The sequence below is a fragment of the Nostoc sp. genome, assembly GCF_036919495.1.
Classification (GTDB): Bacteria; Cyanobacteriota; Cyanobacteriia; order Cyanobacteriales; family Nostocaceae; genus Nostoc.
In genome coordinates, this window is record NZ_JBALBZ010000008.1 from 1 (window position 1) to 57,671 (window position 57,671).

42 protein-coding genes (1 of these 42 running past the window's edge) are annotated in these 57,671 nt (G+C 41.5%); 22 read left to right on the forward strand and 20 right to left on the reverse strand.

All coding sequences use genetic code 11. The features are described 5' to 3' along the window. Nucleotides 1-89: 89 nt before the first annotated feature. Nucleotides 90-365, reverse strand: coding sequence for a WD40 repeat domain-containing protein (locus V7K25_RS31525; RefSeq protein WP_442948045.1), 276 nt, complete (start codon nucleotides 363-365; stop codon nucleotides 90-92). Nucleotides 366-478: 113 nt separating this feature from the next. Between V7K25_RS31525 and V7K25_RS00740 the strand changes: the two genes are divergently transcribed. Next, nucleotides 479-1,974, forward strand: a protein-coding gene (locus tag V7K25_RS00740; protein WP_335154263.1) for an IS5 family transposase whose coding sequence is annotated in 2 segments (ribosomal slippage) — nucleotides 479-751 and nucleotides 754-1,974 — 1,494 coding nt in all. Because the reading frame shifts where the segments join, the coding sequence is not laid out codon by codon here. Between the two features lie 526 nt (nucleotides 1,975-2,500). On the opposite strand, the gene V7K25_RS00745 is transcribed toward V7K25_RS00740, so the two are convergent. The 4 genes from V7K25_RS00745 to V7K25_RS00760 all read right to left on the reverse strand — a co-directional run bounded on the left by V7K25_RS00745 (nucleotide 2,501) and on the right by V7K25_RS00760 (nucleotide 6,902). Beyond that, nucleotides 2,501-3,589 (reverse strand): ABC transporter ATP-binding protein, encoded by a 1,089-nt coding sequence (locus tag V7K25_RS00745; protein ID WP_335154190.1) that lies wholly within the window; start codon nucleotides 3,587-3,589, stop codon nucleotides 2,501-2,503. 8 nt (nucleotides 3,590-3,597) lie between these two features. Then, a complete protein-coding gene (locus V7K25_RS00750) occupies nucleotides 3,598-4,482 on the reverse strand; it encodes a carbohydrate ABC transporter permease (protein ID WP_335154192.1) in 885 nt (294 codons plus the stop codon). A 3-nt stretch (nucleotides 4,483-4,485) separates the two neighbouring features. Next, nucleotides 4,486-5,397 carry a carbohydrate ABC transporter permease gene (locus tag V7K25_RS00755; protein ID WP_335154194.1) on the reverse strand — a complete coding sequence of 304 codons (912 nt, stop codon included), beginning with the start codon at nucleotides 5,395-5,397 and terminating at the stop codon, nucleotides 4,486-4,488. 182 nt (nucleotides 5,398-5,579) lie between these two features. After that, nucleotides 5,580-6,902: an ABC transporter substrate-binding protein gene (locus V7K25_RS00760; RefSeq protein ID WP_335154196.1), complete on the reverse strand. Its 1,323-nt coding sequence runs from the start codon at nucleotides 6,900-6,902 to the stop codon at nucleotides 5,580-5,582. 488 nt (nucleotides 6,903-7,390) lie between these two features. Between V7K25_RS00760 and V7K25_RS00765 the strand changes: the two genes are divergently transcribed. From V7K25_RS00765 to V7K25_RS00785, 5 genes are all read left to right on the forward strand, one after another. Then, a complete protein-coding gene (locus V7K25_RS00765) occupies nucleotides 7,391-7,624 on the forward strand; it encodes a hypothetical protein (protein ID WP_335154198.1) in 234 nt (77 codons plus the stop codon). 68 nt (nucleotides 7,625-7,692) lie between these two features. Continuing rightward, nucleotides 7,693-9,009, forward strand: a complete 1,317-nt coding sequence (locus V7K25_RS00770; protein WP_335154200.1) for a hypothetical protein — start codon at nucleotides 7,693-7,695, stop codon at nucleotides 9,007-9,009. A gap of 65 nt (nucleotides 9,010-9,074) precedes the next feature. Beyond that, nucleotides 9,075-13,823 (forward strand): response regulator, encoded by a 4,749-nt coding sequence (locus tag V7K25_RS00775; RefSeq protein ID WP_335154202.1) that lies wholly within the window; start codon nucleotides 9,075-9,077, stop codon nucleotides 13,821-13,823. Between the two features lie 144 nt (nucleotides 13,824-13,967). Next, nucleotides 13,968-14,159 carry a hypothetical protein gene (locus V7K25_RS00780; RefSeq protein WP_335154204.1) on the forward strand — a complete coding sequence of 64 codons (192 nt, stop codon included), beginning with the start codon at nucleotides 13,968-13,970 and terminating at the stop codon, nucleotides 14,157-14,159. 38 nt (nucleotides 14,160-14,197) lie between these two features. Further along, the gene (locus tag V7K25_RS00785) at nucleotides 14,198-14,320 is read left to right on the forward strand and encodes a hypothetical protein (protein WP_335154206.1); all 123 of its coding nucleotides are present in this window, start codon (nucleotides 14,198-14,200) and stop codon (nucleotides 14,318-14,320) included. 30 nt (nucleotides 14,321-14,350) lie between these two features. Here the strand turns inward: V7K25_RS00785 and V7K25_RS00790 are convergent, their stop codons facing one another. Beyond that, the gene (locus tag V7K25_RS00790) at nucleotides 14,351-14,767 is read right to left on the reverse strand and encodes an ATP-binding protein (protein WP_335154208.1); all 417 of its coding nucleotides are present in this window, start codon (nucleotides 14,765-14,767) and stop codon (nucleotides 14,351-14,353) included. Between the two features lie 146 nt (nucleotides 14,768-14,913). Here V7K25_RS00790 and V7K25_RS00795 point away from each other — a divergent pair, with 146 nt between their 5' ends. Further along, the gene (locus tag V7K25_RS00795; protein WP_335154210.1) at nucleotides 14,914-16,104 is read left to right on the forward strand and encodes a SpoIIE family protein phosphatase; all 1,191 of its coding nucleotides are present in this window, start codon (nucleotides 14,914-14,916) and stop codon (nucleotides 16,102-16,104) included. Nucleotides 16,105-16,148: 44 nt separating this feature from the next. Here V7K25_RS00795 and V7K25_RS00800 read toward each other — a convergent pair whose 3' ends face one another. The 9 genes from V7K25_RS00800 to V7K25_RS00840 all read right to left on the reverse strand — a co-directional run bounded on the left by V7K25_RS00800 (nucleotide 16,149) and on the right by V7K25_RS00840 (nucleotide 27,554). Then, the gene (locus V7K25_RS00800) at nucleotides 16,149-16,475 is read right to left on the reverse strand and encodes an STAS domain-containing protein (RefSeq protein WP_335154212.1); all 327 of its coding nucleotides are present in this window, start codon (nucleotides 16,473-16,475) and stop codon (nucleotides 16,149-16,151) included. A 103-nt stretch (nucleotides 16,476-16,578) separates the two neighbouring features. Beyond that, complete coding sequence (locus V7K25_RS00805; protein ID WP_335154214.1) at nucleotides 16,579-17,289, reverse strand: PIG-L deacetylase family protein; 711 nt, start codon at nucleotides 17,287-17,289, stop codon at nucleotides 16,579-16,581. A 198-nt stretch (nucleotides 17,290-17,487) separates the two neighbouring features. Then, nucleotides 17,488-19,467: a glycosyltransferase gene (locus V7K25_RS00810; RefSeq protein ID WP_335154216.1), complete on the reverse strand. Its 1,980-nt coding sequence runs from the start codon at nucleotides 19,465-19,467 to the stop codon at nucleotides 17,488-17,490. Nucleotides 19,468-19,528: 61 nt separating this feature from the next. Beyond that, nucleotides 19,529-20,995 (reverse strand): DUF3131 domain-containing protein, encoded by a 1,467-nt coding sequence (locus V7K25_RS00815; protein ID WP_335154218.1) that lies wholly within the window; start codon nucleotides 20,993-20,995, stop codon nucleotides 19,529-19,531. Next, nucleotides 20,996-22,042 (reverse strand): hypothetical protein, encoded by a 1,047-nt coding sequence (locus tag V7K25_RS00820; RefSeq protein WP_335154219.1) that lies wholly within the window; start codon nucleotides 22,040-22,042, stop codon nucleotides 20,996-20,998. Nucleotides 22,043-22,310: 268 nt separating this feature from the next. Then, nucleotides 22,311-25,154 carry a DUF3131 domain-containing protein gene (locus V7K25_RS00825; protein ID WP_335154221.1) on the reverse strand — a complete coding sequence of 948 codons (2,844 nt, stop codon included), beginning with the start codon at nucleotides 25,152-25,154 and terminating at the stop codon, nucleotides 22,311-22,313. After that, a complete protein-coding gene (locus V7K25_RS00830; RefSeq protein WP_335154223.1) occupies nucleotides 25,151-25,315 on the reverse strand; it encodes a hypothetical protein in 165 nt (54 codons plus the stop codon). The genes V7K25_RS00825 and V7K25_RS00830 overlap by 4 nt, the downstream gene beginning before the upstream one ends. Before the next feature lie 84 nt (nucleotides 25,316-25,399). Next, entirely contained in the window at nucleotides 25,400-25,531 is a 132-nt protein-coding gene (locus V7K25_RS00835) for a hypothetical protein (RefSeq protein ID WP_335154225.1), read from the reverse strand. 292 nt (nucleotides 25,532-25,823) lie between these two features. Further along, nucleotides 25,824-27,554 (reverse strand): calcium-binding protein, encoded by a 1,731-nt coding sequence (locus V7K25_RS00840; protein ID WP_335154227.1) that lies wholly within the window; start codon nucleotides 27,552-27,554, stop codon nucleotides 25,824-25,826. A 1,062-nt stretch (nucleotides 27,555-28,616) separates the two neighbouring features. Here V7K25_RS00840 and hflX point away from each other — a divergent pair. The 4 genes from hflX to gshB all read left to right on the forward strand — a co-directional run bounded on the left by hflX (nucleotide 28,617) and on the right by gshB (nucleotide 33,383). Then, nucleotides 28,617-30,362, forward strand: coding sequence for a GTPase HflX (hflX, locus tag V7K25_RS00845; RefSeq protein WP_335154264.1), 1,746 nt, complete (start codon nucleotides 28,617-28,619; stop codon nucleotides 30,360-30,362). 446 nt (nucleotides 30,363-30,808) lie between these two features. After that, complete coding sequence (locus V7K25_RS00850) at nucleotides 30,809-31,639, forward strand: XDD4 family exosortase-dependent surface protein (RefSeq protein WP_335154229.1); 831 nt, start codon at nucleotides 30,809-30,811, stop codon at nucleotides 31,637-31,639. Nucleotides 31,640-31,895: 256 nt separating this feature from the next. Continuing rightward, the gene (grxC, locus tag V7K25_RS00855) at nucleotides 31,896-32,168 is read left to right on the forward strand and encodes a glutaredoxin 3 (protein WP_100900687.1); all 273 of its coding nucleotides are present in this window, start codon (nucleotides 31,896-31,898) and stop codon (nucleotides 32,166-32,168) included. A gap of 240 nt (nucleotides 32,169-32,408) precedes the next feature. Beyond that, nucleotides 32,409-33,383: a glutathione synthase gene (gene gshB / locus V7K25_RS00860; RefSeq protein WP_335154231.1), complete on the forward strand. Its 975-nt coding sequence runs from the start codon at nucleotides 32,409-32,411 to the stop codon at nucleotides 33,381-33,383. Nucleotides 33,384-34,111: 728 nt separating this feature from the next. On the opposite strand, the gene ftsZ is transcribed toward gshB, so the two are convergent. The 3 genes from ftsZ to V7K25_RS00875 all read right to left on the reverse strand — a co-directional run bounded on the left by ftsZ (nucleotide 34,112) and on the right by V7K25_RS00875 (nucleotide 37,300). Beyond that, nucleotides 34,112-35,428 carry a cell division protein FtsZ gene (gene ftsZ, locus V7K25_RS00865; RefSeq protein ID WP_109009526.1) on the reverse strand — a complete coding sequence of 439 codons (1,317 nt, stop codon included), beginning with the start codon at nucleotides 35,426-35,428 and terminating at the stop codon, nucleotides 34,112-34,114. 60 nt (nucleotides 35,429-35,488) lie between these two features. Then, a complete protein-coding gene (locus V7K25_RS00870) occupies nucleotides 35,489-35,773 on the reverse strand; it encodes a hypothetical protein (protein WP_335154234.1) in 285 nt (94 codons plus the stop codon). Between the two features lie 672 nt (nucleotides 35,774-36,445). Beyond that, entirely contained in the window at nucleotides 36,446-37,300 is an 855-nt protein-coding gene (locus V7K25_RS00875) for a cell division protein FtsQ/DivIB (RefSeq protein ID WP_335154236.1), read from the reverse strand. A gap of 699 nt (nucleotides 37,301-37,999) precedes the next feature. Between V7K25_RS00875 and V7K25_RS00880 the strand changes: the two genes are divergently transcribed. Beyond that, a complete protein-coding gene (locus V7K25_RS00880; protein WP_335154238.1) occupies nucleotides 38,000-39,331 on the forward strand; it encodes a P-loop NTPase fold protein in 1,332 nt (443 codons plus the stop codon). Between the two features lie 95 nt (nucleotides 39,332-39,426). Further along, nucleotides 39,427-44,472 carry an nSTAND1 domain-containing NTPase gene (locus V7K25_RS00885; RefSeq protein ID WP_335154240.1) on the forward strand — a complete coding sequence of 1,682 codons (5,046 nt, stop codon included), beginning with the start codon at nucleotides 39,427-39,429 and terminating at the stop codon, nucleotides 44,470-44,472. A 201-nt stretch (nucleotides 44,473-44,673) separates the two neighbouring features. Here V7K25_RS00885 and V7K25_RS00890 read toward each other — a convergent pair whose 3' ends face one another. Then, the gene (locus V7K25_RS00890; RefSeq protein WP_335154242.1) at nucleotides 44,674-45,021 is read right to left on the reverse strand and encodes a hypothetical protein; all 348 of its coding nucleotides are present in this window, start codon (nucleotides 45,019-45,021) and stop codon (nucleotides 44,674-44,676) included. A gap of 607 nt (nucleotides 45,022-45,628) precedes the next feature. Between V7K25_RS00890 and V7K25_RS00895 the strand changes: the two genes are divergently transcribed. From V7K25_RS00895 to V7K25_RS00925, 7 genes are all read left to right on the forward strand, one after another. Further along, on the forward strand, nucleotides 45,629-46,465 hold the full coding sequence (locus V7K25_RS00895) for a photosystem II manganese-stabilizing polypeptide (protein WP_335154244.1): 837 nt from the start codon (nucleotides 45,629-45,631) through the stop codon (nucleotides 46,463-46,465). 779 nt (nucleotides 46,466-47,244) lie between these two features. Then, a complete protein-coding gene (locus V7K25_RS00900; RefSeq protein ID WP_335154266.1) occupies nucleotides 47,245-48,021 on the forward strand; it encodes an RNA polymerase sigma factor SigF in 777 nt (258 codons plus the stop codon). 164 nt (nucleotides 48,022-48,185) lie between these two features. Next, nucleotides 48,186-49,034: a hypothetical protein gene (locus V7K25_RS00905; protein ID WP_335154246.1), complete on the forward strand. Its 849-nt coding sequence runs from the start codon at nucleotides 48,186-48,188 to the stop codon at nucleotides 49,032-49,034. 2 nt (nucleotides 49,035-49,036) lie between these two features. Continuing rightward, a complete protein-coding gene (locus V7K25_RS00910; RefSeq protein WP_118167788.1) occupies nucleotides 49,037-49,288 on the forward strand; it encodes a hypothetical protein in 252 nt (83 codons plus the stop codon). Nucleotides 49,289-49,376: 88 nt separating this feature from the next. Beyond that, the gene (locus V7K25_RS00915; RefSeq protein ID WP_335154268.1) at nucleotides 49,377-49,556 is read left to right on the forward strand and encodes a helix-turn-helix domain-containing protein; all 180 of its coding nucleotides are present in this window, start codon (nucleotides 49,377-49,379) and stop codon (nucleotides 49,554-49,556) included. Nucleotides 49,557-49,561: 5 nt separating this feature from the next. Beyond that, nucleotides 49,562-54,133, forward strand: coding sequence for an ATP-binding protein (locus tag V7K25_RS00920; RefSeq protein WP_335154249.1), 4,572 nt, complete (start codon nucleotides 49,562-49,564; stop codon nucleotides 54,131-54,133). A 24-nt stretch (nucleotides 54,134-54,157) separates the two neighbouring features. Further along, nucleotides 54,158-55,060, forward strand: coding sequence for an ABC transporter ATP-binding protein (locus V7K25_RS00925; RefSeq protein ID WP_335154251.1), 903 nt, complete (start codon nucleotides 54,158-54,160; stop codon nucleotides 55,058-55,060). 2 nt (nucleotides 55,061-55,062) lie between these two features. On the opposite strand, the gene V7K25_RS00930 is transcribed toward V7K25_RS00925, so the two are convergent. Continuing rightward, nucleotides 55,063-55,743, reverse strand: coding sequence for a tetratricopeptide repeat protein (locus V7K25_RS00930; protein WP_335154253.1), 681 nt, complete (start codon nucleotides 55,741-55,743; stop codon nucleotides 55,063-55,065). 635 nt (nucleotides 55,744-56,378) lie between these two features. Here V7K25_RS00930 and V7K25_RS00935 point away from each other — a divergent pair. Then, nucleotides 56,379-56,705, forward strand: a complete 327-nt coding sequence (locus tag V7K25_RS00935) for a YbjQ family protein (protein WP_100900674.1) — start codon at nucleotides 56,379-56,381, stop codon at nucleotides 56,703-56,705. 341 nt (nucleotides 56,706-57,046) lie between these two features. Further along, on the forward strand, nucleotides 57,047-57,671 hold the 5' portion of the coding sequence (locus V7K25_RS00940; RefSeq protein WP_335154255.1) for a hypothetical protein. 8 nt of this gene lie beyond the right edge of the window; 625 of the gene's 633 nt are visible here — the first part of the coding sequence; the start codon lies at nucleotides 57,047-57,049; the stop codon falls past the right edge of the window.

Genomic DNA, 57,671 nt, shown 5'->3' on the forward strand with positions numbered 1-57,671 from the left:
CAATGTGTTTCAGTATGTTGCTCATATTTCTATGTCAAAAAAGCTCTCTGATGTTCTTTTACCACAGAACGTTACTATTTTGGAGATGTCTAATGTCTTTGCAAAAATGGGATGCTCCCATCGCTCTCTTCTACCTGTTGGCTATTATGGAGATAATCTTTAGCCGAATTGCAAGCAGTTGCCATCACATTATCTAGAAGTGCATCCATATTTAAATGGTTGATATCCCATAGGATAACCTTATTATCTGCGCTACCAGACGCGAGAGTGTAGCCGTCAGGGCTAAAAGCTATACTTTTAACCCCAGCCTCATGTCCTATCAGAGTTCTAAGTAGGGGTTGCTGAAAAAAAAGAAAAGGTTGCAGTCTCTAGATTATCAGACCAAAGAAAGATATTCAGGTGCAAGAGTTGAGGGTAAAATAACCCAAAATCCTTGCATCACCGTGACTAGCAGCACCAAAGTGTGTCATTAGTAACCATGTATCTAAAGCAGGAGCAAACTACAATCCCACCAGAAAACTTTGAACTTCCGTTTGAAGGAAAATTATCAGAAGATAACCGTTGGGTAATTATGGCTTATTTAATACCGTGGGCGGAATTTGAAGAGGAATATTCTTCATTTTTTTCGGCAGAGATGGGAGCGCCAGCAAAATCATTTCGGGTGGCATTAGGCGCATTAATAATCAAAGAAAAACTAGGAATAAGCGACAGAGAAACAGTAGAACAAATTAAAGAAAACCCTTATCTACATAGTATTTCATAGGGATTTTATCTTATATTAACGAAGCTCCATTTGATGCATCTATGCTAGTCCATTTTCGTGAAAAAATTAGTGCAGACTTAGTAAACAAAGTAAATCAAGAAACTGTTAAGAGAATGCTAGAGACAACATCTTCGACTTTAGCAACTGAATCAATTGAATCAACTCAAAAAAAACAGCTATATTTAGAAAAAGAAGATAACACGCCGAAAAATCGGGGAAAATTAATATTAGATGCGACTTGTGCGCCAGCAGACATCAGCTATCCAACAGATTTCGAGCTATTAAATCAAGCAAGAAAACAGACAGAACGAATAATAGACCTTCTTTATGAACAGATAAAAGGTACATTAGAGAAAAAACCAAGGACTTATCGGGAAATAGCGAGGAAAAACTACTTAGAAGTCGCTAAAAAACGTCGTGTATCCCAAAAAGATAGGAAAAAAGCGATTAAAAAGCAGCTTCAATATATCAAAAGAAACTTATCTCATATTGACCAGCTAATCAGATCAGGAGCAACTCTAGAAAAACTAAGTACTAGACAATATAAAATGTTGCTTGTAGTTGTAGAAGTTTATCGTCAACAATTATGGTTGTATGAAAGTAAAAAACAGAGTATTGATGACCGAATCGTTAGTTTAAGCCAACCACATATCCGCCCAATTATCCGTGGAAAAGCTGGGAAAGCCGTGGAATTTGGGGCAAAATTATCAGCTAGTTATTTTGATGGGTATGTATTTTTAGACCATATTAGTTGGGATAATTTTAATGAATCAGGAGACTTAAAATCACAAGTAGAAGCATATAAAAATTATACTGGCTATTATCCAGAATCGGTTCATGTAGATAAAATTTATCGCACAAAAGAAAATAGAGCTTGGTACAAAGGAAGAGGTATTATCATGAGTGGTCTTCCCAGAGGAAGACCACCAGCCAATGTTAGTAAAGAAAAAAAGAAACAAGATTTAGAATCCGAGAGAATTCGTAATTGTATTGAAGGAAAATTTGGGCAAGCTAAAAGAAGGTTTAGCCTCAATCGAGTGATGGCGAAACTTTCCCACACTTCTGAAACTGCAATTACTTTTCTAGTGATGAATCTTTCTACTCACCTGTCGCGGGTGTTTTATGCTTTTTTATGTCTCTTTTTGAAAACTGCACCTTTTTTGCAGTTTCATATAACTGAAAATTATGATTTTGTTAGTTATAAACAATAAAAGCTTATCTTTAATTTTGCTTGAATAACTAGTCAACCCTTAAGATTGCTTTTTCATACTTTTTCAGCAACCCCTAAGTATTTTTACTCAGGTATATCCAAGAATAACTCTGTATTACTTCATGCTACTTTTGAAGTGCGGAATGTGGGATTATCATTAGAAATATCTGCTATGTCATTAGGTTAAAATTAACGCATATAACTAGATGTTTTTGCCTAATTATCAACAGTAAATATCTCAAAGCCTTATTTTTCCGTACAGACTAGCTAATTTAGGATGATTGCATTTACGGACTATAGCCTAGCCACATAAAGGCTTTGAACGTTTTCGGAGATGTCTAATGTAGAGACGTAGCACTGCTACGTCTCTACAAGGATTCTGGGTAACGCATATTTAATTTCACCAGATGTCTAGTAGCGATCGCTTATAATATAAAATTTAAAAATAAAATCAAGAAGTTAAATTTTAAGAGGATTAGGGGACGATCGCAACCATGTAAATTTAGTCATTTAGTTAATGACGGAATTTAATTCATTTGTCTTTTAACAAGAGCATGGCCAGATTGAACATCAAACCAGTGAATATCCTCAGGGGGCAATGCTAGTGTAATATCTTCACCACTCCAATTTTGGTCTGTTGGCAACAAAGCACGTACCGTAATCGCTCCGGTTTGTGAATCCTCAATCTTGACACTAACCAAATAGTGCATACCCAAGTTTTCGACTAAAAACACTTTCCCTTGGATAGTCTGGGTATCACCTGGTTGAGCAATGCGGACATCTTCTGGGCGGATTCCTAAAACAATCTGCGGTGGTACTGTTGGTATATCTGGAAGAAGTACTTGGAAGTTACCTGCGATCGCATATTGTCCCCTACAAGGTAAAGTTAGCAAATTCATTTGTGGGCTACCAACAAATCCAGCCACAAATAGATTCGCTGGATGGTTATAGATGCGATCAGGCGGGTCAAGTTGCTGAACATAGCCATCGTTGAGCAATGCAACTTTCGTGGAGAGCGTCATTGCTTCGGTTTGGTCGTGGGTGACGTAGACAACTGGCACTTTTTGTGCTGCAAAAATTTGCTTGATATCGGCTCGGACTCTTTCTCGCAGTAGTGCATCCAGGTTACTTAAAGGTTCATCTAGCAGATATACATCGGCATTACGCACCAAAGCACGACCAACAGCAACCCTCTGGCGTTGACCTCCAGACATTTGACCAGGCTTGCGGTTCATTAACTCTGCTAATCCTAAAACTTCTGCCACTTCTGCCACTCGCTGTTTAATTTCTGTAGGTGGTACTTTTTTCAGCTTGAGTCCAGAAGCGAGGTTTTCGTACACCGTCATGTGAGGATAGAGTGCATAGCTTTGAAATACCATTGCTATGTTGCGATCGCTTGCTCGTTTATAGGTAACATCCACTTCCCCAATCTTGATTTGACCGCGAGTAGGTTCTTCAAGACCCGCAATCATTCTTAGGACGGTAGATTTGCCACAGCCAGAAGGGCCAAGTAAAGTAAGAAACTCATGGTTATCTACAGTTAAACTAACGTCTTTGACAGGAACGACTTTAGGATTATAGGTTTTGTTTAAATTTTTGAGTTCGAGTTTAGCCATTTTGATTTTTATCCTTTGACAGCACCAGCAGTAAGACCTTGGACAATTCGGCGCTGGAAAAACAAGACTAGTAAAATCAGGGGTAACGTCCCCACAACAGTTGCAGCAGCGATCGGACCGTAGGGAATTTCATATATTGTCGCACCACCCAACTGAGCAGCAGCAACGGGAATTGTCTTCAACTCTTCACGAGTCATAAACGTCAGAGCGAAAATAAACTCGTTCCAAGCAAAAATAAAGGTGAGGATTCCTGTAGTCACCAAGGCGGGAAGGGTCATCGGCAGTACGATTTGCCATAGTAACTGAAAGGTGTTATAGCCATCAACCCTAGCAGAATCTTCCAAATCTTTTGGCAATTGTTGAAAAAAGCTTCTCAGCACCAAAATTGTTAGCGGTAAATTGATGGCAGTGTAGGGTATAATCAGCGCCAGATAATTGTTGCCCAATTTAAGGGCTTGGATAATTTCTAACAGTCCTAAGAACAATAAAATTCCCGGAAATAAGGTAACAATTAGAACGCCAGCGAGGATAAATCGTTCACCCCAAGGGCGTAACCGTGCGAGGGCATAAGCCGCAGGTGCGCCGATCGCTAAAGATACAGCTGTAGAAGTAATCGATACAAAAGCACTGTTGAAGATGTAACGCCAAAATGGACGACGAGTGAATAACTCAATGTAGTGATTGAAAGTAAATCGTGTGGGAAAATAAACAGTAGGAACGGCGGCAATATCTTCATTCACTTTAAACGAGGTCAGTAATTGCCATAAAGCTGGCGCTAGGCTAAATAGCACTATTAATACAACTATTATGGGCAGCAAGATTTTTTTAAAAGAAAACTTGGTTCCCCCTGTTGGTTTTGGAGTCGTTGGAACTGTTTGTGGAGTTACACTCATGGGTTAAATGGCTCCTGATGTTTTGGCACGGTATTTGTTAAGTAAGAAACTAGCGATCGCTACCGCAGCAATCAATATTAAAAATGTCACTACTACAAGGGCTGCTCCATAACCAAAATCTAAGTAGCGCATCACCGTAGAATAAATATACAATGACACCACTTCTGTAGCGCCACCAGGGCCACCCCCGGTCATCACAGCAATCAAGTCGAAAATCCCAAAAGCTTGAGCAAACCGAAATAGCACTGCAATTAAGATTTGTGGCAGCAGCAGTGGCAGGGTAATATTGCGGAAGCTTTGCCAAGCAGTTGCCCCATCGACCGAGTAAGCTTCATAAAGGTCTTGTGATATCGATTGCAACCCAGCTAGCAACAAAATGCTAATAAACGGCGTAGTTTTCCAAACATCAGCAAAAACCACTGCTATCATCGCCAGCGTTGGATCTCCTAACCAATTAATCCCAGTCTCAATCAGCCCCAATCGCCGTAGAATATCGTTTACAACCCCAAACTGGTCGTTAAAAATCCAAGCCCACGCCAGACCAATCAAAGAGGTAGGCAAAGCCCAAGGTATAATCGCGGTTGTACGCACTATGCCCCGTCCAAAAAACGCCTGGTTGAGAACTAGCGCAACCCCCAGTCCTAGCAGTAGTTCTGAGATTACTGATGCTGTCGTGAACACCGTTGTCGCCCACAAACTCTGCCAAAAACGACCATCCCCCGCCATCCGCACATAATTATCCCAACCAGAGAATACAGGTTGTAGCTCTGTTCCCAGATTTCTAGTAAATATGCTTAACCAAAATGCTCGTAAAATCGGGTAGGCAAATACAAACAACAACAGCAGCAATGCGGGTGCTAGTAAGATCCATGCTGTCTGTTGTTCTCGACTTCTGAGTGTATTTAAATTTGTCATTTGTCATTGGTCATTGGTCATTGGTCATTGGTCATTGGTCATTGGTCATAAGGCATTGAGAATTGGGCATTGGGGATTTTGAACCCTGTTAATGAGTCTTTGAACTCCGTTAATGAGTCTTTGAGATGGCTGAATGAGTATCCGAGGTGGATGAACAAGTCTTTAAGCCAATGCTTTAACTTCTAACTCCCTCTGCCGCCTGCTCCCAGCAATCGCCGCGTCTCCGCAGCAGCAGCTTGCATTGCTTGTTCAGAATTCATCCGACCAGATAAGGCGGCGCTAAGATAACGCTGCAAAATATCTGATGTCTGAGCATATTGGGCGATCGGTGGACGTAAAACTGCATTGCCCACGACCTCCAATAACTGCGGATAGTGAGGGTATTTAGCAACAATCTCTGGGTCTGTAAATAAATCCCGGCGACTTGGCACATAGCCTGCACTGAAAATAAATCGGCGCTGTGCTTCCCGACTGGTAAAATACTGAATTGCTTTCCAAGCTTCTTCAGGATGTTGAGAAGATTTAGCAATCCCTAAACCCCAGCCCCCTAAACAAGCCGCTCCCGTCTTACCAGGAGCATGAACCATCGGTTTAATCGCTATTTTGCCCCGGATTGGCGAATTTTCTGCCTGGGCTAAAGGCCACGCATAAGGCCAACTGCGTAAAAATGCTACTTGACCACTTTGAAACAAGCGCCGGGTGTCTTCTTCTTGGTAAGTCGTGACTCCAGGAGGAGAAATGTCTTCCCTGATAGTACTACGCAGAAACTCAATGGCTTGTAATGTTTCTGGTCGATCTAGTCCAACTTCGAGGGTGTCGGGATTAACCCAGAAACCACCAAAGCCATCAAGAACTTCTGCAAACATCGCCACAAGTCCTTCATATTGCCGACCCTGCCAAACATAGCCCCACTTCACCTGGTTTTTCTTCTGCAAGACTTGGGAAATTCGGATCAAATCATCAAAGGTTTCTGGCGGTTTCAATCCTGCTTGTTTAATTAAATCTTCCCGGTAGTAGAGCATTCCCACGTCGGAACGCACTGGAATGCGGTACAGCTTGTCTTGATAACGTCCCCCTTCTACATCCTGCGATGAAAATGCTCCTAGATCCTGTTTAGAAATGCGATCGCCTAAAGGTAGCAACCATCCAGCAGCAGCAAACTTGGATGTCCAGATAACATCCATATTGATTAGGTCATAAGGGGATTCACCTAAGATAAAAGATGAGGTATACAAGTCTTCGAGCAAATTTGTGGCATTTGGCCCTTCAACCAGGTTTATGCGAATACCTGGGTTCTCAGCCTCGAAGTCTCTAATCAAACCCTGCCTCCAAGGTTCGGCATCAGGGGCAGTCATTAACAGATTTAGGGTAACTGGTTGCTGTGAGAGTGCTATCCAACTGAACAATATGATGCTCAACAGAGTTGCTAGGAAAACCCCTATATGTAAATAACTCTGTTTTTGGATAAATTTTTGTAACTTGTTTATTGGCTTTCGGTGCAACATTATTAATGTAGCGATCGCTAGTACCGCAAGGCGGAAGTCAAAAGTTAAAAGTATTATGGAATCAGCTTTTTAGGGATTTTAAATGGTTGCTCTATTTCCGCCGTGGCGTACTAGTGGTAATTATTCAGAAATAAAAACATAAATTATCTGAAAAAAGATTGTTTTATATTACAGTGTACTCCTTTGGAGAACCAGGGCGGCCGCACCATGTCAATAAGCAAGCCCTATTTTCAATAGATTTAAAAATGATGTCATTAACTTTTGCTTATTGCGAAAATTTTAAGTGATCGCTTTGGGGCTTAAAAAATAATCAAACGCGAAATCCTTATTTTTTCGTTGGTTATTAACCTTCGTTTCGATCAAGAGTAATTTAGATGCGTTTGCCCTGTTTGGAGAACCCGCAGGGTAGCAATCGCCAAAGTACGGATGTTGCGATTGCTTTACTTCACTACATTATGTACCCTGCGCGAACACCAAGGGCGAACGCAATGACAAATTATATTTTTAGATATTTGGGATGCCCCCGTTCATCGTTGCCTTCAGTAACGGCTTTTTTGGCGTTGCTGATTCCATGTATGAAAATGATTTTGCATAAATACCAAAATCTTTGTAGAGATGTAGCAGTGCTACGTCTCTACATCCACATTCATACTTACTTCAATTCAGCAACGCCACTTTTTTCTTTGTCATGTCTTAACAAGCATATTTTGTGGGCATCATAATCCCAAGTCAAATACATCAGCTAGCAGCCTTAAAAATCTTTGGCAGCAATGTTTTATCATTTACAACCATGTACCGACCTATGGCAGATAATTTTAGACGTTATTTCTTTGTTTCTCGATATAGTTTGTACACTGAGTTGATTTTAGGATGCCTACAGATCCAATCGGGAGTAATCTGTAGCGTAGGTATTTGGACATTATCAGAAGCTAAGTTACAAGCTGCCCAAGCACATCAGACTTGGAAATTACCTTCAGAATTGACCGAGCGAGCCACATTCAGGCAGCAGGAGGAAAGTACACTAAAAATGCCCCCCTATCGATTAAAGCCAACACCTATTTTGATGGCGGCACCCGAAAACTTCAATCCTGATTTGCAATTACCGCCAGCGCTACCCGAACCACCGCAGAATTCTAACCCACCAACAACTTCCACTGAACCAACGCAGAATTCTAACCCACCAACAACTTCCACTGAACCAAGAAAGCCGCATGCAGTTTTGGAGAGTATTTATACGGACTATCGCTATGACACAGATAACTTTGGCCAAACCAATTTATTCTTTGAACCAAGGATTCAGTTTCGATTGAATAATGGCAATAACATATTTATCAAGACAGGTTTTAACTTCTTTGAGCAACGTGGTGTTGAATCAGTTACTAATTTTCCTTTGCAAGTTGGATGGCAGGGAAAAATTGGGCAAACGACTCTGCAAACAGCAGTTGGAGTCGATGTGTTCAATCGTTTACCTACAGCTATTAATCTCAATGCTAAGGTAGAGGTTCCCATTTCACGGCCACGAGTTTCGTCATCCGGTCAATTGCTATCGGCAGTAGTGTTATCAGGTAATTTAGAACAAGGGCCTTATAAATCTAATGCCCGAACTTTAGACAATCAAATTACTGCTTGGCGATTTGGGCCTGATTTATATTGGCAGATTGACCGTAACACCAGCTTGTTTTCATCATTACGTTTGGGCAGTTATAACGATGGTAATGCTGAGGTGCAGTCATTTAGTAGGCTAGAGCGCAAGTTTGGACAGTTTTCTCTGGCAGCTAACTTATTCAATTGGAGTTTTGATCGCAACTTAGAACGCACAAGTGGCTATTTTTCTCCATCAGATTTCCTAGTTTACAACGCTGAGGTGGCTTGGGAAGGAGATATTTCTAATTTCTTACGCTGTCGCCTCGCTGCCAACTTAGGACAGCAGCGACTTCAAGGACAATTTGACAACGCCTATACCTATCAAACGCGCTGTACAGTAAAGCTTTCACCAAATATAGAGACAGACCTTGGCTATAGCTTTAGCAATATCCGAAATCAAGAAACAGGGGGAAGTGCCTATGATGGTAATTCCTTGACAGGGCAGTTGCGGGTCAAATTTTAGGAGGCAGGAGCTAAACCCTATAAATAATCTAAAATCCAAAATCTAAAATCGTATAAGACTTAAGAATGAAAGCACTATTACCTGATAATGAAATACAGCGAATCGAATCTCTTTTGGAGTATAAAATCCTCGATACTCCTTCGGAAGCTGCCTTTGACGACCTTACCCATTTAGCCTCATATATTTGTGGAACTCCCATTGCCTTAATCAGTTTAGTTGATAGCGATCGCCAGTGGTTCAAATCAAAAGTTGGTCTGGATGCGTTACAAACACCCAGAAATGTGGCATTCTGCGCCCATGCTATTATGCAGCCTGAGGTTTTTGTTGTACCTGATGCCACAGAAGACGAAAGGTTTGCTACAAACCCGCTAGTTACCTCTGACCCTAATGTTCGGTTTTATGCTGGTGTACCACTGACTAACCCTGAAGGATATGCGCTAGGAACACTCTGCGTAATTGACCGTGTACCAAGAAACCTCTCTTCAGAACAAGTTGAAGCATTACAAATTTTAGGTCGCCAGGTAATCAAGCAACTAGAAATGCGGCGCACTTTAGCAAGTTTAGTATTGGTGAGCGATACACGCAAACAGGCACAGAAGGTACACAAACAATTTTTTAAAAGAGTAGCTGGGGGGTTTGGGTTAGCATCAGCAATTTTAGTTTTGATTGGGGTGATTTCTTATCAAAACACACATATATTAATTAATACTAACAATCAGGTACAAACAACCCAAGAGAAAATTAATAAACTAGAAGAATTACTGTCCGAGATGAAGGATGCTGAGACTGGACAACGCGGTTATATCCTCACTGGACAAGAAAGTTATCTGGAACCTTATCAAGCAGTAGTTACAAACATCGATCCAAAAATTGCACAACTGAAGGATTTAATTACAGATAAACCTAGCCAACAAAAGCAGTTTGCAACCCTTGAATCTCTGATAGCTGCAAAATTTGCCATACTCAAGCAGACTATATACCTGCGTCAAAATCAGGGATTCGAGGCGGCATTGCAGCTAATCCAAACAAATCAGGGAAAACATCTCATGGATGATATCCGCAAGATCATCCATGAGATAGAGAATGAGGATAAAAGGTTGCTTCAACAGCAGTTACAAGCTGCAAAAACCAGTGCTAAAAACATGCTTTTGACACTTGCCTTCGGTATTTTTCTCGGGTTTCTGATTCTGGCTATAGTCTACTACTTAATTTCTCGTGAGGTAAAAGAGCGTAAATTGACAGAGGACACACTAAACACAGAACGCAACTTTATCTCAGCAGTCCTTGATACAGCCAGCGCTTTGGTAATAGTTCTTGACACACAAGGGCAAATCGTTCGCTTTAATCAAGCTTGTGAACAAACAACTGGTTACTCATTTGATGAGGTAAAAGGAAGGCATTTCTGGAACCTATTTTTACTTCCTGAAGAGATAGAGCCAGTTAAAGCAGTTTTTAACGAATTGCGAGCTGGTGCAACCCCTTACAAATACGAAAACTATTGGGTAACTAAGGATGGCAGTCGGCGGCTGATTGCTTGGGCTAACACTACCTTGCAAGACTATGGGGGCGACATTGAATTCATTGTTAGCACAGGTATCGATATCAGTGATGCCTACGAGGAACTTCGTTTACGTAAACGTACTGAACAACATTTGAAAGCAGAGTATGCTACAACACGCGTTTTAGCAGAGTCAACTACAATCAACGAAGCCATGCCCCAAATTTTGCAAGGAATCTGCGAAAGTTTAGGATGGAATTTAAGTGAATTTTGGATAGTAGATCAGCAAGCAAATCTACTGTCATTGCTAAATTCATGGTATAAAATCTCCTACAAGATGCAAGAATTTGACATCTTGAGTCGGCAGATTACGTTTGCACCAGGAATTGGGCTGCCTGGTCGTGTTTGGACTAGTGTTGAACCTGTTTGGATCGCTGATGTCGTTGAAGAAGAGTATTTCGTCCGCTCTCAAATTGCTGCCCAAGCAGAACTGCACGGAGCTTTCGGTTTTCCGATCCGTAGTGGTAAAAAAATTATTGGTGTCATTACCTGCTTTAGCCATGAAATCCAGCAACCTAACCCAGATTTGGCAATAGTTATGAATTCTATTGGTGAGCAAGTAGGGCAGTTTATTGAGCGCAAACAGGCAGAAGAAGAACTTCAACGCCAAAACTTGCGATCGCAACTATTTACTGAAATCACCCTCAAAATTCGTCAGTCTCTGCAAATCAAAGAAATTCTCCAAATCACTGTTACGGAGGTACAAAAAATCCTCCATAGCGATCGAGTTTTGATTTATCAACCTTTGGCAGATGGATGTGGAGCCACTATCGTTGAGGCAGTAGTTTCTGGCTGGCTGGCAATCAAAGACAAAGAGCTAGTCGATACTTACTTTCAAGCGGAATATACGCAGCAGTACTATCTACAGCAGTATCGTCAAAAACGGAATCTGGGGCTTGCTGACTTGGATATAACTGAAGTCCAAAAAAGCCAGATGGAATTACTGCAACAATTTGGGGTAAAGTCCCATTTGGTCATACCCATTCTGGTCAAAGAAGAACTCTGCGGTTTGCTGATTGTCCATCAATGCGGCAGTTACCGCCAATGGTCTAGCTTTGAAATTCATCTTTTACGACAGATAGGCGATCAAGTAGGTATTGCCTTAGCCCAAGCCCAAATGTTAAACGCAGAAACTCAACAGCGACGAGAACTCGAAATTGCCCGTCATCAAGCTGAATTAGCTTCTAAAACCAAAAGTGCCTTTTTGGCGAACATGAGCCATGAAATCCGAACTCCCATGAATGCTGTGTTGGGCATGACAGGCTTAATGTTAGAAACTCCTTTAAACTCAGAGCAACGCGATTTTCTTGAAACAATTCGCATTAGTGGAGACGCCCTCTTAAGCCTAATCAACGAAATTTTGGATCTATCCAAACTTGAGGCTGGGGAAATGGCTCTAGAAACTCTAGATTTTGACTTATCTACCTGTGTAGAAGAGGTGTTAGAATTATTGGCTCCCCCAGCCCATAATAAGGGATTAGAAATTGCCGCGTTAATTTATCCCAATGTCCCCACCCATCTGCAAGGCGATGCTGGCCGCCTGCGGCAAATTCTTATGAACCTGATTAGCAATGCGATCAAGTTCACCAGTAATGGAGAGGTAGTACTACGAGCAGAATTGCGATCGCAAAACTCTACCACAGCCACTATCCATTTTGCCATCACAGATACTGGTCTTGGTATTACCTCTGAAGACCAATGCAAACTCTTTACGCCATTTACCCAAGTAGATGCTTCCACCACCCGCAAATATGGCGGTACAGGTTTGGGATTAGCCATCTGCAAGCAACTGGTGAGCTTAATGGGAGGAGAAATTGGCGTAGAAAGTCAGTTGGGCAAAGGATCTAAGTTTTGGTTTGAAGTAACTTTTGCCAAGCAAATTCACTCTATTTCCTCAGAAAGCGAAGGCGAACTTCTGACTAATCGGCGCTTGTTAGTAGTCGATGATAATACTACTAATCGCAAAATCATCTACCATCAAGCTACTCGTTGGGGGATGATTGTAGATCAGGCTGCTTCGGCTGCTAGTGCCCTCAAAGCTATTCAGGAGGCTGCCAAGCAGAAAATTCAATATGACGTTGCTGTGATTGATATGCAGATGCCAGAAATAGATGGCATGACTTTAGGAGAGCAAATTAAAGCAAATTCAGCGCTCGCTAGTCTACCTTTGATTATACTTACCTCTACTAATCAACGGGATGAAATCCAACGGGCGCTAAAAATAGGATTTGCAGGTTATTTGGTCAAACCTGTTAAGCCGTCCCGACTCCTCGATACCATCATGACTATTTTAGGAGGGCAGATCGACGAACAACAGGAGTCAGAATTGAGCAGTCAGAATTCAGCAGCCAGAATTCAGCAGTCAGAATTCAGCAGTCAGGAGTTAAAAGTCAAAAATCACGAAAACAAGAGCAACTATTATTCTCCTGTGTCTAACTCCTCCAAACTTAGAATTCTTTTAGCTGAAGATAATCTGGTAAATCAGAAAGTTGCCTTGAAGCAACTCCAAAGCCTGGGTTATAGCGCTGATGTCGCTGGCAATGGAAAAGAAGCTTTGCAGTTATTAGAAAAAATTCCCTACGATTTAATTCTGATGGATTGTCAAATGCCAGTTCTTGACGGTTTCGAAACCACAAAAGAAATTCATCGTTGGCAAGAAAGTAGCTTTGTCAGTGGTCGTCGTCCTGTAATAATTGCAATGACAGCTAATGCCATGAAAGAAGATCAACAAATGTGTCTAGATGCCGGAATGGACGACTATCTAAGTAAGCCAGTAATCAAAGAAAAATTGGCTGCGGCGCTAGAGCGTTGGGGAGGTGCGATATTTAAAGAAACAGATGCAGAAACAGATGCTTTGGAACAGACAGTTTCTACAACAGATGTAGATTCATTTGAGCTGCCAATTGATTGGAAACGCTTGCATCAACTCTCAGAAAACAACCTAGAATTTGAATTGGAACTACTACAATTATTTGTTGAAGATATTCAACCTCATCTAGAGGTAATTAAAATAGCGCTCGCTGATCATGACTTTGAGCAACTAGCGTTCCGAACCCATCAAATTAAAGGTTCTAGTGCCAATATTGGAGCTATAACTATGCATCTAGCCGCAGAAAAACTAGAACAACTAGCGAAAAAGCAAGAGCGCCGAGGTACTACTAACTTAATCTCAGAGTTAGAAGAGTTTGTTAAACGCATCCAAGAGTTTTTAATCTGTAAAGATAGTAACGCCAAAAATCACGACGAGCAGCTATGAACGATCCCTATATGCTTTCAGTGTTGACTGCGGCTCTCTCAAACTCAGACCCTCTGGCATAATCACCCTGTCAATAGGGTTTGAGACGCGCTAATCCTGGAGCGTTGGGGAGGTGCAATATTTAGGGAAAAAGAAACAGATGTTTTGGAACAGACAGTTTCTACAACAGATGTAGATTCATTTAAGCTGCCAATTGATTGGAAACGCTTGCATCAACTCTCAGAAAACAACTCAGAATTTGAATTGGAATTACTACAAATATTTGTTGAAGATATTCAACCTCGTCTAGAGGGAATTAAAATAGCGATCGCGCAACCCACGACTACGATCAATTAGCGCTTGAAACCCATCAAATTAAAGGTGCTAGTACCAATATGGGAGTTACAACTATGTATCTGGCAGCAGAAAAATTAGAACAACTAGCGATCAATCAAGAGCGCCGAGGTACTACTAACTTAATTTTCGAGTTAGAAGAGTTTGTTAAACGCATCCAATAATTTTTAAGCAGGACTCTTAATTCTTAAATTTTAATAATATTTACTAATAAATAAACAGTACCGATGATCTACTGTCGGCTCATAACTCAACTTGTCGGCAATGGCAGACATGATTTTTAAACCACGGCCGCGCTCTTGCTCATTCTCCTCAAATTCAGGTCTTTGTTGCAGTTGCTGCTCTAAGTCAAAGGGTTCGCCTTGAGACCAAATGCGAATTTCTATGTATTCATCTAATCGTACAGCTTCTATTTCAATAGGAGTTTCAATAGGTAAATTTCTGTGAGCATGTTCCACAATGTTAGTAAAGCCTTCCATCATCAGAGTTTGACATTGCCACCAAATTGTTTTATCGGGGATAGCTGGTTGATTCATCTGCTCGAACCAAGACAACACTTGAGGTGATGCTGTCAGGTCTGTGTTGACTTTTAGATAAATTTTATTTTTCACTTCTTAACCAAGAAAATATCATGAGATAATCATATTCGGTAATGAATTTATTTAATTTGAGTATTTTCACTATACATTTAAAACTAAATTTCATATAAATTTAATAAAAGCAATTTATCACTTTTTATTCTACTTAGCTTTAATTTATGTTTAAAATTCTGGTTATTGATGATGACCCTATAGTGCGAACAGTACTGAAAAAAACGCTCCAAAATCAGGGTTATGATATCAGTGTAGCCAAAAATGGCGAAGAAGGAATTACACAAGCACAATTACTACGTCCTGCTCTGATTATCTGTGACTGGATGATGTCTCAATTAGATGGGTTAGAAGTGTGTCGTCGAATTAGGGCAGATCCAGAATTAGCAACTACTTTTTTTATTCTATTGACTGCTAGGGGAGCAGCTCGAGGAGAGGAGGAAGATAGAGTTAAGGGACTTGATGCTGGAGCAGACGAGTTTGTTTCTAAACCAATAGAGATGAATGAATTGAAAGCACGGGTAAGAGCAGGGCTAAGATTACACCAGTTAAATCAGGATTTACAAAGTAAAAAAGAAGTTTTGGAGACACTAAATCAAGATTTACAAACTCAAAAGCAAATTTTGGAAGCAGAATTAGCTGAGGCTGCTGATTATGTGCGATCGCTTTTACCCTCACCACTTGTAGGAGCAGTAACTACAGAAAATCTGTTTATTCCCTCAGCACAGCTTGGGGGAGATTGCTTTGACCATCATTGGATCGACGAGGATAATTTGGCAATTTATTTGTTAGATGTATCAGGTCATGGGGTGGGTTCAGCCCTCCTATCTGTATCTGTGCAGAATGTTTTGCGATCGCAATCTCTACCGAACACTAACTTTTGTCAACCCAGTGAAGTCCTAAAAGCGCTCAATTACGCCTTCCAAATGACGAAGCACGGTGATAAATATTTCACAATTTGGTATGGAGTTTATCACCGCCTTAAACGTCAACTCATTTATGCTAACGCCGGACATCCACCAGCTTTATTGTTATCTAACACCTCTACAACAAGCATCCAAGTTAAACAGTTAAGTTCTTTAGATTTACCAATTGGTTTTTTACCTGATGTCAAATTTGAGGATGCTATTTTTGATATTGAAGAAAACAGCACTTTATACATCTTTAGTGATGGTGCTTATGAAATTAATCAGTCAGGCGGCAAAATTTGGGGTATTGATGCTTTCATTGACTTACTAACAAAATATAGTTTGAGAGATACCTGTAACCTAAATCAACTATTAGCAAATATTCTCAGCTTAAATGCTCAAGATAATCTTGATGATGACTTATCTTTGGTAAAAGTTAACTTTGGCTAGGATAGTCAAATATGCATATTCAAATTTTGTTACTGTCTATCTGATTACTGCGTTGCCAATACTTGGCGGTTGAATTCCTCTTGGTCAGCAAAGCTTTGAAAAATTCTATCCATTTTAGTCAATTCAAACAACATCCTGACTTGATCGTTGATAGAACAAACAAAAAGTTTACCATTAGCATTACGCACCATTTGCATTGCTGATACTAAAGCACCTAAGCCAGAACTATCGATAAATTTAACTTCTTTCATATCAAGTAACAAAATATCGACTCCATTTGCTAGAATACCGCTAATTTCACGACGTAGTTCATTACCTCTAATTCCATCTAAAATTCCAGACAATTCTAGCACTGTTACACTCAAACTCATGGTTTTCTTCCTATTATTTGGCTGTGAGAATATGTATTTATATTTTGGCATCGACCTAAGCAAACCGCAATAGAAAAACAATGTTTTTGTTTTTTCTATGTAATTAGCTGTGTTTAATTGCTTGGTAGCTATTATTTGCTATTGCAGAAAAAAAACTACCATTTACACATTGCCTGGAAATTTCAAAAGCTTCAAAGTAACCATCTTTTTGACCTAATTCTCGTGCCCAAAAACGAGATAAAACTAGTATGGCATCAAGTTGCATAAATGCTTTATTTGTCTCTGATTCGTAACAACCTATAGCTGCAACTTTTTCCTCAATTACAGAGGTGATATCCACAAAAAAGTTAGGTTCAAAACCACGCAAAAAAACAGGCGGTGCTGAATACCATAAAGATATGTTTTTGCGAGTAGCAACATTAGAAACTGCAATCGCACACACTTCATGATCTCTATGTCCATATTTTTCAGGTTGTGGTGCATGAGTAATAATCAGATCCGGTTGCCAACGTCCAATAGCTTCTTCAGTAACTTTAATCACTGCTTGTGTTGAGAAATTGCACTCCTCAAGTGCATGAAAATCGTAAGTTGCACCGATAATTTTACCGGCTGCATCTGCTTCTTGATGACGTGTACCCTTAATAGGTGAACTAGAAAGACCACCATCAGTCAAAATTAAGCAACGAACATTCCATCCTGCCTTTGACATCAGACTGAGAGTACCAGCAGCAGGTAGAACTTCATCATCAGCATGAGCATAAACTGTTAAGACAGTTCGTTGACAAAATTTGTTTAACTCTGAATAAGTGTTCATAGCTATTTTCTTTCTAAATTGAATTTATAACTCAGGAGTTATGAGCTATTCTATTTATTATTTACCTCTTCCTCTCCTGCTTTATTGAGTAGTACAACTCGGCGGAAATAAAGTTACCATTTCATTACAGTCATAAAACCCAAAATTAAAGCCTTTTGACATTTGAATGCGTGACTTCCACCTTGTGGTACTAACCTCTTAGGCTTCTTTTGAAGGTTGCCAAACAGATGCGCGGATGATAGCCCACAAAAGTAACAAGTTATAGATAGCCCAGACACTATTTAGTAAGTGAACTAAAGGATTATTTAGATGACCAATTGCAAAGCGATAAAGACTCCAAAATATTCCTAAAATAGTGAGAACAAAGACAACTAACTGTGGCCAAACGAGCCGAAGATAAATCCCGGATTGACGTTGCTTAGGCGTTACTTGGAAATTGAGTTTTTGCCTTGTGAATACACTCCATACGGCTTGGATTAATAAGGGGAATAAAGCGATCGCATATTGTTCAGAACGCCAAACTTCTCTAGCTGGAATGCCCCAAGTAGCAGCGAGAAAAGTTAGACGGTTGATAATAAAAGCTGGGAAAAAGTGTATGGCAAAGTCAGACCCATAGGTTTTAACTGGAACAATGTCCGTAAAAAAATAGATAATTGGACAAGAAATAAAAACCAGAGTTGCAAAACCAGAGAAATAACTATACATCGTCTGGAAATATTGCAACCTCTGCCAAAACATTAGCCCTGATTTTGTTAGGGGATTTTCTCTTACTAGCACTTGGATAGTTCCTTGTGCCCAGCGTAGCCGTTGTTTAAGAGTAGAACTCAAGTCATCTGGCGCTAAACCTTCTGCCAAAAGTTCGTTGTGATAAATAGATTTCCAGCCAGCACTATGCAGACGCATGGCTGTATTCATATCTTCGGTAATGCTATTACTCGATACCCCTCCAACTAAATCAAATTCATCTAAACGTTTTTCATCTTTGGCAAATTCATCAGCAAAATTTTGCAGTCCTACACTAACTAATGCTTCACGCCTCAATATCGCATTTGTGCCCGTATAGAACGCAGAATTCATGCCATCTTTACCTTGCTGAAGTGGCCCATAAAATAAATTTGCTCGATGTCCAAAAGGATCGCCTGGAGGAATATTGTAAAAATCCTGGCGGGTCTGTACAAACGCAATTTGATTCTGGTCGTATTTTCCTGTTGAAAGATTATAGGTGTAGAAATAAGGCAGAACTCGCTTGAGAAAATTTGGCTTGGGAATGTGGTCGGCATCTAGAGTAACAATAAAATTTCCTGCCGTTTCTCCAGAAAAAATTGCGTAATTAATGTTTCCTGCTTTCGCATGATGCGCTATACCAGGCGTCTTGGGACGAGCAATGTAGCGAAATCGGGAGAGTTCCACAAGTTCTTGTTCTTTTTTGCGAATAGCTGCTTCTAAGGCTTTTCGTTCGGTAGTTAAGCGTTCGCTTATACTTTGATGTTGTGGAGGTAACCAAAGAATAAACTGTCGTAGACTTTGGACAAATTCGCTAGCAAATTGATTAACCACTGATTCTGATGATTGCAGCCATTGTTCAGCAGCTTGAGTATTAGGTGTGAGATTTTCTAGTTGCTTCAGACGCTCCAACAAGCTAGAGTGTTCTGCATCAATTCGATTCGCTTCTCGCTGTAGTTGTGGTGACTGCAAATCCTCAATACACAATCTTTCTGTCATAGCTCGTATATCAGCCGAGTTACCGTCATCGAGTACATAAACGCATAACTTGGTTGGCGGATAATCTATTGCTAGAGCAGCTTTGGCAGTTTCTTCTACAATTTCCGGCGGCTCGTTGTAGCAGGTGACAAACACATCCACTGTTGGCCAGTCCGATTTGGGTATAGATGGGATCATCTGGTCGAGAGACTTAATCTGTCGCACCAAAGGACGCCACAACCCAATTACAAACATTACACCACCGAAATAGCTATAAATTTCTGCTATCAGCAAAGGAATTGAGATCCAGAGGGCATCAAAATTGATGGAATGGGTAACGCGCCATTGCAAATACCAAATCCCAAAAATTAAATTTATTTCTGCCAGGTAGCGAAACAACAGCGTTCTTTTTTTGAGTGATGAGCGACTGTTACCGGAAAAGTTTGAGGAATTATCAACAAGAGAAACTGAAGCCATGTTAGTACAAGTAATTAAAAGAATTAGAAATTGAACATTAAAAATTAAAAATTTAATTACTTTAATTTTTAATTTCCGAAGGGTCAAGCACTAGTGGATGTCTGCCTCTAGCTTGGTAAAGCAGACTTTCTAAAATACTCCCATTCGTATTAACGTCAACTGAAGCATTAACACCTAGTTGGGAGTTTTCATATCGCCCTGAAAGATAGCCACGATTTTTATCGGATAAATTTTGAGCAAAGTCTCGCAGCTTTTTTGTGTAAGGCTCATCTGGCATGAGCGCAAACCAAGAGAATGCAGCTTTTGTACTAATAAACCGCAATTGGGGATAGGTTTTTCCCGTGGTGTTTACGGCTTGCCAAGGTTGACCATTGGCGTAGACACTGTAATACAAAAAGTAAGGAGGGCGATCTAAGGAATCTTCATTTACAGCAGTTAAAATTCCAGTGTGTTTAAATCTTTGTTGCTGCACTTTGAAAATGTTTTGCACTTGAGGTTTAATAGCATCATTCCAACCCATTTCTAAACCCCAGAGTAAATAAGGGTCATTCGTTAGGTAGTTAGTAGCTCCAGAGTTTTTGAAATTACGCTCGTCGATTTGCAGTTTAATTCCATCTATTTCAACGGTTTTTACTGGTGGATTGGAAAGAGCATTGGAAGCTTGAATATTCCACAGCTTTAAACTGTAAGCAGCGTATTGTTCGTAGCCTAATCGCCCTTCTTGCACTTCGAGAAGTTTGCCTGCTCTGGGAATGGCACCATTTAACCAACCATTTTTGACAAGTTTTGATGTATGCCAACGAGCAACAATACGATTGATACGATCGCTATATTCTGGATAATGCGATCGCATAACATGCAATGCTAATAAAAATCGCGCCATATCCAAAGCTGACCAACCACTTGTACCCTTAGGATCGGGGGTATCATTAAGTCGGCGCATTTCGGCAGTACTAGTGCTATAAGCTTTGTTGGGCAAACCAGTTGCAGGTAGCGACAGTTTTTCTAACGTCTGTAGCAATGTGTTCATCCGCTTTTGGAAAACATCTTGCGGCAATAACCCTAACTGGTAAGCCGCATGAATTCCTAATAAGGCGCTACCTTGATCCCACCAAGTTGTCCACGGTAGGTTATCTACCGAATTTACTAAACCTGTTTGAGGATTCCAGTTACGCTCAAAATATTTCCAAGCCCGCCCCGCAGCAATTTTATCCGCTTCTTGAGTTAATCGTGGGAAAGAAGTTGTGGGCCTTGGAGTAGCAGGTTTTTCTGGCGTAGCGGTTGGTTTTGGTGGTGTCGGTTTTGGTTTTAGTGGTAGTGGTGTGTCTATCGGAGCAATCGGTTCTGGAACGATTGGTGGCGTTAGTGTTTGGACATCAGGATTAAAGTTATTAGGGGCAGCAATAATCATAGATGGCGTGAGAGAACATTGCCACGTCGCCGGACTTGGACAAAGCAGGGGTTGTTGATTTGCCGTTGCGTACAAAACTGATTGCAAAATCATGCTTTTGATGCCGCTTATTGCCATTTATATTTTCTTTGCCAACTCAGCAGGCGATAAATAGCCGAAAGCCGGATTATTTACCGCGTCTTTATAACCAGTAGATTTGCCGCTATTGCTATCAATTGCCCAATCACATTCCTTATTAATATTGAAATAAAGAATGGCTTTTACACCCATCCCAGCTAGCTGAGTGTAAGAGTCTCGTAACCATTGGTCTTTGCCACTGTTGGGCAAACTATTTTGCGTATTACTCGCACTAGCTGTTTGAGCGATGAAAATCGGCTTACTGCCAGCCATAACCTTCATCCGCTTGATATATGGTTCAAAAACTTCTTTTGGGCTACTCCAGTGTTTCCAAGAAGAATTACTACAATACCCCCAGTTGTAGGAACTAAAGGCAACGACATCTACCGACTTGTCCCCAGGATAGTAGTTTTCAAAGCGATGTTCATTGTTTTCACTCCAACCATTAGGTGCAAATACCCAACGAATTGCCTGTGAAGATACACCAGCTTCTTTAAATATCTTTTGGATACGTTGATAAGCTAACTTGAAGTTTTGTGGATCTTTGCTATATGCTTCTCCGGGAATGTTCATCTCTTGCAACGGAGCGATAAACGCAAAACGACCCTCGCCTTGTTTTGCCCAGTCAGAGTATGCTTTTGCTACTTTTTGCAGAGAACTATCTACGTCTCCCCTAGCAATCTGTGCTGCTGAACGAGTGGATTTGAGATTAATAAAGGCTGTGTATCCGTTTTGCTTGAGTTGTTCTAAAGAAACTGGGATATTGTAGGCAGGATTCGAGTCTTCAATATCAAAGAAAAATCCAGCAATAGAATGGCGCTTACCAACCAATTGATCGACTTGGCGGAGTTGGCTGTCAATTGTACTTTTATTTCCGATGTAATCTGGGGTGTACAGCCCCAGTAATACAGGAGGATTGGAAGTTGTTTGGTTTAATTTACGGTTTTCGAGTTGCTTTGAGGCATCAGCGATCGCCATTAAATTTTTACTCGCAAAGATGCTTCCTAGTAAAATTAGCATCATCAGCGCCAGTCCTACCTTGTTCATAGATTTAAAGGAATAACCAGGGATTTTGAATCGAGATGTCGGTTACTGTGCAAGCTAACAACTGCATCATGTATAAGTATTCCCAAATACAACTGATTAATAACAAACACGACTTTGTAATTACAGTGAGTTGTATTTCAGTCAAGGTGTAATAAGATTTCGCAAGATAGGCGTTAAAAAGCAGAGTCAAAAAGTTGTCTAACTTTTAACTCTGCCGATTAGCTTACTTTGTTGTAGGTGGAGCTGCTTCAGGTATGGGAAGACGTTCTTACTTTGTAACTTTTGTATCCGTTACTAATCTAGTATTTTCACTACCTGAAACCCAGTAACTTCCAGAACTATCAGAAATTAACTTGGCTCGCTGTTTTGCAGTGTTGGGTAGACCTCGCCCAGAATCTCCCTTTGTAATTTCTTGCCACCAAGGAGATTTCATGCTGGTAGCCGGACGAATTAGGGGTTGTCGATTCATGGCTTTGTACAGCAAGGATTGCAAAATCATACTGTTGGTGCTGCTGGTGAAACCAACTGCCGTTTTACCTGTGGCTTCATAGAAACCTTCATAAAATCCGGCTAATGGATTGTATAAGTCAGTCGTTCCTTGCAGTAACTCTTGACTGTATTTGTTTTCTGGAAGCAGGGCATCATAGGCAAAAGCGACTGCTGTACTTACCAATCGCCCTTTTGGTACAGTTTGCCCGTCATCTCCTAAGGCCACCCAAGACTCACCCCGCCCAGTAATTGTGCTGTGGACAGTATAAGGTTTACGATCAATTAAGGTGGTAGCTGAGGCTGTAAGAGTTCCAGTGCGATGGTAACGTTCAGCTTGCGCCTGAAAAATTGGTTCAAAGAGCGATCGCATTTGTGGATCTAGTCCAAACTCCAGTGCATAGAGTAAGAATGGATTGCTAACTGTGTATTGGTTAACTTTAGATTTAGTATCCGTGCGACGGCGTTGGATTGGAACTTTGACTCCCTCTACTGAGGCAGTTTGATATTCACCGCCAACAGCAGAACCATCAACATTAAATCCCCATAATTGAAAAGCACGAGCTGCGTATTCTTCATAACCTAAGCGGGTTTCAGGATTGACGCGGGTAAGCGATCGCCCATCTTGATCTTTGGCGGTTGTAGCACTGGAGAGAATACCCTCACGGACCACACGCAAGTATGACCAATCCAGCACAATTTTATCTACGGCAGCCGTGTATTCTGGATGACAAGTTTTTAAGTTGTAAAGCGCTGCCAGCATTCTACCTAAATCTAAAGCTGACCAGCCGTTGCCTTCTGGAACTGGATTTCCACCATAATCTACTGATTGTAGTGTTCTGGTATCGTAACCCCGACTCGGCAATTCTCCACCAAATAATGGTAACTTTGTCAAGGCTGCTAAAAGATGTCGGGTGCGCTGGTCAAATTCCTTGGGGGTGATTATATCGAGCGATCGCGCTGCATGGATTCCTGCGAGATAATCTCCCAAGCCCCAGAGAGTTGCACCTTTGAAATCACTGCGATCGTCTATCAGCCCACTCTTGGAGTGATAATTTGCTTGAAAGTATCGCCAAGCCGCCTCTGCATAACGCCGTTCAATTACTGATAGTGGTCGATCTAGTTTGAGGTTAGATGAGGAATTGGGACTATCCACTGGTGGAATGGGTGCAACAACCACTTCTGTAGGTTTAGAAGTATCCGCAGGGGTTGGGGTAGGAGTTTTAACAGGAGAACTCGGTTGATTTGCGATCGGAGTTGTAACAGGAGAATTGGGTTGATTTGAGGGCGTTGCAGGAGAAGCGTTTTCGCTGGGCTTGCCAGTAGACACAGTTACAGAACTAGAAGCAATTAAAGGGTGATTTCCCTTAGCTTTGTAGTATAAAATCTCCAAAATCAACCCATTAGTATTACCTGTCAAAGCTTTATTTGGTTGTTTTGATTCTTCATAGATACCAGCATAGTAACCACTGTCATCAGGACTACGGAGATCCTTGACAGCATCAAAAACTTTTTGAGCATAAGGATTATCTGGAAAAAGATAGCGCCAACCAAAGGCAGCTTTGGTGCTGATGCTACGAAACTGGGGATAAGGTTGATTAGCATCGGTGATTGTTGCCCAGTTTGCACCGTTAGCGTAGACAGTGTTGTAGAGAAAATAAGGCGCTTGATCAATATTATCTTCTGTGACAGCAGTCAACTGCCCCGTGGTATCATAACGCCGTTTTTGCACATCTAAAACCCTGGCAGCAAAATCAGCTAACTCACCTTGCAAGCCAAACTCAATCCCATCAAGAATATAAGACTCACTAACAACGTAATTATTAGCGTTGGTGCTTTGAAAGTCACGGGTATCAACAGGAATTTGGACACCGTTAATTTCAACTAACTTGAACGGCTCAAAAGCAATAGCTTTAGATGCGTTGAAGCCCCAAAGTTGATAACCCCTAGCGCCATATTCTTCGTAGCCGAGCCGTCCTTCTTGTACCAATAACGTTGTGTTGTCTGGGAGAACAGCAGCTCCAAAAAGTTGCCCATCTTTGAGCGATCGCGCTACCTGCCACTTCGCTACAATTCCTTTTAGCCAGTCATTATATTGAGGGTGACAGGTGCGGATAACATCAAACGCAGCAAGTATTCGCCCGACATCCAAAGCAGACCAACCAATACCTCGCTCCAGTGGATTATTGCCATAATCAACCATTTGTGCATTGGCTGCGTTATAGACTTTATTGGGCAAAGTATCTTCAAATAACTTTAAGCTGTTGAGAGTTGTCAAAAACTTGTTGATGCGTGAATCAAAATCTGCTTGGTCAGTAAGATTCAACCAGCGTGCAGCATTCAACGCCATCAGGTAATTCCCCATATCCCAGAGTGTACCAGAAGGATAACCGCCAGTAGAATTAGTAAATCCCGTTGCTGGCTGATAATTTTTGACAAAATACTGCCAAGCAGCACGAGCATAAGTTTGTTCTTCAGGGGTGAGCGGGGCTGTAATATTGCTACAGCTACTGGAATTTTCGGATAAGACTGGTGTCGGGATGTAAAACAACAATTGCAGAAATGTCCCAATTAGGAACAATGCAATCCATCTCAACAGCTTTTGTTGACGGGGTTTGTATATCATAATGCAAAGAAGGAGTTAGGAGCGTCATAGGTGACAAATTTCTCGTTTCCGTCAGTATAATCACGCGCTAACCAGTGAAATTCTTGCGCCGCTTTGATCCGATATTCCGGTGGACGGATATTCTTGAGCAGTACTGCGAAGTAGGTGACGAGTGCAAACACAAAATTTTCCGGATCTAAGAAAATTGCAAACTCAGTCTAACCAAAGAAATAAAAAATTGACAAAAAAATGCTTAGGGTGTTATTTTATTGACGTATTCGGACTCCAAAACCTTCAACATTCTCTAAAGAGCGAATCGAAATACACTCGATTGATGCGATCGCTCTGTTGTAAGGGAACTTCAAAAAATAAATTATCCCAATTTCTGGACTCAACACTACTGTTTTTCCCCCTGCTCCCCTGCCCTAAATACGATGGGATATTTTTTTAGTTGGAAGTCCCTAATATCCCTCTTGTGTCACTCTCCGAAAAATTTTACCGTTTCTGAATTCTAAAGCTTTTGTATAAGAAGCGATGGCTCCGCCCGCCGCAGGTATCGCAAGATTTTTTTCTAATAACAAATACAACAACCAAGTTTTTGTAATAGGATAACCTGTATTGATTGACTAATAAAGCTTCTAGAGATTTCCCTCCCCGATAGTGACAGAAGAGGGATATCAAAAGACACAACTAAATAGTGATAAAAGTGGAAGGTTGAGCCGAAAGTATACTTGCAGTGACATTATCTAACCTCGCCAACACTTGATTGTCAGAACTATCCATAATCAAAGCAATACTTCCTTGTTGCTGTATTAACAATTGACCGAACTTGAGACCACCTGACAACGCAAGCTTATCCTTACCTATTTCAAAGTCAGTAATGGAGTCCGTGCCCTCACCTAAAGCCAACACAAAAGTATCAGCGCCATAACCCCCTGTAAGTACATCTTTGCCATTACCCCCATAAAGCCGATCATTGCCTGTGCCCCCTAATAGTTGGTCATCGCCGATACCACCAAATAGCGTATCGTTTCCGTCGCCTCCGGAAAGTTGGTCATTTCCTAGATTACCTACGATAGTGTCTTGACCCCCCAACCCATAAATCTTGTTGGCTGGGGCATTGCCTTTTAGGTACTCAGAGCTATTAGTGCCATTGAGAAGAGAAATTTTGTTAGAAATAGCAGTCTTATTGGTCGCGGCTTCGTATGCACCAGCATCAATCAATACACTGCCGTTGGCATCGCCATCTAGGGGAGTATTCTTAGCGCTGCTATTGAAGGCATTGGAACCAGCATCGATCGCAGGACTTCCAGATTTGAGCCTAAAGTCATGATTTGCTGCATTAACAAACAACGGGTCTTTGTTCAAAACATTTCCTGATCCTGTGCCTTTAAAAACCCCGTTGTAAGCAAGGTTATTGTCAAATGAAATATTACTAGAATTAGCAACATAATTGGCAGACGCTCCGGAGTTTGCATACATAATATTGTTAGATGCCTGAACATTTTTAGCGCTGTTAATAAAAATTTCTCCGAGTAAAAGTTTTTGTGAATTTTTGTAAGTTGTATTATTTACAATATCTACAGGGTTTTGTCCTTTGAAAATCTGAATACCTGCGCCACCATTGTTGTAGATTAGGTTGTTGGAAATTAAGGCTTTGCCGGCATAAAATTCAGTGCCAATATAGCTTCTATCAAGCATCACCCCATGACCTTCTTGTATTTTTCCCGTTGCATCACTAGGTACTAACTGATTGTTATCAAAGGAAGTATTGCCACGAATAATTACTTTGTAATCTGTGACATTATCATCAGAATTCCAAAGGTTCAGCATTGTAATCCCTTGGACTCCAAAGGGAGAATACCAACCATTCCCAGAAACGACATTGTTTTCTACTGTAATGTAGTCTGCTTGGGTTGTTGCAATCCCACCTCCTGGAAACTTAGAAATGTTGTTATTACTAATTGTGATGTGATGTGAATGTTGCTTTTCATCGCCATCAATATATGTAACATTAATACCATTTCCAGATGTTGCTGGATTACCCAAATTATTTTTTTCCTGGAGCGCATATTTTAATGTAGTTTCATCTCGCGCTCCCGCCATTGTCAGCCCTTCAATTACTATATAAGAAGAGCCTGTAATTGAGACAGCATTCCAATTGTTTTTGTGTGCTTCTAGAACAGGTGTGTGTCCTGGATAAGCAGTAAATGTGATTGGCGCATTAGCGGTACCGTGCTTATCTGAAATACTCAGGATATTAGGGTAATTATTTGTGTAAGTACCATTCATGACGTAGACGGTATCACCTGCCTTCACCAAGTCTCCAGCTTTTTGGAGGGTGCGAAATGCAGCTCCTTCCTTCAAGCCATCATTTTTATCATTGCCTGTTCCAGAAACGTAGTATGTTTTGCCAGCCATGAGATTAACTCCGAATATTTGTAAGGTGAATTGGTAGTAAGTTCTCAGCAATAAACTATGTTGCTAAGTAGTTATTTGAATGGATGATTTATCTAGTCTTTTTAAGACAGTCGCAGTTGTGCGATCGCGACTTAGAATCGCATTGTTTGTAGAAAAACTTTTGTAAAACTGAAAATTTTTATTCTATTAACCTTTGATGGTTAAAGTAGGGATGTCGATACCGTCAATCGTTAGTGTTTAATTGAAAGTGCTCGGACAATTTGCACGCAGACAAGGCAGCGCAAAGCAGGAGACTTTTCCTGTCATCTCTGCGCTTGTTGAGCGGTCAAAGTTGAATTGGTTGAAACTTTAGTAGGTTTACCCCTTAATTTAAGGGAACTAATGTAACAACTTAGTCGAACCTGTTGTGAGCGGTGTAACTGAGTCTGGTGAACTCCTGTATTAAAACTAACCTTTACACAAGAGACACAAATCAGTAAATATTCTGAATCTAGTTACTTTTTTTACAACAAAAGCAAAATTTTTATGGAGATGTCGTGGTGGAGTCCTGTTAATTTCCAGAGTGATATGGGAGTGGAGAGCGCTTTGTGCAAGGATTTGATGAAGTTTCTCTAAGAATTTTTAAAGAAACGATATTTCCCGCAGGGTAGGACACAAAGAAATAAAAAGCCAAGAAAATTTGGCGTAGCCTCACAAAGAAATGCTATGAGAATTTACCAGACCATTCATTCCAAAACCCAAAATAATTTCTGGTGGAAATTCCAGCACATTAACTTCGGACATTACCCCCAACCCTCGATGTACAGTGACAAATTAAATATCACACCGATTTTGGCAATAGGAAATCTACATCCAGGTTTTTGGCTCTTTGGTTGAGGGTATGCTTTCTAGTTCTCTACAGTGTCAGACATGGAGACAGTTGAACCGCCATAGCCTAAAATTAGTACCCGCCGCCAACTAATTCATAATGCATCCCTCAAAAGAGAGAGATAGGAGCCTAAACCCTGTTATAAAATAGACATATAAGGATTCGGGGGGCCATTTAACTGGTCATAAACGCCTATAGAAACTATTTTTGGAAATCTCCAAGGTTTAAAGTCCAGCCAGCTGAAGCAACTACAGAGGCTGTATCACCAGCGTATACCGGGCGATCGCATCACCACATCCGAGTTTTCCCAGCGTCTGGCAGCAATTAGTACAGAAGTTAATCAGCCTGTGTGCGCCTACATCAACCGTCGCGGACAAGTAATTCGTGTGGGGGTAGGCACACCGCGTCAAACACAAATACCACCTCTAGAATTGCCCCGTTACGGTGCAGAACGACTCAGTGGTATTCGTTGCATCGCCACCCATCTCAAGGCAGAACCGCCAAATGAGGCGGCACTCACGGCTATGGCACTGCAACGCTTAGATGCCCTAGTAGTCCTAAACATTACCGGAACAGGATTTACACGACGGGGAGGCGGTGCGACTGGGTATGTCAAAGAAGCTTATCTAGCTCATCTGATACCCCAAGAGTCTCGCACGCTGATTACTAGTCCTGCTGCATTCAAAGTAGAAGAGAGCCAAATTCAATCCCCAAGCTGGAATATATCGCCACCTCTGGGCTTGGATGATCTGGCAGACCAGGATTTAGTAGACTTGGTAGAAAATCTGGAAGCGGAATTCCAGCGCGAATTTGTCGCCCAGGAAGTAGATTCTGACCACGATCGCGTGCTAATTGTGGGGCTGATGACCAGTGAGATAACCCCCCTACAATTCCAGGATACCCTAGTGGAATTGGCACGTTTAGTTGATACTGCTGGGGGAAATGTATTACAGACAATACAACAAAAGCGATCGCGCATTCATCCCCAAACAGTAGTTGGCGAAGGTAAAGTGCAAGAGATTGCCCTAACTGCCCAAACACTAGGAGTTAATCTCGTCGTCTTTAATCGCGACCTCTCACCCTCCCAAGTCCGCAACTTAGAAATGCAAATTGGTATCCGTGTGGTTGATCGTACTGAAGTAATTTTGGATATCTTTGCTCAACGCGCTCAATCTCGTGCTGGTAAGTTGCAAGTAGAACTAGCACAATTAGAATACATGCAACCGCGACTGGCTGGTAGAGGTCGCACCATGTCCCGATTGGGTGGTGGTATTGGAACTCGTGGCCCTGGTGAAACCAAACTGGAAACTGAACGCCGTGCCATTGGGCAGCGTATTTCTCGACTACAAAAAGAAGTAGACCAATTGCAAGCGCATCGTTCACGGTTACGACAGCGACGACAGCATGAAGAAGTTCCCTCAGTGGCTTTGGTTGGATATACTAATGCTGGCAAGTCCACTTTGCTGAATGCTCTCACTAACGCAGAAGTTTATACAGCCGACCAGCTATTTGCCACTCTCGATCCTACTACGCGCCGTTTGGTAATTCCTCATGGCGAAGCTAATAAACCTCAAGAAATTCTGATTACAGATACAGTAGGGTTCATACACGAACTACCTGCATCATTAATGGATGCCTTCCGCGCCACCTTGGAGGAAGTCACAGAAGCTGATGCCCTACTACATTTGGTGGATTTGTCTCACCCGGCTTGGTTGCGTCATATTCGCTCAGTCAGAGAAATCTTGGCGCAAATGCCAATAACTCCTGGCCCCGCGCTGGTTGTTTTTAACAAGATTGATCAAGCCGATAGTGAAACACTGGCTCTAGCTAGGGAAGAATTTCCCCTCGCGGTGTTTATTTCTGCAAGTCAGCGCTTGGGATTAGAAACCCTGCGTCATCGCCTTGCCCAGCTGATTGAATATGCCGTTGACTGTAGCTAAAACTTGAGTTACGAATTCAGTGTCAACATCTTAATATTAGTGTCCTAAATTTTTAACTTTGGGGAAGGCGATTTCGTCTTCCCTTCTTCGTTTAATCTAAAATCTCGTGGTATGTGTGGAAAACCATCAGCTTTTATCGTGAAGTAAATTACTAATCTTTTATACAAATTGATTGATTAAATATTCAAAAATAGAAGCTTAATTAAGCAAGCTGATTATGCATACTTTAAGCTTAAAAATAAATTCAGTGTAAATACTTGATCTACTTAATTATACTGTTAAAATTATGTTGCTTGTTTCTAACTTAAAGTTTTAATTAACCTTAATGTATAAGGTAGACAAGGAATAGTTTCTTATGCCAATTTATACATGAGCAATTATCACTAAAAAAGTTCTCTTAAGACATTTTAAATGCCTTAAATAGAAAGCAAAGGAGTTTCAAGCAAGTGTCTCAACTATATTCCAAGAAGATAGTAGGTTATGGGGCCTACTGTATATCAACATTAGCTGTGGTTATTTCGCAGATGCCAAGAGCAGATGCAGCCTCCATGACTTTCTCAGCCACAGGTACTAACTCAATATCAGGTGGAAGCAGTACAGCCCTTTCGGCAAAAGCTGTCTTTGACAATTCAATTGCAGGTCAGTTGACACTAACCCTTACTAATACAGGCCCAGGTGCATCCGCCCCTACTGATGTTCTAACAGGAATCTTCTGGGATTATGCTGGATCTGCCTTAACAAACTTAAAGTTGTCTTCAGCCAAAGCTCCAACCGTAATCAAGAATAATGTAACTACCGCAACTAATGTCGATCTTACCAAGGTTGGAGGAAATACAGTTGAATGGGGTTTTGCAAAGACTACCGCTAGCACTGGACTTGGTGGTACTAGTGGCGTAGCTAACCCAGTAACTCAGCACTACGGTATTGGTACAGCAGGTTTTGGTATATCGCCTGGTTTCGGTCTTTCGGGTGGGCAGCAATTCAATTACGGTATTATTACTGGTTACGATAGTGCAAATCCAGCAGTAAGTGGGGGGACTTTTGTAAAGGACTCTGCCACATTCGTTTTCTCAGGACTACCTACTGGCTTTGATTTAACAAAGATTCAGAATATTCGTTTTCAGTATGGTACTGGTTTAGATGAGCCTAGTACTTATTATATTGCTCCGCCACCTCCACCTAAAAGAGTACCTGAGTCTAGTGCAACAGTTGCTCTTGGTTTATTTGCTCTAGGTGCGCTGATGGTTGCCAAGAAAAAGCCTCTAGTCTCAGCTTAAATGAGAACTTAAGTGCTAACTGATAACTGAGTTAAGCTTTATAAGCAATTCTCACAATTAGATGCCACCCTGATTTTTTAACAAAATTGGTATAAACATAATATTTTAGTCAAGAGTCCAGACTTTATCTCTTGACTAATTTTTATATATAAACCAGGTTAGCGCTTTATAAGAATAAAGCCAAACCAAGATAAGGTGTCTAGAGTCAGTGGCAAAGTTCTAAAATTAAAAAGTATTAAATCAATTTGAGAACATTATGGCTGCCAAAGTAGAAATTTACACTTGGAGGACTTGCCCCTTTTGCATTCGTGCCAAAAGTTTGTTGAAGAACAAAGGGGTTGAATTTATTGAATACAGCATTGATGGAGATGAGGCAGCCAGAAATAAAATGGCTCAAAGAGCAAATGGACGCCGTTCTTTACCGCAAATTTTCATTAATGATGATCACATAGGTGGTTGTGATGATATCCACGCTTTAGACAGTCAAGGCAAGCTAGATGAGTTACTAACTTCTAGCAAGAGCGTGTAGGTTGAAAAGATATTGCTAGAAACTAGCGACAAGCCGCTACACACGGCAGTCGCTACAACTCTGGAGAGCTGGCTACGCGCTGCCTTGTTTACAGGCTTTTTTCTCATAAAAGCCATATCTGTCCACAAGACTTTATCCACCAAGTTCGACTCAGCAGTACATATATACGTCAATTGGTGAGAGCATCAAGAGATAATAATTGAATAACCATTTAATTTCTTGGTGATTGAGGTATAAAGGGTGAAACTGGCTTTTATCATTGATCCCATCCATCTCCTTGACCCGTGTCATGATACCAGTGTTGCCCTAATTGAAGCAGCTCAAATCCTGGGACATGAAGTTTGGGTGACTCAGGCAAATCTGCTGAGTGTGGTGGAGAGCAAAGCTTGGGCTGTCTTACAGCGAGTCGAAGTTGTACCAGTGCAGTTGGTGGAGGGACGCTGGGTAGCGGCGAATCTTTGGTATCAGTTGAGCGATTCTTGCTTAACTTCTTTAGAGACAATGGATGCCGTATTTATGCGGACAGATCCACCTGTCAATGATTCTTATCTCTATGCCACGTACATTCTGGATTACATTGACCAAAATAAAACCTTGGTGATTAACAGTCCTAGCGGCATCCGAGGGGCAAATGAAAAAATGTACGCCCTCCAGTTTACTAAAGCAATTCCAGAAACCATTGTCAGTGCTGATAAGCAGTTTATCCGACAATTTGTTGAAGCAAAGGGGGCAGCAGTTCTCAAACCACTGGGTAACAAAGCTGGGGAAGGAATTTTGTTTTTGCAATCAAGCGATCGCAATTTTAACTCTATTGTCGAACTCAGTACCCTCCAAGGTCGAGTGCCTGTAATGGTGCAAACCTATTTACCGGAGGCAAAAGCAGGAGATAAGCGAATTATCCTACTCAATGGCGAACCAATTGGTGCGCTCAATCGCCTCTCTAGCGGAACTGATTTTCGCAATAATATGGCTACTGGTGGCACAGTCGCTCAAACCGAAATTACCCCAAGAGAGTATGAAATTTGTACTCAAGTAGCCGAACGATTACGCCAAGACGGCTTAATTTTTGTAGGTATTGATGTTATCGGTGGCTACTTAACTGAAGTTAACGTCACTAGTCCTACAGGAATTCGTGAGATTGATCGCCTAGATGGTACTCACCTTGGTTATCAGGTTATTCAATGGCTTGAACAGACAATAAAAAGCAAAAAATAAATGTAAATTATTTTTTTGCTTCGAGTTTTGAGGGTTTGTAGTAAGCACAAACTGTGCCTACTACATCAGGACTAAAGTCCTTACTCAACGGGAAAGTTAGTCGCTGATGGGGGAAACCGTCTTCTCTCCGAGACGCTTGGCGTTGGCGGAAGCCTCTCGTAGAGAAGGCGCTAGCCTTTGTCTTTGGGAGAAGACCGCGCTAACTCACTAAGAACTTGTTTATCCAGCAATTTAAACTTGACGCACTACTATTTTCCAGAAAACAGACTTCCTTCGGACGCTTGCGTGGAGAACTCGCCCACACAAATTAATTTAAGTAAATATACTTGCTTATTAATGAATCGCGGGGGTAGATGTAGCGATAACTAGAACTGGCTATGACGCTCTCTACGTTCGCGCAGCCTGTCACAGACAGACGCTCTTGCTAGCTTGCTTCCCTGTAAGGGGACGAAAACTCGCTATCGGTGTCGTATCTGTAGCTGGGCAGGTATTCTTGTTTATTTGTTTCAAAAGCATAGCTGGACATGTGAGCCAGCAGACTCCTGCCCAAATATCATTCTATTTCTATAAAGTAGCGTTAACGAGTTTTTACCCATTAGCAAGATTGGGGATGGCAACAGATTGCTTACCCCTGCTCTTAGTAAAACCCTGGAACTAGCAGATTTTATACAGCACTCAGCCTAACCTGAGACTGCTAATTTAATCTAAAACCTCAAATCCAAAATCTTTTAATTCCGTGGTGTACGTCGGTTTCTCAGAAAATCAGGTATATCTAATCCAGGTTTTTCTTTTGGTTCTGGAATTGGAGTTGGAGTTGGAGTTGAACTTGGGGTTGAGGTTGGGGGATTAACTGGGGGTTGCTGTGTTGTTGGTCGCTTCGAGGTATTAGGTGCTACTCGAACGTTCGCTACGCTTTGTTGTACCGCAGCTTGCACTTCACCTGTAAACCCAGTGGCAATTACAGTAATTCTTACCTCACCTTGGAGTCTGTCATCAATTACAGCCCCAAAAATAATATTGGCGTTGGGATCAACTACTTCATAAATTGCTTCTGCGGCCGCATTCACTTCATGCAAAGTGAGGTCAGTACCACCAGTAATATTAAAGACAACCCCTCTGGCACCTTCAATAGAACATTCTAGTAATGGTGAAGAAATAGCTGCGATCGCAGCTTCTCTGGCTCTAGATTTTCCAGAGCTAACGCCAATTCCCATCAATGCCGATCCCGCATCTGCCATCACAGCTCGGACATCAGCAAAGTCAACGTTTACCAAACCGGGGATCGTGATGATATCAGAAATACCTTGCACCCCTTGACGCAGTACATCATCTGCATAACGAAAAGCTTCTTGCACAGGTGTTTGTTCGGGTATCACTTCCAGCAGCTTGTTGTTGGGAATAATAATCAGTGTATCTACCCTACTTTTTAGTCCTTCAATACCTTGTTCGGCTTGGCTGGTACGGCGGCGGCCCTCAAACACAAATGGACGTGTGACTACACCAACAGTCAGAGCGCCCATTTCCTTTGCTACTTCTGCCACGATGGGGGCTGCACCTGTCCCAGTACCACCCCCCATACCAGCAGTGATAAATACTAGGTCTGCACCCTCTAAAGCTGTAGCAATTTCGTCTCGTGATTCTTCTGCTGCCTTTTGACCAATGGCAGGATTACCACCTGCTCCTAAACCCCGCGTTAGCTTCTGTCCGATTTGTAATCTACTGGGAGCGCCAGCTAAGGTAAGAGCTTGGGCATCAGTGTTAATTGACCAAAACTCTACCCCAGAGACATCAGATTCGATCATGCGGTTAACGGCATTCCCACCGCCACCACCTACACCAATCACTTTAATGTTGGCAACCCGGCCAGGAACAATCTCGCCAATTCGGCTATTTTCCGTAGAAATCTTCTTATTATCGTGATTTTGTCCGAAGTTCAACCCAGAGTTATTAAAGGGATTGGTCGAGTTAACTGCCAGAGAGAACCCCGGCTGTCCCGTCGATTGGGAATTTTTATAGTTAAGTCCTTGGTTATTATCAAGTGTCATTGGATTTGTCAAAGGGTAGATAAACGACTTTTTCAGGTGTTATTCACCTCAGAGTCAACTTTAGTTTGACAGTGCCACAATATTAGGGCACTGTTCTTTATTGTTTTCACTACTGCCAAGCCTAGCAGAATTGGCAGTGCGAAAATTTGCTATGGGATGAGCCTTCAAGGCAACCGATCGCACAGCCAATTCTAGAGAAGTATACCTACATTTATCAAAAAGTGATCTGTATAACTTCAACCAGACATTAATCGCTTCATTATTTTCAGCAGAGGGCAGAACTTGTAAATACACACCACAGCGCATCTTATCTACCTCAATAATATTGTTAATAAATTTCACCATTGGGGATAGCTGCAACTTTAGATACAAAATTTACCTTATACTTACTTATCCCTAAAGTTCGAGTAAGCAATAATTTACTTTGTCAGACTATACCTGATTAATTTGTTGTTTGGGGGTCTTAATGGAGACTTTGTTCGAGCAATAGTCTATCTTACGAGAACCCTTACTAGTGTGGTCAACAAATCAATATTTTTCCAGAGGTTTCGTAACCCGATAGAAATTACGGCACAGAATAATCTAAACTGATTGCCCAGAAGCAATGCTTACGCAACTTTGGGCGGCATTTTCCTTTACAGATTGAAACTTCGGTAAACTGTCTTTGGAATAGAAGGCGTTTTGCACGCCATAGCCCATGATTAGATTGTTGAACATCTTGCACCCTACTATTAGGTGTTAGGGGTCATAATTGAAAGTGTTTTACTCGTAATAGAGATTTTAGGATTTATCTTCTCATTTTAATTAGAAGTTAATGCCAATTTTCGTGTGGTTTGCTCGAAAACTGAAAATAATAAATTTATTTATCAGCATAAAGCTTCTTAATTTACTAGGAGCTATCAATACATTAAACACTCTAGTACTGCAAGGCGGAAGTTAAAAGTCAAGCATTCAAAAGAATTGTATTCCAGGCTTTTACGCCATTTGAAATGGTATGTTTATTTACGCCATGCTGTACTAGATGTTTTTAGGAGTTTTGGAAGTTAATTTTTGTTCTTTTTGGTTCATCTGTACTAATGGAAGTTCGGGATTTTTCAGATCAATATACTCTATTTGGCCGGAATTTAGTTTTGCTGTTAAATGGCGCATTTGGGCGAGTACTTTAATTTGTTCAGACAGTTGGGGGCCTGGAACGCCAAGATGCACATTTCCTAGTTCCGTTTTCAAAATTAAATTCGCTGGATTTTGGCAATCAATTTCCATCACCTTTATGGGGCTTTGGCTTACAGCTTGATGAAGTTGAGTCCAGTGGAGACAGTATTGTTTGGGCAATCCAATTACTCTGAGATTGGGTAATTTCTTAGTAGGATTCAGTGATGTGTATTTTTCAAAAGGCATCCAGGCCCCGCTTGCATCTAGTAAGCCGATTGTGACTTTTTTGTTGCCAACGCCTTGATTTTGCCCACTTGGTGTTTGAGTTACGGCTACAGGGACTCGTTCTTGGATTTCAATGTTTAATCCAGGAGGAAACAAGCGGCGTCTAACGATAGCTTCGGCAATAGTTGGTTGTTTCTTCAAAGAGTTAGCGATCGCTGCCGGTTCAATCCGCCACAAAGATTGGGGGTAAGATAGCATCAACAGTGATTGAGTGGTTTCATCCGACAGAGACTCATTGCCTGATTTGATCGCTACTTGTTTAGGACTTTTTAGCACCCACACTGGTTGAACTGCCACCCACAGTAATCCAACCGCCAAACCGGTAATGGCAAAAGTTCGCCAAATAGCTTGAATGATTCTTATTTGCCTCTGCCGACGTAATTTCTTACGGCGCTGGGCTAGATCCGTGCGGGAAACTGATATTATGCCAGCCATTCAAACCCCTTTCTACTTACAATCCAAATTCCTTGACGCGCTTGTATCATTATTAATCTCAGTAAACACTGTCGGCATCTGTTAACTGCTCTCCTCAAGACTTTTTTTATTTTTAGTAACACTTTACAGTAACTACATAACGAACGTGGCGCTAGTCATCCTTTGAATTAAAGTTTCCGGTGTCCATTCTTAGCTTACTGTTGTCTTTTCGACAAGGGATCGTCAAACATCTTGTCTTTAAAGATTACAAAAGGCTAATTTGGATATTTATAATTTTGCAGCCTTGACAAATAAAACATGAAATGATATTAACGGATTCCTACGTCTCTGTGTAGATTGCTATAATTAATACCAGTCCTTATGATTAGCAATCCAAACTGGGAACTCTAAGATGTAGTAGCTTTTTTACTAATTAACTCAGCCATAAAAGGTTGTGCTAGGTCAAACAAAAGCTACAGATTATCAAAACTCAATAGCAGGTGTAAAAAGGACAGATATGCTTAAGGTTACTAGGGTCAACTAAATCTCTACCATACTACTGACAGCGATCTCTAACAAGTGCTGTCTTTTGCAAGATACTACCAACTTGCGAAATAATTCTGTGCCTACATCTAGGCTGGAGATTTTTGGTATAAAAAATACAAGTTAACTGCATCTACACACACATCTACACACACATCAACATACACCTCTAGATACATGAAAACGACATTAAATTTGTCACGTTTTTATAAAGCATGTAATCCAAGCTATACGCTTAATATAAGTAACGTGCTAGATCGCCAGTATTACATAGATTTTGCTGATGTCCGTGGTTGCAAGATTGTGGAAGAATTGCAGCGGACTATCATTCGGATTTCTCCTGATGAGCCAACCTGCCAGTTATTTACAGGTCACATTGGTTGCGGGAAGTCAACGGAATTGCAGCGCCTCAAGACAGAACTAGAATTGGCGGGATTTCATGTAGTTTACTTTGAGTCCAGTCAAGACTTAGATATGGCAGATATTGATATCAGCGATATTTTGCTGAGTGTAGCCCGTCAAGTCAGTGCCAGTTTAGAAGGCATTAACATCAAACTTAAACCTGGTTACTTTACCAATTTGTTTAAAGAAGTAGGCGATTTTTTGCAAAGCCCCATAGAGCTTTCTGGACAAGCGGAGTTATCGTTGGGTATTGCCAAAATTACCGCTAAAACTAAAGATAGCACTCAGACGCGGAATCAACTAAGGCAATATCTGGAACCACGTACCAATAGTATTTTGCAAGCGATTAACGAAGAAATTCTAGAAAAGGCTGTTGAACAGCTAAAGCTACGGGGTCAAAAAGGATTAGTAGTAATTGTAGATAATTTGGATCGAGTGGATATGCGTCCCTTAGCTTCGGGGCGATCGCAACCAGAATATCTCTTTATCGACCGAGGCGAACAGCTACGCCGACTCAAATGCCACCTAGTTTATACAATTCCTCTAACGTTAATTTTCTCCAATGAGTATGAGACACTGAAAAATCGTTTGGGGGGAGGGATTGCGCCAAAAGTACTACCGATGGTATTGGTGCGTCAAAGAGATGGCAGTGACTACGAACCAGGGATGTCACTAGTCCGCCAATTAGTTCTAGCAAGAGCTTTTCCAGAAGTTCCTTTGAATGAAAGGCTTTTACTAATTACAGAATTATTCGATCACTCTCAAACTTTGGATCGTATATGTCGCGTTAGTGGTGGTCACATTCGTAATTTATTAGGTTTACTTTATAGCTGCCTACAACGAGAAGATCCGCCTTTTTCTAGGGACTGCTTAGAAGCCGTGATTAAGGACTACCGCGACGATCTGCTATTAGCTATTGATGAATCCCAGTGGGAATTATTGTTTGAAGTAGTGCAGCAGCAGAGAGTTAAAGGTGAGTCTGATTATCAAAGCTTACTAAGAAGCATGTATCTATTTGAATATCGTGATCCTCAGGGGCGATGGTTTGGCATCAGTCCAGCTCTAGCAGAAACAGAAAAAGTTTTAGCTTGGCAACAAAAAAAGTAACAGTGCTGCGTGAGTCGTTAGTCCTTTGTCATTTGCCATTGGACTAATAACTAATGCCTAATTTCCCATTCCCGATTCCCCATGCTCAATAACCCATGACTACTGATAAGCAGCTACACATCTACACAAAAGAAAATCAGCATACTTTGCAAAGACTGATTAGAGCGATCGCACTTTCTGAAGGACAATTTGCCCTAATTTTAGTTCGGTGTAACTATGGGCAATTACGTGAGCAAATGTTAGAAAATATTCGCTCTATTAGCAAAGACATTTATCTCAGAGAAATCGTTCTGAATCCATCAACTACTTCCTTACATAATACAATAATCTCAGAACTATCTTTAGATAATCCTGCTGTCCTTACAGATTCTTTGCCATCAGCTGTAATGGTTTTTGGTATTGAGTCAACTATAGATATAGAAAACTTACTTACAGGCATCAACCAAGCGCGAGATATCTATGCCGCGACTTTTCCATTTCCAGTGGTGTTGTGGCTACAAGATGATGTGGCATCATTGCTTTCAAGATTAGCACCTGATTTTAAAAGCTGGGCTGTAACTACGATTAAATTTGAAATGGCAAAAGCAGATTTAATTGCTTTGATCCAACAAGAGACAGAATCTCTATTTGCTAAAGTTTTAGAAGCAGGTGCCGAAATATTTTTATCTAACGCTTCCCTAGATTTAGATCCTAAGTCTCAACACCGCCATGAAATAGAATCAGCTCGTAATGATTTGCTGCGCCTGTACGGCATTAAATTAATAGCAGGATTAGAAGCTAGTTTAGAATTTGTTATAGGGCGAGATAAATATGCCAACGATCAAATTAATGGTGCTTTAGACAATTATCAAAAAAGCCTAGTATTGTGGCAGCAAGAAACGATGAAAATAGGAGAACGAGAAAGTAATTCTTCTTTATTTCTTTCAGATCCTCATTGTATACTCCCCTCATCTTCACTTAAGCAAGCAATAGTACTATTCCATCTGGGACTGTGTTATCACCGAATGGCAGACTTACACCATAATAGTAGCTATTGCGAACATGCTCTATTGTGGTTTAAAGAATGTCTAGAAATATTGGAGGAGACAAAAAGAGAAGACTTAGTTGCTAAATTTATTTTGCCTGCTTGTGAAATGCTGCAACGTTTACAAGCCTGGGATGACTTAAAAGAATTAGCTCAAAAGTCATTACATCTACATAAAACCTATGGAAGCCCTGCACAAATTGCTCAAGATTATGGCTTTTTGGCAAATGTGGCAGCTTCTGAGTCGAATTGGATACTAGCTCATGAATTGGCGAATACAGCACTTTCTATCTCCGAAGAAGTAACACAAGCTTCTCTAGGAGACGCTTTGCGAAGACGACGGCAAGAAAGTTGGTATCTTCTCTTGCTAGCACGTACACAGAGGCATCTAGGTGAACCAGAGGAGGCTATCAATAACCTGGAATGGGCGAGGGTAGTTTGTGAGCTACAACATCAGCCATCCCTTTATTTAGAGATTTTAGAGGAACTGCGATCGCTTTACTTTTTTGAGCGTCATGATTATACAGAAGCCTTTAAGCTCAAGCAGGAAAAAATTCAAATAGAACATCAGTATGGCTTTCGTGCCTTCATTGGGGCAAGCCAATTGCAGCCGCGACACTCTAGAATTAACCCAGCATTGGAATCTCAAAAAATACCGTTTATTTCTGAGGGAGTTGCCCAAGAAATATCTGCTTCTGCACGACAGCAAGATGTCAATCGTTTGATTGAAAGAATTACTCGTGCAGACTACAAGCTCACAGTAATTTATGGGCCATCCGGTGTAGGTAAAAGTTCAACTCTCAAAGCTGGTTTAGTCCCAGCGCTCAAAGGTAAAGTTATCGGTGAACGCATTCCTATACCTATTGTTTTGTCTGTTTATACTGATTGGCTCACAGTCTTGATCGGCAGTCTAAATCAAGTGCTAGCATCCACAGGAATGTCAGTTAATCTTGACTCTACACCCACTATACTCCTAGAAAAAATTCGGTTAGCAACCGAGCGCAATTATACAATAATTATCATCTTAGATCAGTTTGAAGAATTTTTCTTTATTAGTAATCTTCCCACGGAAAGAATCGAATTTTACAAATTTTTTAGTGAATGTTTAAATATTTCATTTGTTAAAATTATTTTGTCATTAAGAGAAGATTATTTACATCATTTACTAGAATTTGAACGGTTGAGCCAAAAGAATAGTATTGGTTTATATGATTTAGGCGTAATTAATAAAAATATTCTCGATAAAGATATTCGCTACTATCTAGGAAAATTCTCTAGCCAGGATGCTAAAGCCATAATTCATAGTCTTACTCAGCGTTCACATTCTGAACTGAGTGATGAATTAATTAACCGATTAGTCCAGGATTTAACAGGAGAACTAGACGAAGTACATCCAATTGAATTACAAATAGTTGGCGCTCAACTACAAATAGAAAACATTACCACACTCGCACAATATAAGCTTTGCGGCGGCTCGGCAAAATTGGTGGAACGCTGGCTTGGGGAGGTTATTAAAGATTGTGGTCAGGAGAATGAAGAGTTAACTTGGAAACTATTATTTGAGTTAACTGATGAAAAAGGTACGCGACCGTTAAAAACTAAAGCGGATTTAGTGGCTGCATTAGTTAATAATCATGATATAGATACAATATCAAGCTTTGAAACAGTTGGGGAACTGATTTTAGAAATATTGGTGGGTTCAGGTTTGGTGTTGCGAGTTAGAGAAGAGTTAGGCGAGCGCTACCAGCTAGTTCACGATTATTTAGTTGAACCAATTCGCCAAAAGAACAATTATGGTATGCTCGCAGAATTAGAAAAAATCAAACTTGAAAAAACTAAAGCTGAAGTCGCTCAACAACTTAGTCAAAAGCAACTCAATTTGATATTGCAACGGCGACTGCGGGAAGCACGGTTAGCAGGCGCAGTGCTGGCAATTATGGGCGGAACAATAGCAACATTATGGTGGCAAGCCGACTTGCAAAAAAGAGCAGCAGTCCGCCAAACTCTACGAGCTGAACGCAGTGAAAGCAACTTGAACATTAGTGCGATCGCTGCTGCTAGCGAAGCTCTGTTTGCCTCCAATAAAGAATTTGATGCCCTATTAGAAAGTTTGCGGGCTTGGAGAGGACTTAAACAGGCAGATGTCGTGCAGCCAGATACCCGAATGCGGGTAGTGACAGCCTTGCAACAGGCAGTTTATGGGGTAACAGAGGTTAACCGCCTGGAAGGGCACACTGATGTTGTCTGGGGACTAGCTTTCAGCCCAGATGGTGATTTGCTAGCATCAGGTAGCCTAGATAAAACTGTGAAACTTTGGCGTCCTGACGGAACCTTACTCCAAACCCTTGAAGGTCACACTGATGCTGTCAACTGTGTAAGTTTTAGCCCTGATGGTCAAACCCTAGCCTCCGCCAGCCTTGACAAAACAGTGCAAATCTGGCACAAAAACTCGGTTACAGGTAGATTTGACACCAAGCCATATAAAACCTTGAAAGCACATGGAGATGGGGTTTATAGCGTTAATTTTAGTCCTGATGGTGAATTGTTAGCTACTGGTAGTAAAGATAAAACCGTAAAACTCTGGCGCAAAGACGGAAGCTTAGTAAAAATACTGAGAGGACATCAAGGGCCAGTTAACTGGGTAAACTTCAGCCCTGATGGTCAATTCATCGTCTCATCCAGCGACGACAAGACATTGAAAATCTGGCGACGCGACGGTAGCCTTGTTACAACTTTGCAGGGACATCAGAAAGCTGTGACTGTAGCTGTTTTCAGCCCAGATGGTAAATTGTTGGCGTCAACAGGTCTAGATAAGACAGTGAAGCTTTGGCGGCGGGAAAGTAACAGCACTAAAGACGGTTTTGACTTTCGTCTTTATAAAACTTTACGGCAGCATCGTAAGCCTGTGTGGAGTTTGAGTTTCAGTTCCGATAGTCGAAAGTTAGCTTCCGCAGGTGAAGACAAAACCATAAACCTCTGGAGTACCAATGGTACTTTACTCAAAACCTTCAAAGGGCACAGCGATTATGTTGTCAGTTTAGCTTTTAGTCCAAATAACAAATTGCTGGCCTCAGGAAGTTACGACAAAAGTGTGAAACTATGGAGTTTAGATGCCCCAACACCGTCTATTCTTCAAGGGCATCGGAAGCGAGTTTTGAGCGTTGCTTGGAGTCCTGACGGTCAGATGCTAGCTTCTGGTAGTCGCGATCGCACTGTAAAACTTTGGCAACGATACACCAGTAGTGGCGAGGTCAAAACCCGACTTTATAAAACTTTAGTGGGGCATACAAATCAAGTTACTAGTGTCAGTTTTGACCCCAAAGGTGAAATGCTGGCCTCAGGAAGTTTTGACAAAACAGTTAAACTTTGGCGGCTTGACGGTACCTTAATCATGACTCTCCACGGGCATAGCGATAGTGTGATGAGCGTGAATTTCAGTCCTGATGGTCAGTTGTTGGCATCAGCTAGCAAAGATAAAACAGTGAAACTTTGGAACCGTGAGGGCAAGTTACTCAAAACCTTAGTGGGGCATCAGGATTCGGTAAATAGCGTAAACTTCAGCCATGATAGTCAGGTTTTAGCCTCTGCCAGTGATGATCAAACTGTTAAACTTTGGCAACGAGATGGTACGTTGTTAAAAACTTTATCGCCCCTTGACAGCTGGGTGACAGGTGTCAGCTTTAGTCCCACTGACGAGTTGCTGGCTTCTGCTAGTTGGGATAACACTGTGAAACTGTGGCGACGGGATGGGACGTTGTTAAAAACCTTATTGAAGGGGTACAGTGATAGCGTCAATGCCGTTACTTTCAGTCCCAATGGTAAATTGCTCGCCGCCGCCAGTTGGGACAGTACAGTGAAACTCTGGAGCCTTGATGGCAAATTAATTAAAAGTCTTAATGGGCATCGCGCTGGAGTACTTAGTGTCAGTTTTAGCCCAGATGGTCAAACACTAGCATCAGCCAGTGATGACAACACGATAATCTTGTGGAATTTAAATCTTGATAACTTACTTGTTCGTGGTTGCGACTGGGTGGGCAATTACCTCAAACACAACCACAATCTAGAGGAGCGCGATCGCCTTCTTTGTGATGGTATAACCAGTAAAAACCTTTTTTAATTACGAATTGCGTTAGCGTTAGCGAGGAACGAGCGTCAGCCCCAAGTCTTGGAGATGCTACGCGAACCGAGAAGTCATTACGAATTACGAATTACGAATTACGAATTAGCTTGAAGCCTCAATGAGCAACCGCTCTTGGTTTAGCGGTTGATGAGGCGATCAGAGTTATTAATTCACAGCTAGAAATTTATTTCGAGATGATCAGCCGTATGAGCGATCGCTCTCCAAAACTTCATGATTATTTTCTGCGGGAGCCTCTTGTGGCAAATTTGCTAAAAAGGCTTGTAGTCTCATGCGCTCAATATAAGGCCAGCCTCCCTCAGACTCAATATCTTTCAGTAATGAGTAGAGTTGTCGGCGGTTAACAGGCAAACTCTCTTGAAAAATCCCATCCCGGATCTCTCGGTGTAAATGCTCCAATTGCCGAAGCATTGCCAAAAGAGCTACACTATCGCCTTGACAACCTTGAACTGCATCATACACCACAGTTGCGATCGCTTGCAGTTTACAGGACAACTCCTCTGATTCAAGATTTTTGTTATCGTTCATGCCATCCTTTCCGTATAAATGAGGTCAACTCAAATTTACCGGAGATTTTTAATTTTCCCTAGTTTGCCAATAGTTCCTCTAGAAAATGAAGCTTGTGTAAGCTTCTAGAATCTCTCTTTCCCCCTCTCTCCCTTGAGTCAGGGGTGAATATAACTAGATTTGTATCTTTATCAAAAGCAATTGCGATCGCTCGTAAAAGAGCGTAGTAACCTTTACCATAGCCTCCACGGCAGCTAGATGCGATCGGGATGAGACTTTCTTGAATTTTGAGTACTTTGATTTTGAGTTAAAAAAAATCGTATGATCTGGCTGATTTACCCATCAAACAATGGGCTGTATGTAGTGGCGTCACATACATGATACAAAAAGACTTGGGCGACGCCGCTTTTGCTATATGCAAGAGCAAAGTGCGAAGCAGCGACACGTTTAAGTACGTTTAGCAGAGAAAAGTTTGAGTGGCGACTGCCAACCTATACGCCCGGGCACTTGTTTCAACTCTTGCAATCAGAGCAATACAATGTCCGATAAAGGATGGCTTCTCGTCAAAGATCAAAGCTTCGATGCAGTTTTACAACTTAGATATTAATTTTTGAGATTGAGGTTGACCATGAGGTATCGCGCTTTAATTGTTGCATTCTTGGCTTTGTGCCTGGGGCTAATAACTGCTTGTAGTGATGCTCCTGCTGTTAGTAGTGGTAGAGATGTACTCACTTACGATCAAATTCGCGGCACTGGCTTGGCTAACAAATGCCCCCAACTAGCAGAAACAAGCCGTGGCTCCATTCCCATTGATTCTAGCCAGTCTTATGCCATCAAAGAACTTTGCTTAGAACCAACTAGCTTCTTTATCAAAGAAGAACCTGCGAATAAACGCCAACAAGCAGAATTTGTTGCTGGCAAATTGTTGACCAGATACACTTCCACCATTGATCAGGTGCAAGGCAACCTAAAAATTAACCCAGATAATAGCCTCACCTTTGAGGAAACTGATGGTCTTGATTTCCAAGCCATCACTGTGCAACTTCCTGGTGGTGAGCGAGTACCTTTCCTCTTCACCATCAAAAACTTGGTTGCTCAAACCCAACCCAGTTTGAGCAGCATTAACACCTCTACGGACTTTGAAGGCACTTTCAAAGTTCCTTCTTATCGTGGTGCTGCCTTCCTAGATCCAAAGGGTCGTGGTGTCGTTAGTGGCTACGATAATGCTGTGGCTCTCCCCGCCCAAGCAGATGATGAAGAACTTACCCGCACTAACGTCAAGCGTGCTGAAAATCTTAATGGCAAGATTTCATTGCAAATCGCTAAAATCGATAGCTCTAGTGGTGAAATTGCTGGTACTTTCGAGAGCGAACAGCCATCTGATACAGATTTAGGTGCTGGCGAACCTAAAGAAGTTAAGATTCGCGGTCTATTTTTTGCACGGGTTGAACCGACTCGTGGCTAAACTCTCTAGAGTTAGGTAACTGACTGGCATTCAGAACTACAATTCTGTAAGCATCAAGTTTCATAACAAAAGTTAACTTTTTTGCCCCCATTTTTCAGGACTGTTTCATTCCTATAAAAGCATTACAGTGACGAAAAGAGACAAAGGTTCAAGGGGAGACAAGAGAAAAATTCTTCCTTCCCTTGTTCCCAGCTTTTCAAGAGGCTTTTAAAGAATGAAACAGCCCTGCCTTTTTTAGCTATTTTTTACAAATATAAGGGAGGAAACTTTAAATACAACAAAGGGTTAGATGCCTTTTGTTGTATCTTTTTGCGTAAATTTACGTATTATTTTCTGCAAATTATTAGTAATTTTTAATTATTGGATGAATTTTAATTTAATGAACAGGTAATTTTACTGTAAATCAAACTTTTGCTTATCCAATAAAATTGTGGCTACTGTTGTTTTGTTTATAGAAATTAGCTTCAGCATTAATTAATTAAAGTTAAGTACAATCTCGGTTTTATATTTGGTAAATAATTTTATATTTTATTTCTATGTAGTCCTAAAAACAGCTACAGAACATACCGATTTTGCTTATTTAAACTTTGCTCGATTGTCAAGCAAGTCTATGGAATTTTCTTTAGAAAAACGTTGTTATCTACCAGAGAATTTGCTAAGGCATATAGCACGATATTGATATTGATGTCGTGCTATCACCTCCGGCGGGCGGGTACGCCATCGCAGCTGAGTTTAAAACAGAGAAATTAATTGTTGATTTACTTAATGAACATGGTGCTATGCCTACCACAACAACCAATGAACTGAAACATGAAATTTGGCAGTTGTTGCGAGAATATCAGCAATCTCCGTCAGGAAATATTCGCAATAAGCTGGTAAAACTCAATATTGGACTTGTGAGAAAAGAAGCTCACTACTGGACGAATCAATGTCATGAAACTTACGATGATTTGCTCCAGGTTGGATCTTTGGGTTTAATCAGGGCTATTGAAAAATTTGAACTTTCCAAGGGACATGCCTTTAGTTCTTATGCTCTTCCCTATATTCGGGGTGAAATTCAACACTATCTCCGAGATAAAGGTGTCACTGTGCGAATTCCTCGCAAGTGGTTAGCACTGCAACAGCAAGCAATAGGAGTGTCACGTTCTTGGCGTGAAAAGCATAATCGTCAACCAACAGACTCGGAATTAGCAACAGCACTGGAAATTTCTTCAAACGAATGGCAAGAAATTAAATTAGCATGGATAAATCGCGCTCCCTTGAGTCTCGATGTGCCAATCCAAGATGGAGAAGAAGGCTCTACTTGTTTGGGAGAATTAGTTCCAGATCCTAACTATCGCAGCTTTCAACTAGTACAAGAAGACCAACTTCGCTTGCAACAAGCATTGGTTCAGCTAGAACAACGCACTCGCGATGTGTTGGAATGTGTGTTTTTACAGGATTTAACACAAAAACAAGTTGCAGAACATCTGGGAATTAGTGTAGTAACAGTTTCCCGTAGAGTTAAAAAAGGTCTGGATTTGATGAAACAGCTTATGGGTGTGGCAGAAGATTGATTGCATAAACATCAAGCCGCAGTTATGCCCAGGAGGCAGTGCTAAAAATAACCCTCAAAATTTAAAAAGTTAAGTTATAAAGGGAACATACTTTGCCTTTGATACAAATTTTAGGCATGTTAATTTCAACTTTCCAATTTTTCAATGGCTTTTGAGAATAGCTCATGGGCAGAAATTTAAAAATTACAATTGCAGCTATTTTAACTTTGGCGATCGCTGGATGTGCTTCTGAAGATACACCACAAGCCATTAATCCTGCGCCAATTCCCAAAATAGTAGCAAAGTCGCCATCAACGACTCAATCCTTTAAGAATCCAGTGATACCTGCCAAAGAGGTTTCACAAGTTACCCCTGCATCTGCTAACTTGATTCAATCCACTAATGCTACAGAGCGGGCACGGTTTGTTCAGGTATCAAAAGACCGAACTGACCCGTTTGCACAACTTTTCGGGCAGACTCCCGAAATGCCTAAAACAGTTGGAAGACCTGTTCCCATGTTGCCTAAGCTACCTACTGCATCCCTAACAGTCCGAAAACTTCCAACACCCAACATAGCTTTAAATCAGAAAAAAAATAAGATTGCTTCTGTACCAAAAAAAGTCAATCCTAGTTTGATTTCAGTCTTACCTAAAGTTTTGCCTCAAGTTGTCCCCAACCCAGCTTTAATATCTGTATTGCCACCGCCAGCACAACCTGAGTTAGCAAAAGCAGTTGTTGTGACTGGTGTAGTTCTAATTAGTAAAGAACCACAGGCAATTATCAAAGTACCGGATGAGCCGACGAGTCGCTATGTGCAGGCGGGACAGCGATTAGCAAATGGCGTACTAGTTAAGCGTATTGAAATGAATCAGGGCTACAATCCGATCGTGATTCTGGAACAATATGGTATTGAAGTTGCCAAAATGGTAGGAGAAGGGGCTGTTAATTCAACGCCGTCCGCTGCATCTGCTAGCGGCAATCCTGTTTCAGTGACAACGCCTCCCTCAAATCCTTTAAATGTTGGAGCTTCATAAAGATGGAGACTAAGGAAAAAATTGAATTCGCTGGTTTGCCTTTAGCTGTTTATAGAGAGATAGCAGCTCATTTACATCAAGTCGAAGGGGTAGAAGTGGATTTAATTCCCCAGTCATCCCAAGAGTTTGATTACAATCAAAGTCAAATTGGTGGCTTGTGTATCTCGTGGACAGCAAACTCTGGTTCAGAAAGTCGGCAAAGAGTTAACCAAATTTTGGCTTACTATCAAAATCGCTATATGAATCCTATTTAATTTGTGAAAGTTAAAATTTTAGATTCCCGATTTCTTGGAGAAGTCGGGAATTTTGTTGTTCACGAATGACTAAGTAGAGCTACTGCAACTGTCTCAAGTTGATTTTGCTAGCAAAGTTGGTGTGTCCTTTCACAGTGTCAATCGATGGGAGAATGGAAGAAACAGACCAATTCCTCTAGCACTCAAGCAGATTAAAAAATTGTTACATAATAATATTGGAGAACCAGGTGAAAACCTGTTAACCAAATACTTTAGCAATCAAGACTAGCAGCGATGGCACCTGAAGAAGAAGGTATAGCTGTTAACAGTGTTTTTATTGAAGGTGGCGAAATTGGCAGGCTGATGCGATCGCTCGATTGGTCGCAGACTGCTTTAGGTTATGTGGCTGATTGGCCCCAGAGCTTACGGAGTGCCATTAGCATCTTGCTAGCTTCTAAAGCTCAAATATGCCTCTTCTGGGGTTCGGAATTAATCACGATTTATAACGATGCCTATCGCCCTGCCCTTGCCTCAAAACATCCTTGGGCACTCGGTCGCCCTGCTCATGAAGCGTGGAGCGAAGCCTGGAATGTTGTAGAACCTTTACTCAAGGGAGTTGTTGCCACAGGAGTTGCATTTTGGGCGCAAGATCATTTATTTTTCCTGAATCGACACGGTTATATTGAGGAAACTTACTTCGATGTCTCCTACGACCCTGTGCGAGATGAAAGCGGGAAAGTTGGCGGAGTCTTTTGCATTGTTAGTGAAACAACAGGACGAGTGCTAGGCGATCGCCGTTTACAAACCCTGAGTTTACTAAGTAGGGAGGCTCAAGCAAAGACCACAGAAGCGGCTTGTCTGTCTGCAATTCAAGCCTTAGCAACAAATTCTCATGATATACCGTTTGCCATGCTATATCAGGTGGAGGCAGACGGCAGCAGTGCAAAGTTGGTTGCAACTACTCCCATCGAGGAAACAGAAGCAACTCCATCGAGAGTGAATTTAACTCAACACAGCGATGCCTGGAAACTCACACAAGTTTATCATACCGGGGAAGCAGCAATCGTCGATGATTTGACAACTCGGTTTGAAGCTCTGCCAACAGGAGCTTGGGACAAACCCCCCTCTGCTGCTTGGGTCGTGCCTCTGATCCCACCTGGAGAAAAACAAATTTTTGGATTGCTGGTATTGGGTATCAATCCCTACCTATCTTTTGAGGATGATTACCGAAAGTTCTTCGATTTGCTCGTAGGTAACATGACAATCGCGATCGCTAATGCCCGTGCTTATGAAGAAGAACGCAAGCGACTGGAAGCACTAGCAGAACTGGATCGAGCCAAAACGACCTTCTTCAACAACGTCAGCCACGAATTTCGCACTCCCCTAACGCTGATGTTGTCGCCACTGAAAGAGACATTAACCGAATTAAACGGAATTCTTCCAGCCAAAGCCCAAGCAAATTTGGAGATGGTGCAGCGCAATGGCACACGGTTGCTCAAACTAGTTAATACGCTGTTAGATTTCTCGCGCATTGAAGCCGGACGCACCATAGCTAGTTATGAACCAATCGATTTAGCCACGTATACCGCAGAACTAGCAAGTATTTTCCGGTCTGCTGCTGACTCGGCAAGACTGCAATTAATTGTGGATTGTCCTCCCCTAGCAGAACCCGTTTACGTAGATCGCCAAATGTGGGAGAAGATTGTGTTAAATCTGCTCTCCAATGCATTGAAGTTTACCTTTGTTGGAGAGATTGCAGTTTCTTTGCGCCCAGTTGGCATGATAGTATCATTGGTAGTGCGTGATACTGGTACTGGGATTCCGGCAGATGAGGTTCCCCGGTTATTTGAGCGGTTTTATCGAGTTAAAGGTGTCAAAGGTCGCACCTTTGAAGGCACGGGCATTGGGCTGTCGCTAGTGCAAGAATTAGTCCAGATGCATGGTGGGACAATCACCGTTGACAGCACCTTTGGTCAAGGCAGTACCTTTACTGTTCAATTGCCAACTGGAACGGCTCACTTACCCTTGGATTGCATTAATACTAGCCAAAGCAGTGTTTATACTGATTCTGGAGGAATGTCTTATGTTGAGGAAGCTTTAGGGTGGCTCCCGAAAGAAACTCTTGAGGAGGAAGAATTCTCCCCTACTTCTTCTGCCCGGATTCTGCTCGTGGATGACAACACCGATATGCGGAATTATTTGCGACGGATTCTTAGCGAGTACTACAAAGTGGACGTGGCAATTGATGGTGAAACCGCTCTAGCTGCCACATACAACGATCCACCTGATTTAATCCTCAGTGATGTCATGATGCCAGGAATGGATGGCATTGAGTTGCTGCGGCATTTACGGAGTGATTTAAGAACGCGCGAAATTCCCATTTTGCTACTGTCTGCCAGGGCTGGAGAAGAATCGGCAATCGAGGGATTGGAGTCTGGGGCAGATGATTATTTGGTGAAGCCATTCAGCCGAAGGGAATTACTGGCACGGGTTGCCGCCAATTTAGAGTTAGGGCGAGTGCGCCTTGTTGCGAGTCAGGAACGTTTTCGTTTTCTGGCTGAGTTCATTCCTCAAATGGTATGGACGGCTGATGCAATTGGTCGGGTAGATTATTACAGCCCTCGCTGGCTTGATTACACTGGGTTGACGCTAGAGCAAATCCAGGGGTTCTGTTGGCAGAGCCTCATCCATCCAGAGGAACAAGAACACACTATCTTGGCATGGACTCAAGCCGTTCAAATGGTCACAAACTACGAGGTTGAACATCGCTTGAGACAGGCAGATGGAACCTATCGTTGGCATCTCACCCGTGCTTTACCAATACTGAATGAAAACAGTCAAATTATTCGCTGGTATGGCACCTGCACAGATATTAGTGAGCAAAAACTTGCAGAATCTGCCTTACGCCGATCTGAGGAACGCTATCGAACACTGTTTGAGTCCATTGACGAAGGATTTTGCGTGATCGAAATGCTGTTTGATGAAAACGACAGGCCGAACGATTACCGCTTTTTAGAAATCAATCCGTCCTTTGAGAAACAAACGGGACTCAAAGACGTACAAGGCAAAACGATACGCGATCTAGCTCCAAATCTGGAAAAGCATTGGTTTGAAATTTACGGCAAAGTCGCCATGACGGGCGAATCCATGCGCTTTGAGAATCGCGCTATTGCCCTACAACGTTGGTTCGACGTTTTTGCATTTCGCATTGGGCAGCCGCAGCACCGACAAGTCGCTGTCCTTTTCAAGGATATCAGCGATGCCTATCAGCAAGCTACGCAACGCCAACTTGCCGAAGCAGCCCTACGAGAAAGTGAAGAGTTAAAGCAACGAATTTTGGATAGCAGTCATGATTGCATCAAAGTTTTAACGTTAGATGGGCGGGTACTCTACTTGAATCAAGGCGGGCTACATCTTCTAGAAATTGATGATCCTGCGTCCTTTCATAACGCCGAGTGGATTAGTTTTTGGGAAGGCGAAGACCGAGAAAATGCCGCTTCAGCGATCGCTGCGGCCAAAATAGGTAATGTTGGTCAATTTCAGGGTTATTGCCCCACAGCAAAGGGTAAGCCGAAGTGGTGGGATGTAATTATTACTTCCGTCCGAAATGCATCAGGAATTATTGCACAACTCTTAGTCGTCTCACGGGATATTACCAAGCAAAAGCAAGCAGAAACTGAACGCGAACAACTTTTTTTGCGTGAGCAAGCTGCGCGTGAACAAGCTCAGACAGCGAATCGAATTAAAGATGAGTTTTTGGCAGTGCTATCACATGAATTGCGATCGCCCCTCAATCCTATTTTGGGTTGGTCTAGGTTGCTTCGCAATGGAACATTAAATGCCGCAAGAACGGCTATTGCTTTGGAAACAATTGAGCGCAATGCCAAACTCCAGGCACAATTAATTGAAGATTTGTTAGATGTCTCTCGCATTTTGTCTGGCAAACTCAATTTAGAAATGGCTCCTGTTAACTTGGTATCGACGATTGAAGCGGCTATTGAAACCGTGCGTTTAGCAGCAGAAGCGAAGTCAATTCAAATTAAGAGAGTATTTGACCCAAAAATTGGGCAGATTTTGGGAGATTCTGCTCGTTTACAGCAAGTGATTTGGAATTTGCTTAGTAACGCTGTAAAATTTAGTTTCGCTGGTGGACGGGTTGAAATTCGGCTAGAGTGCCAAGACTCGCAGGCTCAAATTACTGTTAGCGATACAGGTAAAGGTATTAATCCAGACTTTCTGCCCTACGTGTTTGAATCCTTTCGTCAGGCGGATGCGACAACAACTAGGAAGTTTGGCGGACTAGGGTTGGGGTTGGCGATCGTCCGTCATCTAGTTGAACTGCATGGAGGTACTGTTCAAGTAGACAGTCCTGGAGAAGGACAGGGAGCCATCTTTAATGTCAGGTTTCCTTTGATGAAAGCACAAGGTTCTAGCGAAAAAGTCCAAGAGAACTCCTCATTTTTTACTTTTAACACCTCACCTCTGACAGGAATACGGTTACTAATTGTTGATGATGATGAAGATATCCGTGATTTTTTGGGTTTTGTTCTTGAACAGGCGGGAGCAGAGGTTTGTATTGTGACATCGGCAATAGAAGCACTGCAAGCCGTAGAGCAATCACCACCAGATATTTTGTTGAGTGACATTGGAATGCCAGATATGGATGGCTATATGCTGATTCGACAAATTCGAGCCATGCCACCCGAACAAGGTGGACAAATTTTGGCTTTAGCCATCTCGGCTTATGCTAGAGAAGTTAATCGCCAACAAGCTCTAGCCGCCGGATTTCAGCAGCACGTTGCCAAGCCAATAGACCCAGATACATTAATTGCAGTCATTCTAGATATAATCGCCAAGAGAAATTAAATTTTTAATTGGAGCAAAATAACTATGACTGCTGCTGTCTTTCTAGAAAATGTCTACAAGTTTTACAACAATGTACCTGTAGTCAATGATCTGTCATTCCAAATTGAAGCGGGGGAAATATTTGCTCTACTCGGCCCGAACGGTGCGGGTAAATCAACCACAATTCGGATGCTGACTACACTAACGAAACCGTCCCAAGGACGGATAGAAGTAGGTGGATATGATGTGACAAGCCAAGCAATGTTGGCAAAACAGAGTATTGGCGTAGTCTTGCAGCAAGTAAGTGTGGATAACGATTTAAGCGTTTGGGAAAATATGGAACTGCATGGGAGGCTACATCACATTAGCAACCCACAGCGACAAAAACTGATTAATCAATGGCTAGAGTATGTTGAGTTAGCAGAAAAACGTAATGATTTGGTCAAAACCCTATCTGGGGGTATGAAACGACGATTGCAAATTGCCAGAGCTTTATTGCATCAACCGCAAATTCTGTTTTTGGATGAACCAACGGTAGGACTAGACCCCCAAACTAGGCGACGCCTCTGGGAAATTATTCGAGATTTGAATAAGCAGGGAATGACAATGCTACTAACGACCCATTATATGGATGAGGTCGAATTTTTGTGCGATGCTTTTGGTTCTACCAAGCCAGGGCGCATCGGTATTATGGATAGCGGTAAGCTAATTTCTTTAGGAACTTTACAACAGCTGCGTTCTGCTCACGGTGAAGGTTTGGTGATGAAACAATTAGGTGTATCTGAAGTGGGAAGTGATGGTGCTCGTAGTTGGGAATATCTGTTTTTCCCATCTTTGGAAGCAGCAAATATCTACTTGAATGAACAGCCCGATAAAACCGGAATGATGGTGCGTCCCTCTAATCTGGAAGATATTTTTGTGGAATTAACGGGACGCCAGTTAGATTAACCTCATCCTCCTAACTGTCGCAGCATGGCTTCTACCCTGTTGACGCCATCTGAGTCATTGCGCCGCTTGTACAAGTCACGGGCTTTCTGAAGCAAGCTGTTTGCTTGTTTGGTTTGTCGGCGCTGTTTATACATCGAACCCATTAACTCATAAGTCTGGGCGTTGTTCTTATCCAATTCGATTGCTTGTTGGTATGCCCAGCTAGCAGCATTATAGTCTCCCATGCGAGATTGCGTCACAGCCAATCCTAAATAGGCATTAACGTTGTTACGGTTCAGCTGTATCGCCCGACGGTAGCCTTCTTTTGCCCCACGCGTGTCGCCCAAATTCGCTTTGATGTAACCCACCGCGTAGTAAAAATCACTATTGTTAGGGCTGATGGCGATCGCACGACGATAAGCTGTTAATGCCGCCTGGTAATTTCCCTGTTGTGCGTATAAATAACCAATACCTGAATGAATTTTAGCATTCTTGGCATCTAGCCTAGCTGCTTGCTGATAAACTGCGATCGCACCACCATAATCGCCTGTATCCACTAACCTCCGTCCTTCTTCTAGTAGTTGCTTTAACTCTGGGTTTTTGCCTTGTGCCACTAATACCTGAGCTTGAGCCACTGAAGGTATAGTCAAGGAAAAACATCCTAATAACACCACACTCAGCACAATTGATGTTGGCTTGTACACAGTAAATTTCCTGAAATTTTAGAGGACTTTTTTCTTGTACATTAAAACAAAAATATAGACTTTTGAAAACTGTATTTCTTCGTATTAATTAAGATGTTAATAATTCATTGACTCTCTCCTTTACATTAGCGCCACATTACAGAGTTTTTACTGAATGATGAAGTGTAAGATATCAAGTTTAGATGAAGTTACTTACATATAAATCCGTAGACTAGCAAAATGACACTTTTTTTATCAGTAGTTATACGTGTCACTCATAAAAATCCAACAGTCATCTAGCTTAATTTTAGAAAGCGATACACCAATTTCACAAGATTTAAGATTCATTCTTGTTTGTTGCTTTCTTAAATAGTTTGCTGACTCTGTATCCAATTATTCACTCTTTTATACTACCCTTTAGGAAGTCGCCATCCAGGCATTTATATCCTTTTTTGGACATTACACGGTAAGATAACTTTAACAAGTTAAATGTTTTTTAAAATGCTAGATTTTAGCCAGTAGGTGAGAGTGCAAATGCGATTGCAATCTAAAATAGTATGAGAGATTGTTTATCAAGCTTGTATGAGCACAAACTAGTTTTGTATGTGTATTCTGATAAGAAATATCAACCTATATGCCATCTAGGAGGCTAACTTATGATTATAACTACTACTGATGTGATTCAAGGAGCCGTTATTGAGTCATATTTAGGCATTGTGACAGCAGAAGTAGTCTACGGTAGTAATTTTTTGCGGGATTTTTTAGCGGGTATTCGAGATATTATTGGTGGACGCACTGGTAGCTATGAGCGTCTATTTGAGCAGGGTCAACGCAAAGCATTAGAAGAATTAGAACAACGAGCACAACGTTTAGGAGCAAATGCTGTCATTGGTATTGAAATTGATACTGGCACAATCAATCTTGACCAATCAGGAGTTCTTTTGCTGATTACTGCTACAGGTACTGCTGTGAGGATGCGTTAATTTTTGATTATCCTTATTTTTGACAATCGGTACAAAATTTTCTCTTAAGTCTAATTGCCTACGCTAATTAAAGCTGGTTTCTCATAAAGGTTAATAATTAATTGTGTTTTAATTTAAAAAATTTAATGAAAATTTCTGTTCTAAAAAATTATTTAGATATTAGATATTAGATATTATATTAAAATTTATTAATATAATCTGCTTTTTATGACCAAAGATATACTTATAAAATATTTCTATTGATAGAGATAAAAGTAGATGATTTAGCTATTTAATTTTAAGCATAAACATGAATATACCTGAGATAAGCTTTGCTGAAACAGCACTGGAGAACATAAGTTATGTCATACGTAAATCGGACAGGTAATGACGTTATTCCTACTGAGTCTGTGGTAGCAGGCCGAGTAAGTGAGTATCATGATCTTGTTCGCTGGGGGCCGATTATTTCTGGTTTGTTGGTTGCTTTAGCTACTCAATTAATTTTGAGTGCTATAATTGGTGCTTTTGCCGCAGGCGCAGTTGAAGGTTCGGGTGCACCCAGAACAATTGCCCCTAACGCTGCAGGAAATGCGGGGCTTTGGTCAACTATCGCTTTACTAATTTCCCTATTTACTGGTGGTTGGGTTACAGCCCGTGCTTGTGGGCCGATGAACCGCAATACAGCTCTCCTTAACGGTGCAATTCTTTGGGCAACGACTTTAGCAGTTAGCTCATGGCTGTTAGCAAACGGAGTATCTGGTGCTTTTGGTGTTGCTGCTTCTAACGCTGGGGAAGTCATAAACCAGGTACAACAGCAAGGTGGTGTTAATGTACCACAAGCAAACATCAGTGCCCAACAAGCTCGTGATGCAGCAGCTAATTTACGTTCGGGATTGTGGTGGTTTGTGTTTGGTTCTTTGTTGGGTTTAATAGCCTCAATGATTGGAGCTGCAACTGGTGCTCGTAGTCCTCGGGCTAATAATTACA

Bases quoted from the DNA above. Each gene is read 5' to 3' on its own strand.
- V7K25_RS00910 (WP_118167788.1), top strand. From the start codon at position 49,037: ATGGAGACTAAGGAAAAAATTGAATTCGCTGGTTTGCCTTTAGCTGTT.
- ftsZ (WP_109009526.1), bottom strand. From the start codon at position 35,428: ATGACACTTGATAATAACCAAGGACTTAACTATAAAAATTCCCAATCG.
- V7K25_RS00805 (WP_335154214.1), bottom strand. From the start codon at position 17,289: ATGAACACTTATTCAGAGTTAAACAAATTTTGTCAACGAACTGTCTTA.
- V7K25_RS00840 (WP_335154227.1), bottom strand. From the start codon at position 27,554: ATGGCTGGCAAAACATACTACGTTTCTGGAACAGGCAATGATAAAAAT.
- V7K25_RS00895 (WP_335154244.1), top strand. From the start codon at position 45,629: ATGAGGTATCGCGCTTTAATTGTTGCATTCTTGGCTTTGTGCCTGGGG.
- V7K25_RS00785 (WP_335154206.1), top strand. From the start codon at position 14,198: ATGGGAGTTACAACTATGTATCTGGCAGCAGAAAAATTAGAACAACTA.
- V7K25_RS00745 (WP_335154190.1), bottom strand. From the start codon at position 3,589: ATGGCTAAACTCGAACTCAAAAATTTAAACAAAACCTATAATCCTAAA.
- V7K25_RS00815 (WP_335154218.1), bottom strand. From the start codon at position 20,995: ATGGCAATAAGCGGCATCAAAAGCATGATTTTGCAATCAGTTTTGTAC.
- V7K25_RS00880 (WP_335154238.1), top strand. From the start codon at position 38,000: ATGAAAACGACATTAAATTTGTCACGTTTTTATAAAGCATGTAATCCA.
- V7K25_RS00795 (WP_335154210.1), top strand. From the start codon at position 14,914: ATGTTTAAAATTCTGGTTATTGATGATGACCCTATAGTGCGAACAGTA.
- V7K25_RS00870 (WP_335154234.1), bottom strand. From the start codon at position 35,773: ATGGTGAAATTTATTAACAATATTATTGAGGTAGATAAGATGCGCTGT.
- V7K25_RS00885 (WP_335154240.1), top strand. From the start codon at position 39,427: ATGACTACTGATAAGCAGCTACACATCTACACAAAAGAAAATCAGCAT.
- V7K25_RS00760 (WP_335154196.1), bottom strand. From the start codon at position 6,902: ATGTTGCACCGAAAGCCAATAAACAAGTTACAAAAATTTATCCAAAAA.
- V7K25_RS00935 (WP_100900674.1), top strand. From the start codon at position 56,379: ATGATTATAACTACTACTGATGTGATTCAAGGAGCCGTTATTGAGTCA.
- V7K25_RS00820 (WP_335154219.1), bottom strand. From the start codon at position 22,042: ATGAACAAGGTAGGACTGGCGCTGATGATGCTAATTTTACTAGGAAGC.
- V7K25_RS00825 (WP_335154221.1), bottom strand. From the start codon at position 25,154: ATGATATACAAACCCCGTCAACAAAAGCTGTTGAGATGGATTGCATTG.
- V7K25_RS00800 (WP_335154212.1), bottom strand. From the start codon at position 16,475: ATGAGTTTGAGTGTAACAGTGCTAGAATTGTCTGGAATTTTAGATGGA.
- V7K25_RS00755 (WP_335154194.1), bottom strand. From the start codon at position 5,397: ATGACAAATTTAAATACACTCAGAAGTCGAGAACAACAGACAGCATGG.
- V7K25_RS00765 (WP_335154198.1), top strand. From the start codon at position 7,391: ATGACAAATTATATTTTTAGATATTTGGGATGCCCCCGTTCATCGTTG.
- V7K25_RS00775 (WP_335154202.1), top strand. From the start codon at position 9,075: ATGAAAGCACTATTACCTGATAATGAAATACAGCGAATCGAATCTCTT.
- V7K25_RS00920 (WP_335154249.1), top strand. From the start codon at position 49,562: ATGGCACCTGAAGAAGAAGGTATAGCTGTTAACAGTGTTTTTATTGAA.
- V7K25_RS00875 (WP_335154236.1), bottom strand. From the start codon at position 37,300: ATGGCTGGCATAATATCAGTTTCCCGCACGGATCTAGCCCAGCGCCGT.
- V7K25_RS00770 (WP_335154200.1), top strand. From the start codon at position 7,693: ATGTACCGACCTATGGCAGATAATTTTAGACGTTATTTCTTTGTTTCT.
- V7K25_RS00905 (WP_335154246.1), top strand. From the start codon at position 48,186: ATGGGCAGAAATTTAAAAATTACAATTGCAGCTATTTTAACTTTGGCG.
- V7K25_RS00925 (WP_335154251.1), top strand. From the start codon at position 54,158: ATGACTGCTGCTGTCTTTCTAGAAAATGTCTACAAGTTTTACAACAAT.
- V7K25_RS00810 (WP_335154216.1), bottom strand. From the start codon at position 19,467: ATGGCTTCAGTTTCTCTTGTTGATAATTCCTCAAACTTTTCCGGTAAC.
- grxC (WP_100900687.1), top strand. From the start codon at position 31,896: ATGGCTGCCAAAGTAGAAATTTACACTTGGAGGACTTGCCCCTTTTGC.
- V7K25_RS00750 (WP_335154192.1), bottom strand. From the start codon at position 4,482: ATGAGTGTAACTCCACAAACAGTTCCAACGACTCCAAAACCAACAGGG.
- V7K25_RS00900 (WP_335154266.1), top strand. From the start codon at position 47,245: ATGCCTACCACAACAACCAATGAACTGAAACATGAAATTTGGCAGTTG.
- V7K25_RS00890 (WP_335154242.1), bottom strand. From the start codon at position 45,021: ATGAACGATAACAAAAATCTTGAATCAGAGGAGTTGTCCTGTAAACTG.